This window comes from Bradyrhizobium sp. NC92 (genome assembly GCF_025200865.1).
Lineage (GTDB): Bacteria > Pseudomonadota > Alphaproteobacteria > Rhizobiales > Xanthobacteraceae > Bradyrhizobium.
Window position 1 is genome coordinate 8293245 of record NZ_CP104171.1, and the last position, 57000, is coordinate 8350244.

At 64.7% G+C, this 57000-nt stretch carries 49 protein-coding genes, 1 tRNA gene and 1 pseudogene (2 of these 51 running past the window's edge); 28 read left to right on the plus strand and 23 right to left on the minus strand.

Annotated features, from left to right (window positions below; genetic code table 11):
• Positions 1-84, plus strand: partial view of a transglycosylase domain-containing protein gene (locus N2602_RS38490; RefSeq protein ID WP_260381334.1) — the end only. The gene continues 2127 nt to the left of window position 1, outside the view; 84 of the gene's 2211 nt are visible here — the last part of the coding sequence; the start codon falls outside the window, past its left edge; it ends in the stop codon at positions 82-84.
• A 326-nt stretch (positions 85-410) separates the two neighbouring features.
• Here N2602_RS38490 and N2602_RS38495 read toward each other — a convergent pair whose 3' ends face one another.
• The 4 genes from N2602_RS38495 to N2602_RS38510 form a co-directional block, all read right to left on the minus strand.
• Entirely contained in the window at positions 411-1250 is an 840-nt protein-coding gene (locus N2602_RS38495) for a M48 family metallopeptidase (RefSeq protein ID WP_172787915.1), read from the minus strand.
• Positions 1251-1467: 217 nt separating this feature from the next.
• Positions 1468-2796, minus strand: coding sequence for a polyhydroxyalkanoate depolymerase (locus tag N2602_RS38500; RefSeq protein ID WP_172787916.1), 1329 nt, complete (start codon positions 2794-2796; stop codon positions 1468-1470).
• A 120-nt stretch (positions 2797-2916) separates the two neighbouring features.
• Complete coding sequence (locus tag N2602_RS38505; RefSeq protein WP_260381335.1) at positions 2917-3735, minus strand: ABC transporter permease; 819 nt, start codon at positions 3733-3735, stop codon at positions 2917-2919.
• Positions 3736-3933: 198 nt separating this feature from the next.
• A complete protein-coding gene (locus N2602_RS38510; RefSeq protein ID WP_172787918.1) occupies positions 3934-4737 on the minus strand; it encodes an ABC transporter ATP-binding protein in 804 nt (267 codons plus the stop codon).
• A gap of 119 nt (positions 4738-4856) precedes the next feature.
• Here N2602_RS38510 and N2602_RS38515 point away from each other — a divergent pair, with 119 nt between their 5' ends.
• Together N2602_RS38515 and N2602_RS38520 are read left to right on the plus strand one after the other, a co-directional pair.
• Complete coding sequence (locus tag N2602_RS38515) at positions 4857-6179, plus strand: ActS/PrrB/RegB family redox-sensitive histidine kinase (protein WP_260383812.1); 1323 nt, start codon at positions 4857-4859, stop codon at positions 6177-6179.
• Positions 6180-6281: 102 nt separating this feature from the next.
• Positions 6282-6836: an ActR/PrrA/RegA family redox response regulator transcription factor gene (locus N2602_RS38520; protein WP_271505019.1), complete on the plus strand. Its 555-nt coding sequence runs from the start codon at positions 6282-6284 to the stop codon at positions 6834-6836.
• A 125-nt stretch (positions 6837-6961) separates the two neighbouring features.
• On the opposite strand, the gene N2602_RS38525 is transcribed toward N2602_RS38520, so the two are convergent.
• Positions 6962-7450, minus strand: coding sequence for an MmcB family DNA repair protein (locus tag N2602_RS38525; RefSeq protein ID WP_172788010.1), 489 nt, complete (start codon positions 7448-7450; stop codon positions 6962-6964).
• Positions 7451-7743: 293 nt separating this feature from the next.
• Between N2602_RS38525 and N2602_RS38530 the strand changes: the two genes are divergently transcribed.
• A complete protein-coding gene (locus tag N2602_RS38530) occupies positions 7744-9444 on the plus strand; it encodes an alpha-amylase family protein (protein ID WP_260381336.1) in 1701 nt (566 codons plus the stop codon).
• 177 nt (positions 9445-9621) lie between these two features.
• Here N2602_RS38530 and N2602_RS38535 read toward each other — a convergent pair whose 3' ends face one another.
• Complete coding sequence (locus N2602_RS38535; protein ID WP_260381337.1) at positions 9622-11220, minus strand: alpha-amylase family glycosyl hydrolase; 1599 nt, start codon at positions 11218-11220, stop codon at positions 9622-9624.
• Between the two features lie 161 nt (positions 11221-11381).
• On the opposite strand from N2602_RS38535, the gene N2602_RS38540 reads away from it, so the two are divergent.
• On the plus strand, positions 11382-12062 hold the full coding sequence (locus N2602_RS38540) for an MBL fold metallo-hydrolase (protein ID WP_172787922.1): 681 nt from the start codon (positions 11382-11384) through the stop codon (positions 12060-12062).
• Between the two features lie 192 nt (positions 12063-12254).
• Here N2602_RS38540 and N2602_RS38545 read toward each other — a convergent pair whose 3' ends face one another.
• On the minus strand, positions 12255-13454 hold the full coding sequence (locus tag N2602_RS38545) for a PHB depolymerase family esterase (RefSeq protein ID WP_260381338.1): 1200 nt from the start codon (positions 13452-13454) through the stop codon (positions 12255-12257).
• A 127-nt stretch (positions 13455-13581) separates the two neighbouring features.
• Positions 13582-13761 (minus strand): hypothetical protein, encoded by a 180-nt coding sequence (locus tag N2602_RS38550; protein WP_260381339.1) that lies wholly within the window; start codon positions 13759-13761, stop codon positions 13582-13584.
• A gap of 341 nt (positions 13762-14102) precedes the next feature.
• Between N2602_RS38550 and N2602_RS38555 the strand changes: the two genes are divergently transcribed.
• On the plus strand, positions 14103-15338 hold the full coding sequence (locus tag N2602_RS38555; protein ID WP_260381340.1) for an LLM class flavin-dependent oxidoreductase: 1236 nt from the start codon (positions 14103-14105) through the stop codon (positions 15336-15338).
• A 242-nt stretch (positions 15339-15580) separates the two neighbouring features.
• Positions 15581-16957 (plus strand): cytochrome P450, encoded by a 1377-nt coding sequence (locus tag N2602_RS38560; protein ID WP_172787926.1) that lies wholly within the window; start codon positions 15581-15583, stop codon positions 16955-16957.
• Positions 16958-17183: 226 nt separating this feature from the next.
• Here the strand turns inward: N2602_RS38560 and N2602_RS38565 are convergent, their stop codons facing one another.
• Entirely contained in the window at positions 17184-18023 is an 840-nt protein-coding gene (locus N2602_RS38565; RefSeq protein ID WP_172787927.1) for an SDR family NAD(P)-dependent oxidoreductase, read from the minus strand.
• A gap of 176 nt (positions 18024-18199) precedes the next feature.
• On the opposite strand from N2602_RS38565, the gene N2602_RS38570 reads away from it, so the two are divergent.
• From N2602_RS38570 to N2602_RS38630, 13 genes are all read left to right on the plus strand, one after another.
• Entirely contained in the window at positions 18200-19165 is a 966-nt protein-coding gene (locus N2602_RS38570) for a sensor histidine kinase (protein ID WP_172787928.1), read from the plus strand.
• A gap of 440 nt (positions 19166-19605) precedes the next feature.
• Positions 19606-21342 (plus strand): bifunctional diguanylate cyclase/phosphodiesterase, encoded by a 1737-nt coding sequence (locus tag N2602_RS38575; protein ID WP_260381341.1) that lies wholly within the window; start codon positions 19606-19608, stop codon positions 21340-21342.
• A 254-nt stretch (positions 21343-21596) separates the two neighbouring features.
• On the plus strand, positions 21597-23039 hold the full coding sequence (locus tag N2602_RS38580; RefSeq protein ID WP_260381342.1) for a sigma-54-dependent Fis family transcriptional regulator: 1443 nt from the start codon (positions 21597-21599) through the stop codon (positions 23037-23039).
• A gap of 245 nt (positions 23040-23284) precedes the next feature.
• The gene (locus N2602_RS38585; protein WP_260381343.1) at positions 23285-25312 is read left to right on the plus strand and encodes an acyl CoA:acetate/3-ketoacid CoA transferase; all 2028 of its coding nucleotides are present in this window, start codon (positions 23285-23287) and stop codon (positions 25310-25312) included.
• Between the two features lie 106 nt (positions 25313-25418).
• On the plus strand, positions 25419-26603 hold the full coding sequence (locus N2602_RS38590; RefSeq protein WP_260381344.1) for a substrate-binding domain-containing protein: 1185 nt from the start codon (positions 25419-25421) through the stop codon (positions 26601-26603).
• Positions 26604-26772: 169 nt separating this feature from the next.
• Positions 26773-27546, plus strand: coding sequence for an ABC transporter ATP-binding protein (locus N2602_RS38595; protein WP_172787933.1), 774 nt, complete (start codon positions 26773-26775; stop codon positions 27544-27546).
• Entirely contained in the window at positions 27543-28265 is a 723-nt protein-coding gene (locus tag N2602_RS38600) for an ABC transporter ATP-binding protein (RefSeq protein WP_260381345.1), read from the plus strand. The genes N2602_RS38595 and N2602_RS38600 overlap by 4 nt, the downstream gene beginning before the upstream one ends.
• Positions 28262-29272, plus strand: a complete 1011-nt coding sequence (locus N2602_RS38605; protein WP_260381346.1) for a branched-chain amino acid ABC transporter permease — start codon at positions 28262-28264, stop codon at positions 29270-29272. Before N2602_RS38600 ends, N2602_RS38605 begins: the two co-directional genes overlap by 4 nt.
• Positions 29269-30354, plus strand: a complete 1086-nt coding sequence (locus N2602_RS38610; protein ID WP_260381347.1) for a branched-chain amino acid ABC transporter permease — start codon at positions 29269-29271, stop codon at positions 30352-30354. Before N2602_RS38605 ends, N2602_RS38610 begins: the two co-directional genes overlap by 4 nt.
• Before the next feature lie 184 nt (positions 30355-30538).
• Positions 30539-33661: an EAL domain-containing protein gene (locus tag N2602_RS38615; protein ID WP_260381348.1), complete on the plus strand. Its 3123-nt coding sequence runs from the start codon at positions 30539-30541 to the stop codon at positions 33659-33661.
• Positions 33661-34698, plus strand: a complete 1038-nt coding sequence (locus N2602_RS38620; protein WP_260381349.1) for a diguanylate cyclase — start codon at positions 33661-33663, stop codon at positions 34696-34698. The genes N2602_RS38615 and N2602_RS38620 overlap by 1 nt, the downstream gene beginning before the upstream one ends.
• A 62-nt stretch (positions 34699-34760) precedes the next feature.
• A tRNA-Arg gene (locus N2602_RS38625) sits at positions 34761-34837 on the plus strand.
• Between the two features lie 268 nt (positions 34838-35105).
• Positions 35106-35894 carry an alpha/beta fold hydrolase gene (locus N2602_RS38630; RefSeq protein WP_260381350.1) on the plus strand — a complete coding sequence of 263 codons (789 nt, stop codon included), beginning with the start codon at positions 35106-35108 and terminating at the stop codon, positions 35892-35894.
• Between the two features lie 87 nt (positions 35895-35981).
• Here N2602_RS38630 and N2602_RS38635 read toward each other — a convergent pair whose 3' ends face one another.
• The gene (locus N2602_RS38635) at positions 35982-36191 is read right to left on the minus strand and encodes a hypothetical protein (RefSeq protein WP_260381351.1); all 210 of its coding nucleotides are present in this window, start codon (positions 36189-36191) and stop codon (positions 35982-35984) included.
• Positions 36192-36320: 129 nt separating this feature from the next.
• Between N2602_RS38635 and dinB the strand changes: the two genes are divergently transcribed.
• On the plus strand, positions 36321-37421 hold the full coding sequence (dinB, locus tag N2602_RS38640; RefSeq protein ID WP_260381352.1) for a DNA polymerase IV: 1101 nt from the start codon (positions 36321-36323) through the stop codon (positions 37419-37421).
• Positions 37422-37521: 100 nt separating this feature from the next.
• Here the strand turns inward: dinB and N2602_RS38645 are convergent, their stop codons facing one another.
• Entirely contained in the window at positions 37522-37815 is a 294-nt protein-coding gene (locus tag N2602_RS38645) for a hypothetical protein (protein ID WP_172787942.1), read from the minus strand.
• 203 nt (positions 37816-38018) lie between these two features.
• A complete protein-coding gene (locus N2602_RS38650; RefSeq protein WP_260381353.1) occupies positions 38019-38705 on the minus strand; it encodes a DNA-3-methyladenine glycosylase I in 687 nt (228 codons plus the stop codon).
• A gap of 256 nt (positions 38706-38961) precedes the next feature.
• Here N2602_RS38650 and N2602_RS38655 point away from each other — a divergent pair, with 256 nt between their 5' ends.
• The 3 genes from N2602_RS38655 to N2602_RS38665 all read left to right on the plus strand — a co-directional run bounded on the left by N2602_RS38655 (position 38962) and on the right by N2602_RS38665 (position 42409).
• Positions 38962-40356 (plus strand): MBOAT family protein, encoded by a 1395-nt coding sequence (locus N2602_RS38655; RefSeq protein WP_260381354.1) that lies wholly within the window; start codon positions 38962-38964, stop codon positions 40354-40356.
• A gap of 3 nt (positions 40357-40359) precedes the next feature.
• The gene (locus N2602_RS38660) at positions 40360-41430 is read left to right on the plus strand and encodes a hypothetical protein (RefSeq protein ID WP_212255631.1); all 1071 of its coding nucleotides are present in this window, start codon (positions 40360-40362) and stop codon (positions 41428-41430) included.
• A 151-nt stretch (positions 41431-41581) separates the two neighbouring features.
• Positions 41582-42409 (plus strand): metallophosphoesterase, encoded by an 828-nt coding sequence (locus N2602_RS38665; RefSeq protein WP_212255629.1) that lies wholly within the window; start codon positions 41582-41584, stop codon positions 42407-42409.
• Here N2602_RS38665 and N2602_RS38670 read toward each other — a convergent pair.
• The 4 genes from N2602_RS38670 to N2602_RS38685 all read right to left on the minus strand — a co-directional run bounded on the left by N2602_RS38670 (position 42348) and on the right by N2602_RS38685 (position 44683).
• Entirely contained in the window at positions 42348-42833 is a 486-nt protein-coding gene (locus N2602_RS38670; protein WP_172787947.1) for a Crp/Fnr family transcriptional regulator, read from the minus strand. The two genes, N2602_RS38665 and N2602_RS38670, sit on opposite strands and share 62 nt — an antisense overlap.
• 100 nt (positions 42834-42933) lie before the next feature.
• A complete protein-coding gene (locus N2602_RS38675) occupies positions 42934-43674 on the minus strand; it encodes a di-trans,poly-cis-decaprenylcistransferase (protein WP_260381355.1) in 741 nt (246 codons plus the stop codon).
• Between the two features lie 30 nt (positions 43675-43704).
• Positions 43705-44079, minus strand: coding sequence for a transcriptional regulator (locus tag N2602_RS38680; protein ID WP_025033235.1), 375 nt, complete (start codon positions 44077-44079; stop codon positions 43705-43707).
• Positions 44066-44683 (minus strand): hypothetical protein, encoded by a 618-nt coding sequence (locus tag N2602_RS38685; protein ID WP_260381356.1) that lies wholly within the window; start codon positions 44681-44683, stop codon positions 44066-44068. The genes N2602_RS38680 and N2602_RS38685 overlap by 14 nt, the downstream gene beginning before the upstream one ends.
• Positions 44684-44888: 205 nt before the next feature.
• Between N2602_RS38685 and N2602_RS38690 the strand changes: the two genes are divergently transcribed.
• Positions 44889-46133: a S1C family serine protease gene (locus tag N2602_RS38690; RefSeq protein WP_260381357.1), complete on the plus strand. Its 1245-nt coding sequence runs from the start codon at positions 44889-44891 to the stop codon at positions 46131-46133.
• 168 nt (positions 46134-46301) lie between these two features.
• On the opposite strand, the gene N2602_RS38695 is transcribed toward N2602_RS38690, so the two are convergent.
• The 4 genes and pseudogenes from N2602_RS38695 to N2602_RS38710 form a co-directional block, all read right to left on the minus strand.
• Positions 46302-47039 carry a thioredoxin family protein gene (locus tag N2602_RS38695; RefSeq protein WP_260381358.1) on the minus strand — a complete coding sequence of 246 codons (738 nt, stop codon included), beginning with the start codon at positions 47037-47039 and terminating at the stop codon, positions 46302-46304.
• Between the two features lie 14 nt (positions 47040-47053).
• Positions 47054-47386: pseudogene (locus tag N2602_RS38700) on the minus strand (SRPBCC domain-containing protein); the annotation flags it as partial.
• A gap of 11 nt (positions 47387-47397) precedes the next feature.
• Positions 47398-47850, minus strand: a complete 453-nt coding sequence (locus N2602_RS38705; RefSeq protein ID WP_260381359.1) for a helix-turn-helix transcriptional regulator — start codon at positions 47848-47850, stop codon at positions 47398-47400.
• 166 nt (positions 47851-48016) lie between these two features.
• Positions 48017-48991: a tripartite tricarboxylate transporter substrate binding protein gene (locus N2602_RS38710; protein ID WP_172787953.1), complete on the minus strand. Its 975-nt coding sequence runs from the start codon at positions 48989-48991 to the stop codon at positions 48017-48019.
• Between the two features lie 124 nt (positions 48992-49115).
• On the opposite strand from N2602_RS38710, the gene N2602_RS38715 reads away from it, so the two are divergent.
• Positions 49116-49535 carry a VOC family protein gene (locus tag N2602_RS38715; RefSeq protein WP_260381360.1) on the plus strand — a complete coding sequence of 140 codons (420 nt, stop codon included), beginning with the start codon at positions 49116-49118 and terminating at the stop codon, positions 49533-49535.
• 226 nt (positions 49536-49761) lie between these two features.
• Positions 49762-51342: an AMP-binding protein gene (locus tag N2602_RS38720; protein ID WP_260381361.1), complete on the plus strand. Its 1581-nt coding sequence runs from the start codon at positions 49762-49764 to the stop codon at positions 51340-51342.
• Positions 51343-51469: 127 nt separating this feature from the next.
• Here the strand turns inward: N2602_RS38720 and N2602_RS38725 are convergent, their stop codons facing one another.
• The 3 genes from N2602_RS38725 to N2602_RS38735 form a co-directional block, all read right to left on the minus strand.
• Positions 51470-52564 carry an HD-GYP domain-containing protein gene (locus N2602_RS38725; RefSeq protein WP_260381362.1) on the minus strand — a complete coding sequence of 365 codons (1095 nt, stop codon included), beginning with the start codon at positions 52562-52564 and terminating at the stop codon, positions 51470-51472.
• A gap of 419 nt (positions 52565-52983) precedes the next feature.
• The gene (locus N2602_RS38730; protein ID WP_260381363.1) at positions 52984-55266 is read right to left on the minus strand and encodes a molybdopterin cofactor-binding domain-containing protein; all 2283 of its coding nucleotides are present in this window, start codon (positions 55264-55266) and stop codon (positions 52984-52986) included.
• Positions 55263-55754 (minus strand): (2Fe-2S)-binding protein, encoded by a 492-nt coding sequence (locus N2602_RS38735; RefSeq protein ID WP_135163526.1) that lies wholly within the window; start codon positions 55752-55754, stop codon positions 55263-55265. Before N2602_RS38735 ends, N2602_RS38730 begins: the two co-directional genes overlap by 4 nt.
• A gap of 499 nt (positions 55755-56253) precedes the next feature.
• Between N2602_RS38735 and N2602_RS38740 the strand changes: the two genes are divergently transcribed.
• Positions 56254-57000: the 5' portion of an alpha/beta fold hydrolase gene (locus N2602_RS38740; RefSeq protein ID WP_260381364.1), read on the plus strand. The gene runs 18 nt beyond the window's last position; only the first 747 of its 765 coding nucleotides appear in the window; it begins with the start codon at positions 56254-56256; the stop codon falls past the right edge of the window.

The window sequence follows — 57000 nt, forward strand, 5'->3', positions numbered from 1 at the left end:
CCGACGCGCGCCAATGTGCGCCCCGAGGCAGCCGCCGGGCTCGATGGCTGGCTGATGGATCGGCTGTTTGGCGGGAATCGGTAGCCGCAGGCTGAGGCCCTTCGGCGCCTCACAACAAAAACTGCGAAAACAACCCCATGCACAGTAGAACGCGAGTCCGGCGTGACGCGTGGTGGATCACTCGAAGCATTTGATGCGACGGGGTTAGTCAGGCAAACGGCGCAATCGTCGCGAAATGTGGCGAGAATCGAGCGAGACGCGGTGATGTCCCTTCACCCTCCACTGTCATTCCCCGCGAAGGCGGGGATCCAGTACGCCGCAGCCTATCGATTCAATTACCAAGGCCTCTGGAATACTGGATCGCCCGCCTGCGCGGGCGATGACACCTCCCAAGGTGCCATCAGCGAACCCTAATCCTCGACGCCGTACCGATGCAGATCGTTGCCGTAGGTGTCGAGCCACTTCTTGGCGCGCTCCATCGACGGGCAGACCTTGCCGCAGACGCGCCAGAACCGCGCCGAATGGTTCATCTCGACGAGATGGGCGACCTCGTGCGCGGCGAGGTAGTCGAGCACGAAGGGCGGGGCGAGGATCAGGCGCCAGGAGAACGACAGCGAGCCCGCCGAGGTGCAGGAGCCCCAGCGGCTGGACTGATCGCGGATCGAGAGGCGCTTGACCCTGACACCGAGCTCGGCAGCGTAGGCTTCCGCCGAGCGCTGCAGGTCGCGGCGCGCCTCGCGCTTGAGGAAGTCGCTGACGCGGCGATCGACATGCTCGAGGCCGCCGGCGACGCAGAGAATGCGCTCACCGCTGTCGCGCATCTCGGTCCACACCGTGCCGCGCTGACCGGCGCGATGAACGATGCGATGCGCCGTGCCGCGCAGCGGTATCACCGTGCCCGGCTGGAACGGCGCGGCCTTCGGCAAGCGGCCGAGACGCGCGGCGATCCACGCACCGTGACGCTGTGCGAAGTCCTTTGCTTCGGCAAGCGTGCCGCGCGGCGGCATGGTGAGGATGGCTTCGCGGTCGCTCGGATGAATTCTGAGCGTGTAGCGGCGCGCGCGGCGGTGCCGACGCAGCCGAATCGCAAAAAATTGCGATCCGTGGGTGATGACGAGGGTCTTTGGTTCGTGGGGCCGACGATAGAGGAGTGCGCGAGTGGCCATGTCTGTCAGTCCGGGGGGCAGGAGAGCGCCCGGATTCTGCCATAACCGCCGCCAGGGAAAGCGCTCGGCGCAAAAACAAATCATTTGCCCAATATACAGCGGTCCGGCGTCCGGGAGACGCTACAGACTGGGGTTGGAACCGGCTTTTTTCGCCCCCGCTGGACGCATGCGACACCCCCAAGGGGTGAGGGTAGACTCACTCCTATAAAGCTACCTAAATACCGCGAATCTGGCGGGAACTTGCCCCTGCCGAAGGCCTTGGCAGGGGCCGAAATTTCGACGGGAAAGCCGAAATTCAGGATTATTCGGCCGCGAGCGCCTGCAACGAAGCAGGATTCGCAGCCGAAACCATGAAGTCGTGAATCCGCGGCACGATCTCCGACTTGAATCGCGATCCGTTGAACACGCCGTAATGTCCGACGCCCTTCTGGACGTAATGAACGCGGCGATGATCGGGAATCGCGCTGCACAATGTGTGCGTCGCTTCGGTCTGACCGAGACCGGAGATGTCGTCGTTCTCGCCTTCGACCGTCATCAACGCGACGCGCTTGACCTTGGAAGGATCGACGCGGGTTCCGCGATGGGTCATCTCGCCCTTGGGCAGCGAGTGCTTCACGAACACGGTGTCGACGGTCTGCAGGTAATACTCGGCCGGCAGATCCATCACCGCGAGATATTCGTCGTAGAAGTCGCGATGCTTGTCGACGAGGTCGCCGTCGCCCTTCACCAGATGGGCAAACAGCTGCTTGTGGGCATCCATGTGCCGGTCGAGATTCATGCTGATGAAGCCGTTGAGCTGCAAGAATCCCGGATAGACGTCGCGCATCATGCCCGGATGCGGGAACGGCACCTTGGTGATGACGTGGTTGCGGAACCAGTCGATACCGCGCTCCTGGGCGAGGTTGTTCACCGCGGTCGGATTGCGGCGGGTGTCGATCGGGCCGCCCATCAGCGTCATCGAGGTCGGCACGAACGGATCGCGCCGCGCTTCCATGATCGAGACCGCCGCGACGACGGGCACGGAGGGCTGGCACACTGCCATCACATGCGTGTTGCCGCCGAGCACATGCAGCATCTCGATGACATAGTCGATATAGTCGTCGAGATCGAAGCGGCCATCGCTCAAGGGCACCATGCGGGCATCGGCCCAGTCGGTGATGTAGACCTCATGCGCCGGCAGGAAGGCCTCGACCGTGCCGCGCAGCAGCGTCGCATAATGGCCGGACATCGGGGCCACGATCAGCACGCGCGGCTGCGGGCTGCGCAGCGGACGGGCGAACTTGCGATCGAAGTAGAGCAGCTTGCAGAACGGCTTTTCCCAGACCGAGCGGATCTCGACGGGGACGCGGATGCCGTTGACCTCGGTGTCGTTGAGGCCCCATTCCGGCTTGCCGTAGCGGCGCGTGGTGCGCTCGAACAATTCGCAGGCCGCGGCGACCGACTTGCCGACCTCGGTACGCGACCAGGGATTGAGGGGATTCTGAAACAGCAGCTTGGTCGCGTCGGTGACCGCACGAGCCGGATTGAGAGAGGCGTGAGCCATCTCGTACATCCAGTACATCGGCGTCGTCAGGACCGGACTGCCTTCTGCCGCCAGGGGCGGCGCGCCGCCAAACTCACCAATAGGCATATTATAATCCTCTTCGCATCGCAGCATACTGCCGAATGCGCAATATTGCGTCAATGCATCGCTCCGTACATCTACGTGCCCGGAACGGCTAAATCAGCCTGAATCCACGGGAAAGTGACGTTATTCACCGCTGGACAGCAGCGAGCCGTGCCGCTTTGCGCTGCGCAAAAGGGCAAGGAATGCCCCAAAAGATGCAACCAAAAGGACGGCGTTGATCACCAACGCCTCCAGCATCAGATCGGTCCTAAAGGTCTGCTCGATCAGCAGCGCGCGCATGCCCTCGAAGGCGTAGGTCGGCGGCAATGCCCAGGCGACGTATTGGAGCCAGACTGGCAATACGCTGACGGGGTAGTAGACGCAGGCGAGCGGCAGGATCGCGAACATCAACGTCCAGACGATGCTCTCGGCGCCGAGGCCATTTCGCAGCACGAGTCCCGAGACGAAGATGCCGACCGACCAGCTCGTGAAGATCAGATTGCAGAAGAACGCGATCAGCGGCAGGCCGAGGGCATAGACGTTGAAGTGAAACAGGAACAGCGCCAGCAGCGTCATCGGAATGATCCCGATCGCAAGCCGGATCAGGCTCATGACCATCAGCGAGAGCAGAAACTCGATCGGCCGCAGCGGGCTCATCATGAGATTGCCGATGTTGCGCGCCCACATCTCCTCCAGGAAGGAGATGGAGAAGCCGAGCTGGCCGCGGAACAGGATGTCCCAGAGGAGGACGGCGCCGATCAGCGTGCCGCCGGCGCGCGCGAAGAAGTTGGCGTTCTCGGCGATGTAATATTGGAGAAAGCCCCAGGTGATGACCTGCAGCGCCGGCCAATAGAGCAGCTCGAGCAGCCGCGGCCAGGACGACAGCAGCAGATACCAATAGCGCAGGATCATCGCGCCGATGCGATGGACGGAGATGCCGCGGGCGAGGGAGAGGTCATTCATATCGACGCCGCGTACCCAGGAGGAGCTTGTCATCCCGGGGCGCGACGAAGTCGCGAGCCCGGGATCCATAGCCACAGGATCGAATTTGGCGAAGACTCGGAGTTGACCGTCTCGCCCGACTACAGCGGCCTGTGGTTATGGATTCCGGGCTCGCGCTCCGCGCGCCCCGGAATGACGAGGACCGACATAGGAGCCCCCTCATCGCACCGCCTCCTTCGCGCCGTTTGCCCGGCCGCGGGCGACGTCCAGAAACACCTCCTCCAGCGTGGTGCGGTTGTAGCGGGCCATGATCGCCTCGGGCGTATCGTCGTCCTCGATGCGGCCGCGCTTCATGATGATGACGCGGTCGCAGAGCCGCTCGACCTCGAGCATGTTGTGCGAGGCCAGGAGAATGGTGGCGTTGTTGTCCCGGCGGTACTGCTCCAGATGCGCCCGCACCCAATCGGCGGTATCGGGGTCGAGCGAGGCGGTCGGCTCGTCGAGGAGCAGCAGCTCGGGCTGGTTGATCAGCGCCTTCGCCAGCGCAACCCGGGTCTTCTGCCCTGCGGAGAGCTTGCCGTTGGCGCGGTCGATGAAATCGCCGAGGTCGAGATCGGCGGCGAGCCTGGTAATGCGCTCAGTGAGGTTCTTCACGGCATAGAGCTTGCCGAACACGGTGAGGTTCTGCCGCACCGTGAGCCGCATCGGCATGTCGACATAGGGGCTCTCGAAATTCATCCGTCCCAGCACGGACGCGCTCTCGTCGGGCATCTCATGACCGAGCACCTGCACGCGGCCGGAGGTCGGCAACACCAGGCCCATGATCATCGCGATGGTCGTGGTCTTGCCGGCGCCATTGCCGCCGAGAAGCCCCGTGATGCTGCCGCGCGGCAGCGAAAAGGAGATGTCGTCGACGGCGCGGGTCTGCTTGTAGACCTTGACGAGATGCTCGACCGCAATTGCCGCGGACGAATTTCGATCCGCGACAGTCGGCCGACTTGAAGCCTTGCCATTCTCGGTCATGCTGGCCGTTCTTCTGCTATTGCATCGGCGAGCGCAAGGCTTGATGTAAGGGCTCCTCCGCGGGCGGTTCCGCAAGCCCAGCGTTCGTGACCTTGGAAGGCGCCGCCACATTGGCCGATATGACCGAAATTGCCGATTCCGACTTCCGCCACGCGCAGCGGCATATCCGGCTGGACACGATCCTGCGGCTGCGCTGGCTCGCGGTGCTGGGCCAGCTCGCGGCGATCTTCATCGTGGCCCAGGGGCTGGAGTTCAACGTCGAGATCATCCCCTGCGTCAGCATCATCGCGCTGTCGGCGGCGCTCAACCTCGCGCTCCAGACCGCGGCCAATCCGATGCGGCGGCTGGAGCCGCTGCAGGCGGCCGGCCTTCTCGCGCTGAACATCGTCGAGCTGGCGGGCCTGTTGTTCTTCACCGGCGGGCTGCAGAACCCGTTCTCGTTCCTGTTCCTCGCGCCCGTGCTGATCTCGGCCACGGCGCTGCCGGCCCGCTTCACCTTCGGCCTCGGCCTGCTCGCAGTGGCCTGCGCGTCGGTGCTGTTCTTCTATCATTTTCCGCTGCCGTGGGATTCCGACGATCCCCTGGTGCTGCCGCCGATCTATCTCGTCGGCGTCTGGCTCTCGATCGCGCTCGCGATCGGCGTCACCAGCCTCTACTCGTTCCAGGTGACCGAGGAGGCGCGCAAGCTCGCGGACGCGCTGGCCGCGACCGAGCTGGTGCTGACGCGCGAGCAGCACCTGACCCAGCTCGATGGCCTTGCTGCCGCGGCCGCGCACGAGCTCGGCACGCCGCTCGCGACGATCTTCCTGATCGCGCGCGAGCTGGAAAAAACCGTGAAGGACGCAAGCATCGCCGCCGACCTGAAGACCTTGCGCGAGCAGACCCAGCGCTGCCGCGACATCCTCAGCAAGATCACCCAGCTCTCCTCCACCGGCGCGCCGTTCGACCACATGAAGCTGTCGGAGCTGATCGAGGAGGTGGTGGCGCCGCACCGCGATTTCGGCGTCGAGATCAAGGTGCGGATCGCGGTGGCCGCGGCGGCCGAGCCGGTCGGCTCACGCAACCCCGCGATCCTCTACGGCATCGGCAACATCGTCGAGAACGCGGTCGATTTCGCCCGCACCACGGTCGAGGTGAATGCCTGGTGGAACAATGACCATATCGAGCTCTTGATCTCCGACGACGGACCCGGCATTCCGCCCGATATCCTCAACCGGATCGGCGAACCCTATCTGTCGCGGCGGCGCCCCCAGGACGACGGCGGCGGCGAACGGCGCGGCCTCGGCCTCGGCGTGTTCATCGCGCGCACCTTGCTGGAACGCACCGGCGCCAAGGTCTCGTTTACCAACCGGATCTTTCCGGACCATGGTGCGGTGGTGCAGATCACGTGGCCGAGACAGCGTTTTGAGGCTATCGAGACGCTCGAAGAAACAATAGGATAGCCGCGACCTTGCGTCGCACAACGGGCCGGGTCGACCATTTGCCGCCTTGGCACCGCGCGATTGCGACGCCATATGTCAATGTGCTGGAGAGAGGACACAACCTTGAACGCCATTGCCGAACTGAACGAACAGACCGACCGCTCGCTTCTCATCGTGGAAGACGACAAGCCGTTTCTGGAGCGGCTGTCGCGCGCCATGGAGACACGGGGCTTTGCCGTCACGTCATGCGACACGGTGTCGGATGGCCTTGCGCAGATCGGCAAATCGGCGCCGGCCTTCGCGGTGGTGGATCTGCGCCTCGGCGACGGCAACGGCCTCGACGTGGTCTCGGCGCTGAAGAAGAAGCGCCCGGATGCACGCGCCATCGTGCTGACCGGCTATGGCAACATCGCCACCGCGGTGACCGCGGTGAAAATGGGCGCGATCGATTATCTCTCCAAGCCGGCGGATGCCGACGACGTCGTCGCCGCGCTGCTGTCGACCAACACCGAGAAATCCGAGCTGCCGGCCAACCCGATGTCGGCCGACCGCGTCCGCTGGGAGCACATCCAGCGCATCTACGAGATGTGCAACCGCAACGTCTCGGAAACGGCGCGCCGGCTCAACATGCACCGCCGCACCTTGCAGCGGATCCTGGCCAAGCGCGCGCCGAGGTAAAGGTGTCGTAGGGTGGGCAAAGGCGCGAAGCGCCGTGCCCACCATATCTCTCCAATCATGATCGACTAGTTTGGTGGGCACGCTACGCTTTGCCCACCCTACGGCACCTTATTTTGCGGCGCCTGCTATTCCCAAAAATCCGCGTGGCCCTGCGGATCGACCAGGCGGTTGATCCGCAAGGCCGCCGCCATTGCGAACCGTACCGTCATCTGCTTGCGCGTGGCGGCCGCGAGCTTGTGCTCGGGCGCCTCGCAATGCAGGTGCGCGCCGTAGGCGTCGGCGATGATCAGGCCGGTGTCTTCGGGGAAGATCTCGCACGGCAGATCCTGCGTGAAGGCGAAGAACAGCCGGTCGCAATGGGCGCGGTATTCGTGCCATTTCTGGTCGGCGCGCAAATCCTCGACCGACGACTTGATCTCGACGATCCAGATCTCACCGCGCTCGTTCAGCGCGACGAGATCGGCACGCCGGCCGGACGGCAGCGGCAATTCGCTGATGCAGGAGAAGCCGAGCGAGCGCAGCAGACGCGCGGTGCCGCGCGCGATGGCCAGCGCCGTCTCCGACTGGCGGCGATCCGGCGGCGGCACGAGGGTGATGCGGGCGGTGTTGTCCATGGCGGGGAGAGTACCCGATTCCATCTCGCCCGTCATTCCGAGGCGCGCGCAGCGCGAGCTATGATGCGCAATTGCGCATCTGAGAATCCGTAACCACGGGGCGACGTGTGGGGCAAAGCGGGTAACTCCGAGTCTTCGCAAGGTTGCTGCCTGTGGTTATGGGTCCCGGGCTCGCGCTGCGCGCGCCCCGGGACGACAGCGAGTGTGACGTGAGAGCGCGGAACCGCGCTCGGCCTTAACACTTATCACGCAGCCGCCCACCCGGGCGGAACCACCCACCGAGCGGCTCGCGCATGATCGACGATCTCTGGTACAAGAACGGCGTGATCTATTGCCTGTCCGTCGGCTCCTATATGGACGCCAACGGCGACGGCGTCGGCGATTTCAAGGGCCTGTTGCGGCGGCTGGATTATCTGCACGGGCTCGGCATCACCACGATCTGGCTGATGCCGTTCCAGACTTCGCCGGGTCGGGACGACGGCTACGACGTCGCCGACTATTACAGCGTCGATCCTCGCTACGGCACGCTCGGCGATTTCGTCGAATTCACCCATGGCTGCAAGCAGCGCGGCATCCGCGTCATCATCGACCTCGTCGTCAATCACACCTCGGACCAGCACCGCTGGTTCAAGGAAGCGCGGCGCGATAAGGCTTCGCCCTATCGCGACTGGTACGTCTGGTCGGACAAGAAGCCTCCCGGTGCCAACAAGGGCATGGTGTTTCCCGGCGTGCAGAAATCGACCTGGACGCGCGACAAGGAATCGGGCGCGTATTACTTCCACCGCTTCTACGATTTCCAGCCGGATCTCAACACCTCGAACCCGCATGTGCAGGCCGAGATCCTGAAGATCATGGGCTTCTGGATCCAGCTCGGCGTCTCCGGCTTCCGCATGGACGCCGTGCCCTTCATCATCGCCACCAAAGGCGCGAAGGTGAAAAAGCCGGTCGAACAATACGACATGCTGCGCGCCTTCCGCGAATTCCTGCAATGGCGGCAGGGCGACGCCATCATTCTCGCCGAAGCCAACGTGCTGCCGAAGACGGACATGAAGTATTTCGGGCGCGACGGCGATCGCATGCACATGATGTTCAACTTCCACGTCAACCAGCACCTATTCTACGCGCTGGCATCCGCGGATGGCCGTCCGCTAGCGAAGGCGCTGAAAGCAACAAAACCGCGGCCGGCGACGGCGCAATGGGGCCTGTTCCTGCGCAATCACGACGAGCTCGATCTGGGGCGGCTGACCAAGACCCAGCGCGACACCGTGTTCAAAGCGTTCGGACCCGACAAGGACATGCAGCTCTACGACCGCGGCATCCGCCGGCGGCTCGCGCCGATGCTGGGCGGCGACCGCAGGCGGCTCGAGCTCGCCTACAGCCTGATGTGCACGCTGCCGGGGACGCCCGTGATCCGCTACGGCGACGAGATCGCGATGGGCGACGACCTCTCATTGCCCGAGCGCAATTGCGCGCGCACGCCGATGCAATGGTCGACCGAGCCGCATGGCGGCTTCACCAAGAGCGACAAGCCTGCATGTCCCGTCATCGACGAGGGCCCTTACGGCTTTCCGCACGTCAATGTCGCAAAACAGCGGCGCGATCCGAACTCCATGCTGAACTGGACCGAGCGCATCATCCGCATGCGGAAGGAAGTGCCTGAGGTCGGCTGGGGCGATTTCACCATCATTCCCGTGCGCGATCCCGCGGTGTTCATCATGCGCTACGATTGGCGCAACAATTCGGTGCTGTTCGTGCACAATCTCGACGAGAAGCCGCGCGAGGTCGCGTTCTCGACAGGGCTGTCAGGCGAGACCGGCGCGCACCTGATCAATCTGCTCGCGGAGGACCACAGCCACGCCGACAAGCGCGGCCAGCATCGCATCGTGCTGGAGCCTTATGGCTACCGCTGGTATCGCGTCGGCGGGCTGGATTATCTGTTGAAGCGGAGCGATATCGACGATGACGCCGTGGGCGGGAAGAAGCATCCGGGGTGAGGTCGAGACGCCGTCGCTAGCTCCGCTGTTTCAACGATCGTCATTGCGAGCGCAGCGAAGCAATCCAGAATCTTTTCAACGGAAAGACTCTGGATTGCTTCGTCGCAAGGGCTCCTCGCAATGACGGGGAGATAGCGGTGGCCACCTTCTCCGCCGTTCTCCCAGCGAAAGCGACGCCTACGTCGACGCCACCACCACGCCCTCATTGCCGCGCAGGTTCAGCACGCCTTCGATCTCCTCACCTTCGCGATCCAGGAACGTCGACAGCAGGATGCTGCTGCCGAAACGGATCGCGCTGGTGGTCACCGCGACCGGATCGGGGCCGAGATTGAGCGCCACGATCACGGCCTTGCCGGCGGCCTCCCGGCGGTAGATCAGGAGATCGCCTTGCGCGGCGATCGGATGATAATCGCCTGCGACCAGCGGGGGACAGCTCTTCCGCAAGCCGATCAGGCGCTTGTAGAGGCTGAGGATGGAGCGCGCATCGGATTCGAGATTGGCGACATTCTCGCGGATGTGGTCCTCCGGCAGCGGCAGCCACGGCCTTGCTTGTGAAAAGCCGGCGAAGTTCGTGGAATCCCATTGCATCGGCGTGCGGCAGCCGTCGCGGCCGACACCGATGCCGGGCACGTTCTTCTCGAAGGGGTCGCGCACATCCTCCGGCGCGATCGCGAGCTGGTGCATGCCGATCTCGTCGCCGTAATAAAGCGTCGGCGTGCCGCGCAGCGTCAGCAGCAGCATGGCGGCAACGCGGGCCTGCTCTGGCCCGACGCGGCTCGCGACGCGCGGGCGATCGTGGTTGCCGAGCACCCAGTTCGGCCAGGCACCGCGCGGCAGCGCCTTCTCGTAATCCTCGATGATCTTTTCGATCGAGCGGGCGCTCCAGAAGGTCGAGAGCAGCGCGAAATTGAACGGCATCTGCGCGCCGGTGAGATCGTTGCCGTAATAGGCCATGAGCCGGTGCAGCGGCAGATAAATCTCGCCGATCAGGACGCGCGCGCCATAGGAATCGGTGACACGCCGCATCTCGGCGATGACATCGTGCACCTCCGATTGGTCGGTGGAATATTGCGTCAGGATCCTCTCGTTCGGCGGGCGGCCCTCGACATAATGCGGGTTGGGCGGGTTGTCGCGGAATTCGGCGTCCTTGATCAGGTGCCAGATCACGTCGACGCGAAAGCCGTCGACACCCCGGTCCAGCCAGAACCGCATCACGTCGTAGATCGCGGCGCGGACGTCCGGATTGCGCCAGTTGAGATCCGGCTGCTGGGCGAGGAAGGCGTGGTAGTAATATTGCCCCGTGGCCTCGTCGAACGCCCAGGCGCTGCCGCCGAACTCGGACAGCCAATTGTTCGGCACGCCGCCGCCTTCTGCCGGATCGCGCCAGATGTACCAATCGCGCTTGGGATTGTCGCGCGAGGACCGGCTCTCGACGAACCAGGGGTGCTGGTCGGAGGTGTGGTTCGGCACGAGGTCGAGGATCAGCTTCAGGCCATTGTCATGGGCGGCCGCGAGCAACGCGTCGAAATCCGCCATCGTGCCGAACAGCGGCTCGATGCCGACATAGTCCGAGATGTCGTAGCCGAAATCCGCCATCGGCGAGGGAAAGATCGGCGACAGCCAGATCGCGTCGACGCCGAGCGATTTGACGTAAGGCAGCCGCTGCAGGATGCCGGCGAGATCGCCGACGCCATCGCCGTTCGAGTCCTGAAACGAGCGCGGATAGATCTGATAGAAGATGCCGTCGCGCCACCAATTCTCGTTGTCGTGAGCCATGCCGAAGACCACCCAAATCCGCCGCCTTGCGCGGGAGAACGCGACAGCAACGCCCCGGTTCAAATTGGCAGGCCAATTGGGACGGCCGTGTGACGGTTGTTCCCCGGCGCGGGCACGAATCTTTTGCTTGGCGGCCCGGCAAAAATCGGCATTGTGAGGCCATGACCGAGCAAAACGACACCCAAGAATCCCGGCAAGCCAAGGCGGGCGCGATCATCGTTCCCGTGACGCTATTCGAGCAGAACTGCACCATCATCTGGGACGAGCCTTCCAAGAAGGCCGTGGTGATCGATCCCGGCGGCGACGTGCCGAAGATTCTGGATGCGATCAAGCAAACCGGCGTCACCGTGGAGAAGATCTGGCTGACCCATGGCCATATCGATCACGTCGGCGGCGCGGCCGAGCTGCGCGATGCGCTGAAGGTGCCGATCGAGGGTCCGCATGTCGCGGACAAGTTCCTGCTCGACAACGTCGTGGCGAGCGGCGCGCGCTTCGGCATGACCGGAGGACGCGATTTCACGCCCGACCGCTGGCTCGACGAGGGCGAGCGCGTGTCGATCGGCGACCTGCACTTCGACATCCTGCATTGCCCCGGCCACTCGCCGGGCAGCGTGGTGTTCTTCAACAAGGATCTGCGCTTTGCCCATGTCGGCGACGTCCTGTTCGCCGGCTCGGTCGGGCGCACCGACCTGCCCGGCGGCAGTCACGCAACGCTGATCGACTCGATCAAGACGAAATTGCTGCCGCTCGGCGACGACGTCGGCTTCATCTGCGGCCACGGCGCCGGCTCGAGCATCGGCCAGGAGCGGATGACCAATCCGTTCATCACCGGCGAGATGTGAGGCGCTACAAACTCCGCTGTCATCCCGGACAAGCGCAAGCGCAGATCCGGGATCCATAACCACAGGGAGATGTGGTTACGGGACTCGGAGTTACCTCTTCGTGCCCAACTTTGTCCTGTGGCTATGGGCCCCGGATCTGCGCGCGCTTGAGGCGCGCTTGTCCGGGACGACGGCTGAATGTGTGTCGACCAACTACTTCATCAATCCCGCGGCCGTCAGCGCGCGGGTGATGATCTGGCCGATGTCGAAGCCGCGCGCCATTTCGCGCTGCGGCTCGGCCGGCTCTGCGGCAACCGCGGTGCGGATCGAGCGGGCGAGATGCGGCGCAGGCGAGAGCGCCGGTTTCGCGGCAGGCTTCGTAGCGGACTTCATGGCAGGCTTGGCCTCCGCCTTCTTCGTGGCGGCGTCCGGAATCCAGCCGGTGAGGCCGAAGAACTTCGCGATGTGGTAGGACGATGAGATGCCGGCCTCGATCAGGAAGGCGCCTTCGATGCCGTAGCGCTGATCGTTGTCGGCGAGCCCAAGCGGCGTGCCGTGCGCCATGTCGGTGATGGCAAAGGACTCGACCAGCGTCTCGCCGTCCTTGTCCCACCAGGCCTGGCGCGGATAGCCGTCGACATTGGTCTCCGCCATCGGCACTTCGGGCAGACCGTGCAGGTCGAGCCACTGCTTGACGATCTCGTTGGCATTGCCGGGATTGACGGTGCGGTCGGCGCTGCCGTGCCACACCGAAACCCTCGGCCAGGGCCCACGATGATCGGAGGCGCTGCGCACGAGATCGCCGAGCTCGCGCCCAGGACGCACCGGAGAATGAAACATGCCGTCGAGCGCCTCGCGCAGATTCGAGGCGATGCCGTAAGGCAGCCCGGCAATGATCGCGCCCGCGGTAAAGGCTTCCGGATAGGTCGCGAGCATCACCGACGTCATGCCGCCGCCGGCCGACAGGCCGGTGATGAAGACGCGCCTGGGATCGATGCGATGCGCCTTCACCATGTGCGCGATCATCGCGCGGATCGAACGCGGCTCGCCGCTGTCCCGCGCGGTGTCCTCCGGATTGAACCAGTTGAAGCAGGTGTTGGCGTTGTTGATGCGCTGCTGCTCGGGCATCAGCAGCGCAAAGCCGTAATGCTGCGCGAGCGTCGACCAGCCGGCGCCGAGATCGTAACCGGCCGCCGTCTGCCCGCAGCCATGCAGCACGACGACGAGCGCGCGCGGCCGCTGCAATTGCGCCGGCACGAACGCAAACATGCGCAAGGCGCCGGGATTGTCGCCGAAGCCAGTGACCTCCTGCAGCGGGCTGAATCCACCTGCACCGCGGCCGGGCTCGGCGAAGCGCAGTCCGTCCAGCCTGGGCAGACGTCTCAAGAGATCGATATTTCTGGCTAACGACACGGCAATGTCCTGGTGGGCGACGTTCAACGTCCAGCCCAACCAGATAGTTGCTGCGTTGCAAAATAAAAAGACCGTGCGCTGTCGATCTCGGTGAAATTCGCGGGAAGACCGCAGGATTCCGCAGGTATTAACAGCAATGCCTCGACTTCTTGCAGAGGCGCGGCGCATCCGCGCCGGAAATGCGGCGCGGGGTCACGATTAATGTCACAAACAGCGCGAGCGAGACGAGAAAGGCTACGCGTGCTGATTGCGGCCATTCCGGCCGCATTTCCGATCTGATCGTCGCGCCATAGCTGAAGACGATCATCCTGGGCGCCAACGCGTGCGCCTCTTCATTCGATCGCAGATCGCTTCGCCTCTCCACGAGTCCGATATCGCTTGAGCGACGCCCTCTCGACACGTCATTGCGAGCGAAGCGAAGCAATCCAGAGTCATGCCGCGGAGATACTCTGGATTGCTTCGCTGCGCTCGCAATGACGGCGTGGCACCATCGACACACTGAATTACATCCGCCCCCGCTGAGGCTCCCCTCCTCGCTTCGGCGCATGCCTGCATTCCACCACGCGGGACATCGCGTGATTGCGTTCGCGCGGTCAGGCACGTAGCCTGACACGACCAACAAACAGAAAATTCAGCCGGAGAGAACACATGGCGCGCCTGAAGTTCGGAGCCTTTCTTGCCCCGCATCACCCGATCGGGGAGCATCCGATGCTGCAGTTCCGGCGCGATCTCGACCTCGTCGAGCAGCTGGATGCGCTCGGCTATGACGAGTTCTGGTGCGGCGAGCATCATTCCTCGGGCTGGGAGATGATCGCCTCGCCCGAGATGTTCCTGGCCGCGGCCGGCGAGCGCACCAAGCGGATCAAGCTCGGCACCGGCGTGGTGTCGCTGCCCTATCACCATCCCTTCAACGTCGCCCAGCGCATGGTGCAGCTCGATCACATGACCGGCGGCCGCGCCATTTTCGGCTCCGGACCGGGCGCGCTCGCCTCCGATGCGCACACGCTCGGCATCGATCCGATGACGCAGCGCGACCGCCAGGACGAGGCGATCGGCGTGATCCGCCGCCTCTTCAACGGCGAGCGCGTCACCGCCAGGAGCGACTGGTTCACGATGAACGACGCCGCGCTGCAGATCCTGCCCTTGCAGGAGGAGATGCCGTTCGTGGTGGCCTCGCAGATCTCGCCCTCCGGCATGACGCTGGCCGGCAAATACGGCATCGGCATCATCTCGCTGGGCTCGATGACGACGCAGGGCTTGATGTCGCTGCAGCAGCAATGGCAGTTCGCCGAGGATGCCGCCAAGAAGCACGGCGCCAAGGTCGACCGCGCCGACTGGCGCGTGCTCTTGACCTGGCACATCGCGGAGACGCGTGAACAAGCCCGACGCGAGGCCGGCGCGGGCCTGATGCGCTGGCACAACGAATATAATGTCGGCACGCTGCAGCGGCCGGGCCTCACCGCGTTCTCCTCGCCCGACGAGGCCGTCGACAAGACCGCCTTCGTCGAGGGCGCGGCGTCCACCATCGGCACGCCCGACGATCTCGTCAAAACCATCAAGAACGTGATGCAGGTCTCCGGCGGCGTCGGCGCCATCATCGGCTTCGTGCACGACTGGGCCAATCCGGAAAACACACGCCGAAGCTGGGACATGGTGGCGCGCTACGTCGTGCCCGAGATCAACGGCTATATCGACGGTCTTCGCAGGTCGCAAAAATTCGTGATCGAGAACCGTGCGATCTTCGAGCGTGCGGGCCAGGCCGTGATGGCCAAGATCATGGAGAACGAGAAGGCCGCCGAGGCACTGAAGGTCACCGGCCCCGGCCGCGTCGCCATTCCCGCCGTCAACGCGCCGGATCTGCAGAAGGAAGCGGCGAAGCGATAGGGCGCCCCGCTCGTCGTCCCGGGGCGCGCGCAGCGCGAGCCCGGGACCCATAACCACAGGATGCGGATTTTCGAAGACTCGCAGCTACCAGCCTCGCACCACAACTTCTCCCTGGGGTTATGGGTCCCCGCCTTCGCGGGGACGACGGCGGTGGGTGTGACGATTTTGTGCGCAAGACGACCGCAGCTCATCGCGGCCAGACCGTGCTATGCTCGCCGAGCCAGCCAATCGGAGCAATCGTCATGTCGATGCAGAATTTGGCCGCCCCTGCGCTTCCGTTCACTCCGCCGCGGCGCAACGAGCTGACCCACATTCCCGGCGACGAAGGCTGGCCGATCATCGGCAAGACCTTTCAGGTGCTCGCCGATCCCAAGGGCCACATCGAAGCGAACGGCGCCAAGTACGGCCTGGTCTACCGCACGCATTTTTTCGGCGAGACCAATGTCGTGCTGCTCGGGCCCGAGGCAAACGAGCTCGTGCTGTTCGACCAGCAGAAGCTGTTCTCCTCGACTCATGGCTGGGACAAGGTGCTGGGGCTGTTGTTTCCGCGCGGATTGATGCTGCTCGATTTCGAGGAGCATCGCCTGCATCGCAAGGCGCTCTCGGTCGCCTTCAAATCCGGGCCGATGAAGTCCTATCTCGGAGATCTCGACCGCGGCATTTCCGCGCGCGTCGCGCAATGGAAGGCCAAGCCGGGCGAGATGCAGCTTTATCCGGCGATGAAGCAGCTCACACTCGATCTCGCCGCGGCCTCGTTCCTCGGCGCCGATATCGGGCCCGAGGTCGACGAGATCAACCGCGCCTTCATCGACATGGTGGCGGCCGCCGTCACCCCGATCCGCCGTCCCCTGCCCGGCACCCAGATGGCGCGAGGGGTGAAGGGACGCAAGCGCATCATCGCCTATTTCCGCGAGCAGATTCCGCTGCGACGCGGCAATCACGGCGGCGACGATTTGTTCTCGCAGCTCTGCCGCGCCACCCATGAGGACGGCGCGCTGCTGTCGGACCAGGACATCATCGACCATATGAGCTTCCTGATGATGGCCGCGCACGACACGCTGACCTCGTCGCTGACCTCCTTCATCGGCGAGCTCGCCGCCAATCCGGACTGGCAGGACCGGCTGCGCGCGGAGGTGCTCGCGCTCGGTCTCGTCTCCGGCGCGCCGACCAGCTTCGACGATCTGGAAAAGATGCCGCTGACCGAGATGGCGTTCAAGGAAGCGCTGCGGATCAAGCCGCCGGTGCCGTCGATGCCGCGCCGCGCGATGCGCGATTTCAGCTTCAAGGGTTTTGCGATCCCCGCCGGCACGGCGGTCGGCATCAACCCGCTTTATACGCACCACATGAAGGAGATCTGGCCGGAGCCGGACCGTTTCGATCCCCTGCGCTTCACCGAGGACGCGCAGCGCGGCCGCCACCGTTTCGCCTTCGTGCCCTTCGGCGGCGGCGCGCATATGTGCCTAGGCCTGCACTTCGCCTACATGCAGGCGAAGTGTTTCGCGCGGCATTTCCTGGAGAACATCGAGGTGTCGCTCGCACCAGGCTACAAGCCGGACTGGCAGATGTGGCCGATCCCGAAGCCGCGGGACGGGCTGCGGGTGCGAGTGAGGGCGGTTTAGCGTCACCACCGTCATTGCGAGCGAAGCGAAGCAATCCAGACTGTCTCCCCGGAAACAGTCTGGATTGCTTCGTCGCAAGGGCTCCTCGCAATGACGGAAGCCTAGTCTCGTAGGGTGGGCAAAGCGAAGCGTGCCCACCATGCCTCGCCGGATTCAAACATCGATGGTGGGCACGGCGCGCCAAGAGCGCGCCTTTGCCCACCCTACGGCACCGTCGGTGGGGCTTCTACGCCCCCTGGTCGAACGCCTTGCGCAGGGCCACATAGCCCTGCTGCTGCTGGCTCCAATTGCGGCCGCCGGTCATGGCGCCGTCGACGACGAGGTCGTGGCCGTTGATGAAGCTGGATTCGTCGCTGGCCAGGAACACTGCGGCCTGTGCGATGTCGTCGGGGAGGCCGGCCCGCGGGATCGGCTGCGCGGTCTTGTAGACCTCGCGCATCACTGCCGGCGTCTTCTCGGCGGCATCGGTCGAGAGCCCCAGCGCCTTGCCGAAGATGCCGGTCGCGATCGCACCGGGCGAGATCGCGTTGACACGGACGTTGGATTCGCCGAGCTCCATCGCCACGCATTTGGTGAGGTGGATCACCGCCGCCTTGGCCGCACTATAGACCATCGACGACGAGAAGCCGGCGAGGCGGCCAGCAATGCTGCCATTGTTGATGATGCTGCCCGCGCCCTGCTTCTTCATGTAGGGCGCGGCGTGCTTCATGCCGAGCATGACGCTGCGCACCAGCGTCGCCATGGCCGCATCGAACCGCTCGACCTCGAGGCCCTCGATGCCGCCGGTCTGTGCCGGCCCGCCGGCATTGTTGAACAGGCAATCGATCCTGCCGAACTTGTCCACCGCGAGCGCGATCAGCGCCTGCATCTGCGCTTCGACGGTGACGTCGGTCTGACGGAAGATGCAACTCTCCCCGAGTTGCTTCGCCAACGCCTCGCCTTCCGGCACGCGCCGACCCGCGATCACAATTTTGGCACCTTCGGCAACGAAGACTTCCGCAGTGCGCAATCCGATGCCGCTCGTCGCTCCCGTAATCACCGCAACCTTGCCGTCCAGCCTGCCCATGGAATGTTCCTGTTTTCGAGCGATTTGATGCCAAAAGGCGAATGCCGGCCGCCGTCGCCGCAGCGGTCACTATCCCTGCCCGCTTCCGACAAGGCAAGCTATGCTTGGACGAGCGGCATGCGTAACATCCTCGCGGGCCGCTCGACCGTCGTACGCCCATCGCAACCGGGCAGCGCATGAAGAAGCTGATCGACGAGTTCCGCAAGGGCTGGCAGGGTACGGCGCCGCCTTCGCTCGGTCTGAGCATCGGCTTTGCGGTGGTCTGCCTGTTGGGTGCAACCCTGGTCCGCTGGGGCCTCGCTCAGGTTCGTCCCGACATCTATTTCACGCCCTACTTCCCGGCCGTGTTCTTTGCTGCGGCCCTGGGCGGCTTCCGGATCGGCATCGTGACGGCGCTCGTCGGCGGCGTGCTCGGCGTCGTCCTCAATTTCGGCGATGCTTTTGCCGATCGCGCGCGGTTTGCCCTGCTGGCGCTTTACTGGGCCGTGTGCGCGATGACCATCTGGGGTGTCGAGCATTATCGCACCATGCTGGCCGAGCAGCGCCGAATTTCCAAACGCCTGATCGAGGAAGAAGATTATCGCAAGCTGCTGGTGGAGGAGCTCCAGCACCGGCTGAAGAACAAGCTGTCCACGGTGCATGCGGTGCTGCACCAGGTGCTGCACGACCAGCCGCAGGTCTGGGCCCGGGTCGATCCGCGGCTGCGCTCGCTGGCCGCAACCGACGATTTGATCTCGCGGATCGACAAGGCCGGCTGCGACATCCGTGACCTCCTGATCTCCGAGCTCGGGCCTTACGGCCATGTCCGCTTCACGCTCAACGGCGAGCGGCTGTTCCTGCCGCCGAAGCTCGCCGTCACGCTGTCATTGATGTTTCACGAGCTAGCCACCAATGCGGGCAAGTACGGCGCATTCTCCGCCCCGCGCGGTCTGTTGCAGGTGTCATGGACCATCATCGACGACCGCCTGACCGTCACCTGGGACGAAACCGAAGGACCGAGCGTAGACAAGGTGTCGGAGCCCGGCTTCGGCACCAAGCTCTTGAAATCGGCACTCTCGGCTTTCGACGGCAGGACCGAGATCTCGTATCTGAAAACCGGTCTGCATTGCATCATGCAGTGTCGAATTCCACGAAGCGAATAGAACATCGCGACATGAAAGGTGCAATCCTTCCCCCCGCTTGCGCGGTGGCGCAATCGCGTGCGGCATTTGCGCGACCTGAGCAAGCGCCTCGTCCTTCGAGACGACCGCTTCGCGGTCTCCTCAGGATGAGGCTAAGCGGCCTCGGTGTTCGTTGAAACTGGCGCAGCGCACTCCGCTCCTCATCCTGAGGAGCCCGCCGACGGCGGGCGTCTCGAAGGATGGCCGCAGGCGAAATCGCTCCCACGCGCATACCTCGCGCTGTTTTGCTGAGCGCGTTGACGCTCTGTTAATGACGATCGTCGGCGCGCGTCGGATCGTCGCAAGTTTTCTCCAAAACACCCCCGTATTTCTCCCGACCCCTTAACCAAACTTAAGAGGGAACCGCGGAAGATCGCGCCCATTGCTAAAGGCGCGCTCAAACAACAAGATTCATGACTTCTATGAACGACAATCGATATTCCGGCGCGACTGAAGCCGAGCTCGGTTTTCTCAAGGAAATCGTTAGAATGCTGCCGGCCGGCCTCACCGTGCAGGACGCGAATGGCGAACTGCTGCTGGTCAACGATGCCGCCGCCGCGCAGCTCGGCCTGGATGGCAGCCGTCCTTCACCCGATCTGACGCCGCGCCGCGAAGCCTGCCGGCAGGCGCTGAGCGCCGGCCAGCCGGTCGTGAGCGAGGAAGCGCTTCACGTCGGCGCCGCGCGAAAGGTGCTGCTCACGACCCATCGTCCGGTTCGTCTCGACGGACGCGAGCTCCTGATCTCGGCGTCCTCCGACATCACCGAGCAGAAGAATTTCGAGGACCAGCTGTTCCGCTCGGCCTATTTCGACGAGCTGACCGGGCTGCCCTCGCGGCGCGTGATCGAGCACCGCGCCAATGCCCTGCTCGCGCGCGACCGCGGCGACGAACGCTTTGCGCTGGCCTTTCTCGACGTCGACAATTTCAAGCACATCAACGACTATTACGGCCACGCCGTGGGCGACGCGCTGCTGGTCGAGCTGTCGAAGCGGCTCGGACGTGACTTGCGCGATTCCGACATGCTCTCGCGCATCTCCGGCGACGAATTCCTGCTGCTGCTGTCACCGATCCAGGGACAGGAGGAAGTCGCCGAATTCATGCAATCGACGCTGGAGCGGCTGACCGCGCCGTTCTTCATCGACCATTCGGAAGTGTTCGCCTCGACCTCGGTCGGCATCAGCCTCTATCCTGACCATGGCGGCAGCTTCGAGACGCTGCGGCAGAACGCGGACATCGCGATGTACCGCATCAAGAACAACGGCAAGGGACTGGCCGCTTTCTTCGATGCCAGCATGGAGCGCGAGGCGCAGGCGCGGATGAAGGTCGAGCAGTCGCTGCGGCTCGCGATCCTGGAAAAGCGCTTCTGCTGCGCCTTCCAGTCCAAGGTCGACATCCGCACGCAGGCGGTGAAGGGCATCGAGGCCTTGGTGCGCCTGCGTGACGACGAAGGCGTGATCCAGGCACCCGGCTCGTTCATCAATCTTGCCGGCGAGCTCGGCCTGATCGACGAGCTGACCCATCTCGTGCTCGCCGAGATCGTCAAGTCGATCGACCTGATCAACGACACGTTCGGCCCGGAAGCGACCATCAGCATCAACGTCGCCGCCAAGCAGGCCGACAATCCCGAGTTCATGCGCAGCTTTGCGCAGGCGCTGGACGACACCGGCTTTCCGCAGCGGTTCATGATCGAGGTGACCGAAGACGCCTTCGTCGCCAAGAATCACTTCCAGGCCGAGATCCTGCCGATGTTCCGCAAGCTCGGCGTCGGCATCTCGATCGACGATTTCGGCACCGGCTATTCCTCGCTCTCGGCGCTGGCCGACATCACCGCGGACGAGATCAAGATCGACCGCTCCTTCATCACCGACATCCATAAGCGTCCGCGCAGCCAGGGCATCCTGCGCGCGATCGAATCCTTGAGCGAGGCGCTCGGCATGACGGTGATCGCCGAAGGCCTCGAATCCTACGAGGAGCTGGCCTATCTGCAGGCCGCCACCAAGATCCGCTACGCGCAGGGCTATTACTTCTCGCGGCCGATCTTCCTGGAGGAGCTGAAGCTCGCAACGCCTTCCTCGAGCGAGGCGCGGGTCAGCGTGGCAAGCCGCCCGGCGCAACAGAACCGCCAGGGCTATTCACGGGCGAGCGGGTATCGGCGGTAGGGGCAGCACAACACATCCCGCTGTCGTCCCGGGGCGCGCAAAGCGCGAGCCCGGGACCCATAACCACAGAGCGCAGTTGCTGCGCGACGCTCCCACTCAGAGTCTTCGCCAAATTGCTCCCTGGGGGTATGGGTCCCGGGCTCGCTTCGCGCCCCGGGACGACAGCAATTGCTGGAGCTGGCTTAGCCACCAATTCCCCCTTTGAAATCGCTACACTTTTGGTAATACACAGGCGGACCTCCCCGAGGTATCTCATGCCTGCCGCTTCCTCCTCGATCAGCGATCCCGCCTATCTCCGTGCGCGCGCGATGGAGACGCTGTTCGAGCGGCTGGAGAAGCTCTGCGAGGGCGCGATTGCGATCGATCGCGGCGGGCGCGTCGTCTACGTCAACGAGAAATATCTTGCAGCCCTCGGCCTCAACCATCCCAGCGAGGCGGTCGGCCGGTCGATCGAGGAGGTCATCCCCAACAGCCTGATGCGGAGGGTGGCAGAGACCGGCGAGCCGATCCTGCTCGACATCATGGAGCTCGGCGGCGAGCAGCTCGTCGTCACCCGCATGCCGATCGAGGACGAGAACGGGACGGTGATCGGCGCGATCGGCTTCGTGCTCTACGATCATCTCGAAAGCCTGAAGCCCCTGCTCGCCCGCGTCGCCCAGCTCGAGAGCGATCTGCGGCTGGCGCGGCGGCAATTGTCCAACGCCCGCGCGGCGCGTTTCACCTTCGCCGATTTCGTCGGCACGACGCCGGCCATCGCGCGCGCCAAGGAGCTCGCCAGCCGCGCCGCGCGGCAGAGCGTCACGGTGCTGCTCACCGGCGAGACCGGGACGGGAAAGGAGATGCTGGCGCAGGCGATCCACAACGCCTCCTCGCGCGCCGAGAAGCCGTTCGTCAGCGTCAACGTCGCCGCCATCCCCGAGACGCTGATCGAATCGGAGTTCTTCGGCACTGCGCCGGGCGCCTATACCGGCGCCGACCGACGGGGACGCGAGGGCAAATTCCGCATTGCCGACGGCGGCACGCTGTTCCTCGACGAGATCGGCGAGATGCCGCTGCAGCTCCAAGCAAAGCTGTTGCGGGTGCTCCAGGAGCGCGAGATCGAGCCGCTCGGCTCGGACAAGATCACCAGGGTCGACGTCCGCGTCATCGCCGCGACCAATGTGGACCTGCGCAAGCGCGTCAGCGACGGCGCATTTCGCGCCGACCTCTACTACCGTCTCAACGTGCTTTCGGTCGACCTGCCGCCGCTGCGCCACTGCCTCGACGATCTCCCTGACATCTGCGCCCGGCTGCTCGACGACATCAGCGCATCGGGCGACTACGTCAAGGCGAAGATCACGCCGAGCGCGCTCGCTGCGCTCGCTCGTTACGACTGGCCGGGCAATGTCCGCGAGCTCCGCAACATCCTCGAGCGCGCACTGATCCTCAGCGATTCCGGGCGGCTGACCGGCGAGGATGTCGCCCGCATTCTCCCGATCGAGACCGAGGTCAGGCTTGCACCGCCCGAGCGCCCGGCCGGATCGGTGGTGCCCTATGCCGAAGCCGAGGCCGAGTTCGAGAAGCAGACACTCGAACAAGCGCTCGCCGCCAGCAACGGCCAGATCACCGAGGCCGCCAGGATGCTGCGGATCTCGCGTGCGACCTTCTACAAGAAGCTCGCCAAATTCGGCCTCGCCTCGGGATCGGCGCCCGTCTGAGTTTCGAGACATGGGAGTGTCCGGAGTCTCGGATTCCGGACATCGCATCCGGCCGCTGTTCGGGGGTGAATTGCAGGCAATTGCCGCAGATTTCAGCGGTTTTGCGCGGCACTGCGGGATCTGGCGCGGACCTTGCTATCCGCTTTGCCGTCTTTCCTTCGCGAGGAGCAACCTGTTCCGGGGCAGCTCTTCGCGATAAGATCAAGCAAAACAAGGCCTACGGTCCAGGGAGCGGGAGGAACGCCGTGAGCCATCATCCAGCTCTGCCTTATCTGCGCAACTCCGAGAAGGGCAAGGTCGTCTCGGCGAATGAAGCCGTCATGCTGATCCGCGACGGCGACACGGTGGCGACCGGCGGGTTCGTCGGCATCGGCTTTGCCGAGGAGATCGCCGTCGCGCTGGAGGAGCTGTATCTGTCCCACGAGGGCGATGCGCCCTATACGCAAGGCAAGCCGCGCAACCTGACGCTGGTCTATGCCGCCGGGCAGGGCGACGGCAAGCAGCGCGGCCTCAATCATTTCGCGCATGAAGGCTTGGTGCGGCGCGTGATCGGCGGGCATTGGGGTCTTGCGCCGAAATTGCAGCAGCTCGCGATCGCGAACCAGATCGAGGCCTACAACCTGCCGCAAGGCGTCATCACGCATCTGTTCCGCGACATCGCCGCGCACCGCCCCGGCCACATCACCCGCGTCGGCATGGGCACCTTCGTCGATCCCCGGCACGGCGGCGGCAAGCTGAATGCGCGCACCACCGAGGACCTGGTGGAGCTGATCACGCTGCGCGGCGAGCAGTGCCTGCTCTACAAGACCTTTCCCATCGACGTCGGGATCATCCGCGCCACCACCGGCGATCCCGACGGCAATCTCACCATGGAGAAGGAGGCGCTGACGCTGGAAGCGCTCACCATCGCCATGGCGGCGCACAATTCCGGCGGCATCGTCATCGCCCAGGTCGAGCGCGTCGCCGAGGCCGGCAGCCTCAATCCGCGCCAGGTCAAGATTCCCGGCATCCTCGTCGACTGCGTCGTGGTAGCGAAGCCGGAGAATCACTGGCAGACGTTCGGCACGCAATACAATCCGGCGTTCTCGAGCGAGATCCGCGTCCGCGCCGCCTCGCTGCCGGTGATGCCGATCAGCGAGCGCAAGATCATCGCCCGGCGCGCCGCGCTGGAGCTGAAGGCCAACAGCGTCGTCAATCTCGGCATCGGCATGCCGGAGGGGATCGCCTCGGTCGCCAACGAAGAGCGCATCATCGATCTCATCACGCTGACGGCGGAGCCCGGCGTGATCGGCGGCATCCCCGCGAGCGGCATCGATTTCGGCGCGGCGATCAACACGCAGGCGGTGATCGACCAGCCCTATCAGTTCGATTTCTACGACGGCGGCGGCCTCGATGCCGCCTTCCTCGGCCTCGCCCAGGTCGATCGCGTGGGCAACCTCAATGTCAGCAAATTCGGACCGAAGCTTGCCGGGGCCGGCGGCTTCATCAACATCAGCCAGAACGCCAAGGAAGTGATCTTCGTCGGCACCTTCGGCGCGGGCAAGCAGCGCATTGCGGTGAAGGACGGCAAGCTCGCCATCCTCGACGAGGCCAAGTCGCGCAAGTTCGTGGAGAGCGTCGAGCACGTCACCTTCAGCGGCCCGTTTGCCGCCGCGCGCAAGCAGCGCACGCTGTACGTCACCGAGCGGTGCGTGTTCGAGCTCCGCCCGGGCGGGCTCGAGCTCATCGAAATCGCGCCCGGCATCGACATCGAGCGCGACATCCTGCGCCTGATGGATTTCAAGCCGCTGATCCCGCGCGACCCGGCGCTGATGGACGCGCGCATCTTCGGCGACGGGCTGATGGAGCTGCGCGAGCGCCTCCTCACGATCCCGCTCGACCAGCGCTTCACGCTGGACGAGCAGCAAAACCTGTTCTTCGTCAACCTGGAACGCTATCCGCTGCGCAGCAAGACCGAGATCGACACCATCGCTGCCATTGTCGAGGCCCGCCTGGCGCCGCTCGGACGCCGGGTCTACGCCATCGTCAATTATGACAATTTTTCCATCCTGCCGGAGCTGATGGACGATTATTCGGCCATGGTCCGCAGCCTCGTCGACCGCTTCTATTCCGGTGTGTCGCGCTACACCACGTCGGGCTTCCTGCGCATCAAGCTCGGCGAAGCCCTGGAGAAGCGCGGCGTCGCGCCGCACATCTTCGAGAGTGCGGAGGAAGCACAGTCGGATCGGCGCCAAGCCGAGGGCGCCGGCGCTGCGCGGCCAGCTCAAAAATGATGCATGTTCGAAAGGCCGAGATGCTCAGGCGGAAGGTTCAATTGCAATGTCTGTAACGTTGTGCAAATCGCTGTTGCCGAGAAACTTTGAATCAGGAGGGACCATCGTGCGTCGATCACTCATCATAGCAACAACCATTCTCGCGCTCGGCGCGGGCACCTCCGCGCTGGCCGACGATCTCAAGATCGCGCTGATCTACGGCAAGACCGGTCCGCTCGAAGCCTACGCCAAGCAGACCGAGACCGGCCTGAAGATGGGTTTCGAATACGCCACCAAAGGCAGCATGACGCTCGACGGCCGCAAGATCGTCATCATCACCAAGGACGACCAGGGCAAGCCGGACCTCGCCAAGGCCGCTCTCGCGGAAGCCTATCAGGACGACAAGGCCGACATCGCGATCGGCACGACGTCGTCGGCCGCGGCGCTCGCCATTCTTCCCGTCGCCGAGGAGAACAAGAAGATCCTGATCGTCGAGCCCGCGGTCGCGGACCAGATTACCGGCGAGAAGTGGAATCGCTACATCTTCCGCACCGCGCGCAACTCCTCGCAGGACGCGATCTCCAACGCGGTCGCGATCGGCAAGCAGGGCGTCACCGTGGCGACGCTGGCGCAGGACTACGCCTTCGGCCGCGACGGCGTCGCCGCCTTCAAGGAGGCGCTCGCCAAGACCGGTGCGACGCTCGCGGCGGAAGAATATGCCCCGACCTCGACCACCGACTTCACCGCGGTCGGCCAACGCCTGTTCGACGCGCTGAAGGACAAGCCCGGTCGCAAGGTGATCTGGGTGATCTGGGCCGGCGCCGGCAATCCGCTGGCCAAGCTCCAGGACATGGATCCGAAGCGCTATGGTATCGAGCTCTCCACCGGCGGCAACATCCTGCCGGCGCTCGCAGCCTATAAGGGCCTGCCCGGCATGGAAGGCGCGACCTATTACTTCTATGAGATCCCCAAGAACCCGGTGAACGACTGGCTGGTCGCCGAGCACCAGAAGCGCTTCAACGCGCCGCCGGACTTCTTCACCGCGGGCGGTTTTGCGGCCGCGATGTCCGTCGTCGCCGCCGTCACCAAGGCGAAGTCGACCGACTCCGAGAAGCTGATCACCGCGATGGAAGGCCTGGAGTTCGATACGCCCAAGGGGAAGATGGTGTTCCGGAAAGAGGACCATCAGGCGCTGCAGAGCATGTATCACTTCAAGGTCAAGGTCGATCCGAACGTCGCCTGGGCCGTGCTCGAGCCGGTGCGCGAGCTGAAGATCGAGAACATGGACGTTCCGATCAAGAACAAGCGGTAGGTTACTTGCTTCACCTCTCCCGCTTGCGGGAGAGGCCGGGAGAGGGCTCTCTCCCCTTGGGGGTTCTCGCGTGCGGAAACACCCTCTCCCCACCCCTCCCCCGCACGCGGGGGAGGGAGCCCACCGTGATCGTGGATAGATCTTCATCCAAATCCGATCGAAATTTCTCATGCCGCTCACCCTCGAAACCCGCGACCTCACCATCCGCTTCGGCGGCCATGTCGCGGTCAACAATGTCTCCTGCACGTTTCGCCCGGGCGAGCTTACCGCCATCGTCGGGCCGAACGGTGCTGGCAAGACCACCTATTTCAATTTGATTTCGGGCCAGCTGCGGGCGTCTGGCGGCAGCATCCTGTTTGACGGCACCGACATCACCCAGCATTCCGCGCCGATGCGGACCCGTGCGGGTCTCGGACGCGCGTTCCAGCTCACCAACCTGTTTCCCAACCTGACGGTGGAAGAGAATGTCCGCCTCGCGGTGCAGGCCGCCAGCGGCACCCATTACGACATGCTGCGGCCCTGGATGGTGCGCCGCGACCTGATCGCGCGCGCCGACGCCATTCTCGACCAGGTCGCGCTCGGCAACCGCCGCGGCGTCACTGCGACCGCGCTGTCGCATGGCGACCAGCGCAAGCTCGAGGTCGCCCTGATGATCGCGCTGGAGCCAAAAGTCTTCATGTTTGACGAGCCCACCGCCGGCATGAGCATCGACGAGGTGCCTGTCGTCCTCAACCTGATCGCGCAGCTCAAGCAGGACAGGAGCAAGATCATTTTGCTGGTCGAGCACAAGATGGACGTGGTGCGCTCGCTCGCGGACCGCATCATCGTGCTGCATAACGGACAGCTGGTGGCGGACGGCGTGCCTGCCGAAGTGATCGCCTCGCCGATCGTGCAGGAAGCCTATCTCGGCGTCGCGCCCAAGAACGCAGGGAGTGCAGCATGAGCGATCTCCTCAAGCTCTCCGGCGTGCACACCCATATCGGGCGCTATCACATCCTCCAGGGCATCGATCTCACGGTGCCGCAAGGACAGGTCACGATGCTGCTCGGTCGCAACGGCGCCGGCAAGACCACGACGCTGCGCACCATCATGGGTCTGTGGCAGGCCTCGACGGGCGAGATCACCCTCGCAGGCCAGCGCATCGAGAGCCTTGCGACGCCGGACATCGCGCGGCTCGGCGTCGGCTACGTGCCGGAGAGCATGGCGGTGTTCTCCGATCTCACGGTGAAGGAGAACCTGGTGCTGGCGGCGCGCGACGCGCCGATCGACGACAGGCAGCTGGATTGGATCTTCGGCTTCTTCCCGGCGCTGCGCCGCTTCTGGCTGTCGCGCGCGGGAAGCCTGTCGGGCGGGCAGAAGCAGATGCTGTCGATCGCCCGCGCCATCATCGAGCCGCGCAAGCTGCTCCTGATCGACGAGCCGACCAAGGGCCTCGCGCCCGCCATCGTCATGGCGCTGATCGAGTGCCTGAAGGAGATCAAGCGCAAGGGCGCGACGATCCTCCTGGTCGAACAGAATTTCTTCGCCGCCCGCGAGCTCGGCGACAACGTGCTGGTCATGGACAACGGCACCATCGTCCATCGCGGCGAGATGGCGGCGCTCGCCGCCGACGTGCCGCTGCAGGAGCGGCTGCTCGGCCTGAGCCTGGAGGCGCATCAGTGACTGACCTTGCTGCAACCGATCCGCTGCCGAAGCCGAAGCGCGACCTCGCGCCGATCCTGCTGCCGGCGGCGCTGGCGCTGCTGATGATCCCGCTGATCGGATCGACCTCGTCCTGGCTGACCCTGACCGCCGCGAGCCTTGCCATGGGCATGATGATCTTCATCATGGCCTCGGGGCTCACGCTGGTGTTCGGCCTGATGGACGTGCTCAATTTCGGCCACGGCGCCTTCATCGCGGTCGGTGCCTATGTCGCGACGCTCGTTCTGGCGCCGTTCGCGGCCTCCATCCAGGCCGACTCGCTCTGGACGAACCTCGCGGTGCTGGCCCCGGCCGCGCTGCTCTCGATGGCGGTGTCGGGCGCGCTCGGCCTCGTCGTCGAGCGCGTGCTGATCCTCCCCGTCTACGGCCAGCATCTGAAGCAGATCCTGATGACGACCGGTGGCCTGATCGTCGCCGAGCAGACGCTCTATGCGCTGTGGGGACCGCAGATCATTCCGATGCCGCTGCCGGCCTCGCTGCGCGGCTCCTTCATCCTCGGCGACGTCGCGATCGCCAAGTACCGTGTGCTGGCGATGTTGATCGGACTTTCTGTCTTCATCGCGATCCAGCTCGTGCTCAACCGCACCAAGCTCGGCCTTCTGATCCGCGCCGGCGTCGAGAACCGCGAGATGGTCGAGGCGCTCGGCTATCGCATCCGCCGCCTGTTCCTCGGCGTGTTCATGACGGGATCGGCGCTGGCCGGCCTCGGCGGCGTGATGTGGGCGCTCTATCGCGAGCAGGTCCACGCCTCGATGAGCGACGACCTCACCGTGCTGATCTTCATCGTCGTCATCATCGGCGGGCTGGGATCGATCGGCGGCTGCTTCATCGGCGCCATCCTGGTCGCCATGGTCGCCAATTACGGCGGCTTCCTGGTGCCGAAGCTCGCCCTCGTCTCCAACATCCTGCTGATGGTCGCCATTCTAATGTGGCGGCCGCGCGGCCTCTATGCGGTGACCAGCCGATGATGATCCTCTCTGGCGATCCGCCGCGCAGCCGCGTCCTGACCCTCGTTCTCGTTGTCATCATCCTGGCGCTGGCGGCGACGCCGTTCCTGTTTCCGGGTGCCAAGGCGCTGAACGTCGCGGCCAAGATCTGCGTCTTCGCAGCCCTCGTCGCTTCCTACGATCTCTTGCTCGGCTATACCGGCTCGGTGTCGTTCGCCCACACCATGTTCTACGGCATCGGCAGCTACGCCATCGCGATCGCGCTATACGGGATGGGCCCGAACTGGGCGGCGGTCGGCACCGGGATCGTCACCGGCCTGCCGCTCGCCGCCCTGCTCGCGCTGGCGATCGGGCTGTTCTCGCTGCGCGTCGCCGCGATCTTCTTTGCCATGATCACGCTCGCGGTCGCCTCCGCCTTCCAGGTGTTGGCCTCGCAGCTGTCCTGGCTGACCGGCGGTGAGGATGGGCGCAGCTTCCAGCTGCCGGAGCTGCTCCGCCCCGGCACGGTGTTGATCTCCAAGAACCTGTTCGGCTTCGAGGTCAACGGCCGCATCCTGACCTTCTATCTGGTGTTCGCGATCTCGGCGCTGATGATCCTCGCCTTGCTGCGGGTGGTGAACTCGCCGTTCGGGCGCGTGCTGCAGGCAATCCGCGAGAACCGCTTTCGCGCCGAGGCGCTCGGCTTCCGCACCGTGTTCCACCTGACCTACGCCAACTGCCTTGCGGCCCTGGTCGCCGCCAGCGCCGGCATCCTGAACGCGCTGTGGCTGCGCTATGCAGGTCCCGACACCTCGCTCAGCTTCTCGATCATGCTGGACATCCTGCTGATGGTGGTGATCGGCGGCATGGGCACGATCTACGGCGCGATCATCGGCGCCACCATCTTCATCCTCGCGCAGAACTATCTGCAGTCGCTGATGGGCGTCGCCTCCAAGGCGGCGGACGAAGCCGGCCTGCCGTTGCTGCCGGGGCTGTTGCATCCCGACCGCTGGCTGCTTTGGCTCGGGCTGCTGTTCATCGCCAGCGTCTATTTCTTCCCGACCGGCGTGGTCGGACGGCTGCGCCATGGCGGCGGCAAGAAGACCGCCGGCCCCTCGCATTAACCGATGATTCATGATGCAGCGCTGTGATTGCGGCGCGCGCGACACAATCCTCGTGCGTGATACCCGCGGTGCTGCATATGGATGTGCGATCAGCCCAGCTGCATTAATGCTTAGGTAACTGGCTTTCCTAAGGTTTGCGCCATTTGTGCGGTGTATTCCTGGTCCTCCACTCCAGTGAGGGGGAATGCGCCAGGTCTTTGCCAGGGTAGCAGCCGGAATGTCTCTAGCCGCGAGAAACGGCTGGGAGGCCTTGGCGCGCCGTGGTCCCGTCCTGTGGCTGACCCTGTGCGGCGTGTTTCTGGTCGCGGGAATCTTCATCGCCACGGCGGTAGCCGTCGGCGAGTTTCGCGAGCGGACCCTCGCCAACCGCGAACGCGAGCTTGAAAACACGGTGAAGCTGATCGCGCGGCATTTCGATCAGCAATTCGAGGATTCCGACGTCGTCGCCTCCGACCTGATCGGGCAGATGAACCTGCCGGAGATCACCTCGCCTGCGATGTTCCGCGAGCGCATGTCCGGGCCTGCGGCAAACCAGATGCTGCGCAGCAAGATCAGCTCCGTGTCGTATCTCGGCGACATCGCGATCTACGATGCCGAGGGCGAGCTGATCAACTGGTCGCGGGCCCAGCCGCTGCCCAAGATCAACGTCTCCTCGCGCGCCTATTTCCAGTCGTTCAAATTCAACCCGACGGCCGAGCCGGTGATCCTGGAATCGGTCCGCAGCTTCCTGATCGGCAAATGGACCACGGTCGTCGCACGCCGGCTGCGCGGCGCGGACGGCACCTTCCTCGGCGCCATGGTGCGGCGGATCGATCCGGACAGCTATCAGCAATACTTCGCATCGGTCGCGCTCGCCGACGGCACGGCCATTTCGCTGCTCGACCGCGAGGGCAAGTTGCTGGCGCGCTATCCGCACGCCGAGGAACTGATCGGGCGGAACTTCAAGGACGCGCCGCTGATGCAGAAAGTGCTGGCCGAAGGTGGTCAGCAGACGCTCCGCGGCAGGAGCCCCGTCACCGGCGAGGAGCGGCTCGGCTCGGCCGCGTCGCTGACGCATTTCCCGCTGGTCATCATCGCCACCAACATCACGGCAGCGGCGCTCGCGGACTGGCGGCAGCAGACCGGCTTCATGGTGGCAACGGCGGGCTTCTCGGCGGGCGTGATCGCGCTGATCCTCTATCTGATCATCCGCCAGATCAACCGGCAGAACCGCGAGGCCCAGCAACGGATCGAGGCGGAGCGGCTCCGACTCGACACCGCCCTCAACAACATGTCGCAGGGGCTGATCCTGTACGACGCCGGCGGCACCATCGTCACCTGCAACCGCCGCTACGCCGAGATGTTCGGCCTGTCGCACGACGTCATCAAGCCCGGCTGTCACATCCGTGAGGCGATGTATCATCGCAAGGAGCGCGGCGCGTTCGACGGCGACGTCGAGGCGTTTTGCGCCGAGGTCATGAGGGTCGTCGCCGAAGGCACGGTCTCGACGCTGACCCATCAACTGGCCAACGGCCGCGCCTTCCAGGTCATCAACACGCCGCTCGCACAGGGCGGATGGGTCGCCACGATCGAGGACATCACCGAGCGCCGCAACCTGGAGCAGGAGCGCGACCGCAACTATACATTCCTGCGCGAGATCATCGACCACATCCCGTCGCAGATCACCGTGAAGGATGCCCGGACGCGGCAATATCTGCTGCTCAACGTCGTCGCCGAGCAGCTGTTCGGCCAGTCCCGCCAGGACGTCGTCGGCAAGACCGCCTTCGACATCTTCCCCGAGGGGGCCGCCGCCCACATCACCGACGACGACAGCAGGGCGCTGAAATCAGCCAAGGGCTTGTTCAAGGACGAGCACGCCTGGCAAATGCCCGGCATGGGCCTGCGCTACATCACCTCGACCCGCATCGGCATCAACGACAGCGCCGGCGAGCCGCGCTATCTCATTCATGTCATCGACGACGTCACCGAGCGTCGGCGCGCCGACGAGAAGATCGCGCATATGGCGCATTACGATGCGCTGACCGACCTGCCGAACCGGACCCTGTTCCGCGAGCAGATCGAACGCGAGCTGGCGAACGTCGCCGATGGCTGCCAGTTCGCGCTGCTCTATATCGACGTCGACGAGTTCAAGGGCATCAACGATTCGCTCGGCCACCACGTCGGCGACGAGTTGCTGAAGGCGATCGCAGGCCGCCTCCGCGGCTGCCTCAAGCAGGGCGACCTGATCGCGCGGCTCGGCGGCGACGAGTTCGCGGTGATCCAGACCGGGATTCAGTCCCCCGCGGACGTGCTGTCCTTCGTGACGAGGATCTACCAGGCGATCCGCCAGCCCTATCATTGCCTCGGCCACCAGCTCTCGACCGATGCCAGCATCGGCATTGCGCTGGCGCCGCAGGACGGCTCAGACCTCGATCAACTCATCAAGAACGCCGACCTCGCGATGTACGGCGCCAAGGCCGAGGGCCGCCGCACCCACCGCTTCTTCGAGCCGGAGATGGATGCCAGCGCCAAGGCGCGCCTCAGCATGGAGCAGGATTTGCGCCAGGCCCTGGTGAACGGCGGCTTCGAGATCCACTATCAGCCGCTGGTCGACCTGCGCACCAACGAAGTCTCCGGCTGCGAGGCGCTGCTGCGCTGGCGCCATCCCGAGCGCGGCATGGTGTCGCCGGCCGAGTTCATTCCGGTCGCCGAGGACACCGGCCTGATCACCGAGCTCGGCGACTGGGTGCTGCGCATGGCCTGCAACGAGGCCGCGACCTGGCCGGCGCATGTGCGCGTCGCGGTCAACGTCTCGCCCGTACAGCTCAAATGCGACACGCTGGCGCTGCGCATTGCGAGCGCGCTCGCCGCCTCCGGGCTGGATCCGCGCCGGCTCGAGCTCGAGATCACCGAGGCCGTGCTGATCCGCGATGACGAGGCGGCGCTCTCGATCCTGCATCAGCTCCGCGCGATCGGCGTGCGCATCGCGCTCGACGATTTCGGCACCGGCTATTCCTCGCTGAGCTACCTGAAGCGCTTCCCGTTCGACAAGATCAAGATCGACCGCTGCTTCGTCGCCGACATCGCCGAGACCACCGGCTCGCCGGTCATCGTGCAGGCGGTGGTGAACATCGCGGCCGCCAGCAGCATGACCACGGTGGCCGAGGGCGTCGAGACCGAGGCGCAGCGCGACATGCTGCGCGCGCTCGGCTGCACGCAGATGCAGGGCTATCTGTTCAGCGCGCCGAAGCCGGCCAGCGAGGTGCGCAAGCTGTTCGGTGCCGGCGATGGCTCGCCCGGGACCTTGCCCGTGGCTGCGGTGGCCTGATGCCGAAGTCGCGCAGGACCGTCGATGTCGCCGATTCCTACGCGGTGCGGCTGATGCAGCACCTGGTGGTGCCGACCTTCGTGATCGACCCGAAGCGCCGCGTCGTGATCTGGAACAGGGCCTGCGAGCGGCTGACCGGCGTCGCCGCCTCGGAGGTGATCGGCACCAGCAAGCACTGGCAGGCGTTCTACGAGACGAAGCGCCCCTGCCTTGCCGACCTCGTCGCGCTCGACCGGCCCGAGCATCTGCCGGAGTACTATCCGGAATATGCCGCGCGCGGCCACAACGGGCTCGGCTTCTCCGCGGAGAACTGGTGCGTGATGCCCAAGCTCGGCAGCCAGCTCTATCTCGCCATCGACGCCGGCCCGATCCACGACGAGGCTGGCAACCTGATTGCGGTGGTGGAGACGCTGCGCGACCTCACCGACCAGAAGCGCGCCGAGATGGCGCTGAAGGAGCTCGCCACCAAGGACGGGCTGACCGGCTTGGCGAACCGCCGCGCCTTCGACCAGATGCTGCTCGGCGAATGGGCCCGCGCCCAGCGCACGCAGAAGCCGCTGGCGCTGCTGTTCGTCGACGTCGACCATTTCAAGCTGTTCAACGACCAGCACGGCCACCAGAGCGGCGACGAGTGCCTGCGCGCGGTTGCTGGCGTCGTCAGCCGGCACGCGGTGCGCCCGCTCGATCTCGCCAGCCGCTATGGCGGCGAGGAGTTTGCGCTGATCCTGCCCGACATGGATTCTGACACCGCCTGCATGGTGGCCGAGCAGATCCGCTATGCCGTCATGGCCTTGGCGATCGCCCATGGTGCGATGGGTGCCGGCGATCACGTCACCCTCAGCGTCGGCGTCGCCAGCCACGTTCCTGATGGGAGCGACGGCGGCCCGGACCGGCTGCTCGGCGCCGCCGACGAGGCGCTCTATGTTGCCAAACGCCTCGGCCGCAACCGCGTCGTCTGCGCCGAACGGGCGCTTGCCGAATTCGCCGCCCGCGGCGGAAAGCCGGTTCCGGCCCCGGCCAGGCGCAAATCGGCCTGAAGCGCGCTCCGGCGAGAAGCGGTTGCCCGCCCCGCGCCAATCGGCTAAATGAACCTGCAACTGCACCCGTAGCTCAGCTGGATAGAGCGTTGCCCTCCGAAGGCAAAGGTCACACGTTCGAATCGTGTCGGGTGCGCCAGCTCAGGATTTTGCGCGAGGCCGTGCGAGTCTCCTAACAGCGCGATGCGATTGGGATGGGTCGTCATCGCGCTTTAGATGGTTGTTTGGACATCGTCTTTTCGGAAAACCGCTGCACACTTTCCGGATCATGCGCCAGGACGCGCTCGAAGATTGGCCATACGCGATTGCAAGGAGCCGTTCGAGCGTTAACGTCAGCGATCGGCGGTCGCGCCGCCCCCTTACCCGCATCATTGCCCGAGAAGCCTGGAATGCCGGTGGATACGGAGATGACAATGAAGCTCGCGCGTGAAGGTATCCAACTATCGTTCGACATCGCTGGGAAGGGATCGCCTGAGTTCCTGTTCGTCCATGGCCTTGGCGGAGATCGCACCCACTTTGCGCGACAGATGGAGTACTTCGGTCGGCGCGGTCGCGCATTGAATGCCGAACTGCGAGGACACGGCGAGAGCGACAAGCCGCACCAGGACTACTCGATCGAAGGCTTCGCCGAGGATCTCGTCTGGCTGTGTGCCCGGCAAGAGATAACGAATCCGGTCATCGTGGGCCAAAGCATGGGCGGCAACATGGCACTCGAAATCGCGGCCCGTTATCCGGATTTTCCTGCGGGGCTGGTGCTGCTCGATTCCGGCGTGCTCTTCCCTGCCTCGGCGGGAGCGGTGTTCACCAGCTACCTGGAGGGCCTGCAGGGGCCGAACTTTGCGGACGAGATCCGAAAAATCGTGGCGGACTCCTGTCTGCCGACCGACAGATGCCACGCCCATGTCGAACAGACCTTCCTGGCGACGCCACAGCACGTGCTGGTGTCGACGTTTAGGAGTCTGTTTCCCTGGGATGTGCATCGGGCGGGTCAGTGCGCCCACGCGTGCCGGGTCCCGGTGCTGTATATCGAAGCGGCTCATCGGCTCGCGGATCTAGACCGCCTTGGCGCACTATGCCCGCAACTGGTTACGGCCAAGGCTGTTGGCTCCGGGCATTTCCTGTCGCTCGAGGTGCCGGAGCAGATCAACGCCATGATCGATCGATTCATCTCGCTTTACGTGCAAAGACGCGAATGAACTTCGCATGAGCGTGACCTGTGCCAAGCGCGGCGAGGACAAGACATTGGCCGGGCAGAGCAAGATCAGACGAGATCGTGCCGGCACTCAATTCAGCATCGCGACAATCGCCTGGATCTGGTCGGACGCGGTCGTCACCAGTCCGTCATATGACGTCTGGCCGTGTGCGGCGGCCTTCAGGATGCATTCGGCCACGGCCGCCTTCAGGCCGAACACCGACTGATGCGCCGGCACGCTCGCCATCACGGTCTCCAGTGCTTGACGCATCGTTTGAATGAGCTCGGAGCTGTATTGCATGGACCTGTCCTCCGCGGACTCATATTGGGTCGCGTCCCCCTGCTTGCCACTCACAAGCCTGCGATCGCGCTTTGACAACCGCCCATCCATCACCTCGCGCTTCTTTTCACGCGATTGTATCATCCTGCCATGAGCGAATCCGACACGATGCCTGGCGCAGCCGCGGCCGTGCGCAAGATCATCCATATCGACATGGATGCGTTCTATGCGTCGGTGGAGCAGCGCGACAATCCGGAGCTGCGCGGCAAGCCGGTCGCCGTCGGCGGCTCCGCGGAACGCGGTGTCGTTGCGGCAGCGAGCTACGAGGCGCGCAGGTTCGGCGTCCGCTCGGCCATGCCGTCGGTGACGGCGAAGCGGCAATGTCCCGATCTGATCTTCGTCAGGCCGCGCTTCGAGGTCTACAAGGCGATCTCCAGGCAAATCCGCGACATCTTCGCCGAGCACACGCCCGTCATCGAGCCGCTGTCGCTGGACGAAGCCTATCTCGACGTGACGGAGAACCTGCAAGGCGTCCCGCTGGCACGGGACATCGCGCTGAGGATCCGCGCGAAGATCAAGGCCGAGACCGGCCTCAACGCGTCGGCGGGCATCTCCTACAACAAGTTCCTGGCCAAGCTCGCGTCCGATCATCGCAAGCCCAACGGCCAGTTCGTGATCTCGCCGGAGATGGGCCCCGCCTTCGTCGAGACGCTGCCGGTCGGCAAATTCCACGGCATCGGTCCGGCGACGGCGGCGAAGATGAACGCGCTCGGCCTGTTCACCGGCCGCGACATCCGTAACCAGTCGCTGGAGTTCATGAACGCGAATTTCGGCAAGTCGGGTGCGTATTATTATTGGATATCACGCGGCGTCGACGAACGCCCCGTGCGCGCCAACCGGATCCGCAAATCCGTCGGCGCGGAGAACACGTTCTCGACCGACCTCGACGCCTTCGACGCGCTCGTCGCCGAGCTCAGGCCTCTCGTCAACAAGGTCTGGGGGCATTGCGAGGCGACCGGCAATCGCGGCCGCACCGTCACCCTGAAGATCAAGTTCGCCGACTTCGAGATCATCACCCGCAGCAGATCCGTCGCCGCGGCCGTTGCCGGACGCGACGATCTGGAGCGGCTGGCCTGCGGCCTGCTCGAAGCCGAGATGCCGCTGCCCAAGCGCGTCAGGCTGCTGGGGATTTCGCTGTCCTCGCTCCATGCTGCCGGCGAGTCGGAGCCGCAGCTGACGCTGGGCATCTGACCGCGGCGCGAGCTTCGGCGACGGAGCGCACCAGGCGCGACGAACGGTGGCGGATTGTTCCGATCCGCCACCGTTGAAGGTCGATCGCGCTCGGGGCCGTTCAATGCTTCATATGCTCGAACACCACGATCACGCCGGTCGGTTCGGGCTCATGCGCCATCAGGCGCGTCAGGTCGGAATCGCCCCAATCGGCGAGGCTGACGACCTCGCCGCTCTCGCGGTCGCTGCCCAGCGATCCCGTCGGCTCGAGGACCTTGAGCCCCATCTCGTCGACGAAGAAGGTGTGCTCGCCGAACATGCTGTTGAGCTGCGGCATCGCCGGATGTTCGTCGGGCAGCACCTGAGCGCCGAGTTGGTGGACGGTCTGCTTCACCTGTTCCGATGTGAGCTTCATGAGCTGCTCCGTTGCTGGATCCGGTTGTCATCGAGCCGGGCGGGAGCGAGCATTCCCTGCGCCCTTGTGCGCCTGGCTCAGAGTCCCGAACAGGCGCTGCGGACAAATGTTCCCGCGAAATGTATTTCGTGATCGCGAGTTTCATCGGCCGCGTTCGCAGCACAAGATCGCCACAGGATGCACACGATCGGCCGATCGACGCGCTACTCGCTGCTGTTCTCGCCGACCGACAGCGCGCAGATGCGTGACAGATATGTGTACGGCAGGCCGCTCTCCTCGGCCCAGGCATTGAACTGCGCCTGCACCTTGGCGAGATCGCTCTTCGACTTGACCTCCCCGGCGATGTCGAGACCGGCATCGCGCAGGCAGGCCACCACGTCCTTGGACGTCACGAAGCCGTCCCAGCCGACGAAGCGCAGCAGCATCTGGCCGGTGTTGCCGCCCAGCCGGCTGCCGCGCTTGGTGAGGAGATCGAGCAGGCCGATCTCGTCGGACGACGGCCATTTCGCCAGAAACTTGCCGAAGCTGCCGTGCTCCTTCGCGATCTCCTGCACGAACGCGGCATTGTCCCGCACCGACATGATCTTGGCGCCGTTGCGCACGATGCGCGCATCGCGCAGCAGGCCCTCCCAATAGTCTTCGGGCTGGAAGCTGAGCTTGGCGGGCTGGAAATGCAGGAAGGCCGCTTCAAAGCCGTCCCATTTGGAATCGATCACGCTCCAGGCAAAGCCGGCGCAGAACACCCGCTTGGTCATTTCGGCGAGGATACGATCGTCGCCGAGCTTGGCCAGCCGCTTCAGGTCCGGCTTGGCCGGCATCAATTTGTCCAGCGCCCTGGGCCCGCCCTTGCGCTTCTCGGCGCGGGCGCGAATGGTCTTGAAGGAGGTCATGTGGACATGCGCTCTCGAGGATGCGCCACGACATCAGAATTCACGCGGCGGGTCCAGTCCCGCGAACATCAGGCGTCCTGATCGCATCGCCGGATCAGGCGAATTTATGTTGATTTCATCTCGGGGTTGCTATTCTGATGCCGTGGTGATGGAAATGATCCTTGTCACCACGACGCCCCTGTCTTCCTTCCCGTCGTCGTCCCCATTGATATGGCGAGCGGCGCGCTTGCTGCTCAGCAAGTGATTGTCTGCTGCGATGTCGTTCGTTTCCCTGGCGTTCCTTTGCTTTGTTCCCGCGACCTTTCTGCTCTATCACGCCACCTCGAGGCTTGCGGTTCAGAACGTCATCATACTGGTCGCTAGCTACGTATTCTACGGCTGGTGGGACTGGCGCTTTCTGCCCCTGCTGGCCGGCATTTCCATCGTCAACTATGCCGCGGCGATCGTCATCGCCGCTTCCAAGCGCGAACAAACCCGAAAGCTCCTGCTCTCTCTCGCCATCGCAGCGGCGATGATCGTTCTTGCGATTTTCAAATACTTCAATTTCTTCATCGATTCGTTCTCGGTGATCGCCGAGCGCGTGGGGCTTCATCCGAGCCTGCCGACATTGCGCATCGTCCTGCCGCTCGGCATCTCCTTCATCACCTTCCAGGGCATCGCCTACGTGGTCGACGTCTATCGCGGCAAGCATGCCGCCGAAAAGGACGTCGTCAAGTTTCTCGCCTTCAAGGCGTTCTTCCCGCAACTCGTGGCCGGTCCGATCGAGCGGGCGAGCAATCTCCTGGATCAATTTTCAGCGCCGCGACGTTTCACGTCCGATCACGCCGAACGCGCGCTCTGGCTCCTGATCTACGGCTATGCCATGAAGGTCGTGGTGGCAGACAGCCTCGCGCCGATCGTGGACACGCTCTTCATTCCGGAGCAGCCCTTCGGTTGGTCGGTCATCCTCGCCACGCTCGCATTCGGCATCCAGATTTATGCCGACTTCAACGGATACAGCCTGATCGCCAAAGGCGTCGCGCTGCTGTTCGGCTTCGAGCTGATCTGGAATTTCCGCTACCCCTACTGGTCGGTTTCGATCAGCGAGTTCTGGCATCGCTGGCACATCAGCCTCAGCACCTGGCTGCGCGACTATCTCTACATCCCGCTCGGCGGCAACCGCCGCGGCGAGCTCATCACCAACCGAAACCTGCTGCTTACGATGGCGCTGGGAGGTCTCTGGCACGGCGCGTCATGGACCTTCGTGCTCTGGGGCCTGGTTCACGGCCTGGCCCTCGTGGCCTGGCGCGCGTTTTCCGGCAAGGAGGCACCGGGCTCGACGGTCGCCCGCGTCCTCGGTTGGGCTCTCACCATGCTGGTGGTGTTCGTGGGCTGGTTCTTCTTCCGCGCGTCTAATTGGAACTTGCTGGTGGGCATGCTCTACGCCCTCGGCAACTGGGAGTGGGCTCCGGTGCATGGCGCCGCCGGTCTCGCGATCCTGTCGCTGTCCGTGCCGCTGATGCTGCTGGAGTGGCAGCTTCGGTCGCGTGGCGACTATTCGGTCCTGCAGTGGCCTGCATGGCTGAGATATCCGCTGTTTGCTACGCTGGCGGCGATGACGATCGCCGCCTCCGGACACGTCAATGCCACCTTCATCTATTTCCAGTTCTAGATCATGCCCCTGAAACAGACGATCGAATCGATCGGACAATGGCCGCTGGCAGGTGCGGTATGCATCGTTGCCCGACGGCTCATTCCGCTGGGCGTGCTCACCGCCCTCATTCTCGGCGTCGCACATTACATCCATCAGCAGAGCTTGCATCAATGGTCGCGCGGCATCGAGACCTACATCGTCCTGGAGCAAATCAGGCGCTCGGAGCGGCTGCCTGCGGCCGACCTTGCCTTTCTCGGCGATAGCTCCTGCCTGATGGGGATTCACGTCCCGACGTTGTTGCGGGCATTCCCGGGGTCCGGGATCGAGTCGTTCTGCACCATCGGATTCGTCGGTCCGGATGGCTATGGCGCGATGCTTGAGAAGATGATCGCCCGCGGGCGCCAACCCAGGAAGCTGGTTCTGGTGTTCAACCCGATTCAGTACGAGCGCGATCCGAGGTGGAATGAATGGGTGAGTTTCATCCGGACCAACCGCTTCGAAGTTCCGTCCGGCCTGACGTTTCCGGCCGGAGGCCCGGAGTACATCCGCCTGCTGATGGAGCGAGCGGTCTACAATCCGCTGCCCGGTGGTTACGCGGTGTATTACGGCGGCAAGGACCAGTTCATTTCAACCATTTGGCGCGAGCATGGCAGCGCGATCGATCCCAATCGGATGCTCGATATTCCTTCGCTGGACGCCTACAAGGCCACGCTGGCCGGTCACGTCTTCTTCAAACCCGATCCCAAGATCAAGCCGTTCGTGATGAACGCGGAATTCGAGAAGGCGCTCGCCTCCTTGTCGGAAACGCTATCGAAGTTCGACCGGTCGAAGGTGTACCTCGTCATCACGCCGGTCAATTCGCTCTATGCCCAAGGCGGTCCACAGAGCTTTCATGCCGAGGCTGGTGAAAGGATCGCCGCCATGCTCGGCATCGACAGATCGCACTTCCTCGATACGCCGGATATGATGCTGGACATCATGTACGCGCACTATCCCTCGCATCTGCATCGATGGAGCCGGATCATCTACACCGAGCAGCTTGCCGAGGCTCTGGCGGGCCGTGGCATCCTGGGAAGGGAGAAGGGCAACTGAAAGACGGCCGGCCCCCGATCGGCTCGGGCGCGGCCCTTTTGCCGCGTCGGCGGGGCCGACAGGACCGGTTTGCTTCTTGCCTTGGATGCCGGCCGTGGCAATATCCGTCAATTCGCAAGCCTTCCGATTGCTTTGACCTGACGGATTTTCAATGCGCTGCCTGGTCGTGGCCGACTTGCACTATTCGCTGCCTCAGCTCGACTGGCTGGTCAGTGCGGCGCCTCGATTCGACCTCGTGATCTTCGCCGGCGACGCGCTCGACATCGGCTCGATGGTGGATTTCCGCGCCCAGATCGTGGTGGTGAAGAAGTACCTCGCGCTGCTGGCCGCGACGACCCGCGTGATCCTCTGCTCCGGCAATCACGACCTCGACGAGCGCAACGCCGAAGGTGAGAAGATTTCGCGCTGGATCTCGGAGGTGCGCGAGCTCGGCATCGCCTGCGACGGCGACAGCCTTAACGTCGGCGATACCCTATTCACGGTGTGCCCGTGGTGGGACGGACCTCAGGTCAAGCAACGCCTCGTCGCGCAGTTGCGCGATGCCGCGGCCGTCAGGCCGCAGCGCTGGATCTGGGCGCATCATGCGCCGCCGGCGGATTCACCGACGAGCTGGGGCGGCAAGCGCTTCTTCGGCGACGTCGAGCTGGTGCAGTGGATCATGCAATACCAGCCGTCGATGGTGATCTCGGGCCATGTGCATCAATCACCCTTCATCAGCAATGGATCGTGGTTCGATCGGCTGGGCCAGACCTGGGTCTTCAACACGGGCCTGCAACCCGGCCGTCCTCCGACCTACATCGTGCTCGATCTCGATGCCGACAAGGCGTTCTGGCTGGCGGCCGGCGCGGCGCAATGGATCGACCTGAATGCGCCGCTGCAGCGGCCCGCCGCCCCCATCGAGGCGCCGCCCGACTGGCTCACATTCTTGGATCGGATTGCCGATCCGAGCCTGGCGAAACCTCAAGCGGCGGCAGGTTGATCATGCTCTGGAGCACCTCGCCGACCATGGCCAGATGCGTACCGTGGCCGGCATATTGCCGCTTCAGATCGGCGAGGTAAGTGTTGGCGACGTTGAGCCGCTGCGCCAGCATTTTTGCGATCAGCAGGGCCACGCCCGGCTCCTTCTCGAGGAACGAGGCGGCATCCTCGAACTCGTAGACGATGGCGTCGGAGCAGGCCCGCACGGTTGCGGTGTGCGGCTGGCCCAGCAGCACGGACATCTCACCCAGCACCGCGCCGGGCTCGGTGACGGTGGCGACCACCATCTCGCCCTTGAGCACCTCGAGCCTGCCTTGCATCAGCACGTAGAGATGGCCGGAGGTGCCCCCCTCGGCGACGATGATCGTGCCGGCGGCAAGCTGCCGCTCCGTTCCGCCGGTGCAATAATCGAGGACTGCACGCATCGTACGAAAGCTCCGTCGCGGGACGATACCCAGCGCCGGAATACTAGAGCACGATCCATGCCGGGCGGCAATCAGCGGGGAGCGGCGGGCGCGAGGCGCGTCACACCTGGGACAGCGAAGGCACTTCGCCTGGCAGGATCGCCTGCAGTCCGCCAAAGCGGCGCTCGCGGTTGTGGAAGGCGGCAAGCGCCTCGGCAAGATCGCCCGCGTCGAATTCGGGCCACATCCGCTCGGTGAAGTGCAGCTCGGCATAGGCGCCTTCCCAAAGCAGGAAGTCCGACAGCCGCTTCTCGCCGGAGGTGCGGATGATGAGGTCGACATCGCGAAGGCCAGCCTCGCCTGTGACCAGCTGCGAGAAGGCTTCGCGGGTGAGGCTGGTCAGCGCGGCCGCCTTCGCCGCGGCATTGAGGATGGCGTCGCGCGCGGAATAATCGACGGCGAGGCGCACATGCAGAGTGCGGCCATCGGCGGTGGCCGCCTCGGCGCGCGCGATCGCGGCGGCGATGCCGTCGGGCAGGCGATCGCGGCGGCCGATGACGGAGAGGCGCACGCCGTTCTTAACGAGGCTCTGCACTTCGTTCGCGAGGTAGAAGCGTAGCAAGGTCATCAGCGCCGCGACCTCGGCCTTCGGCCGCCGCCAATTGTCCGTGGAGAAGGCGTAGAGCGTCAGCGTGCCGATGCCCTGCTTGGGGGCGGCCTCGACGATGCGGCGGATGGTCTCGACGCCGGCCTCGTGACCGCGCACGCGCGACAGGCCGCGCCGCGTCGCCCAGCGGCCGTTGCCGTCCATGATGATGCCGACATGAAGCTTCTCGTTACGGGACGTGATGTCACTTTGCATTGCAAAGTCTCCGGTCAAAAAGGGGGAGGATCAGGTCGAGGCGATACCGAGGCGGCCGAGCGGCGGCGCCTCGCGGCCGGCGGCCTTCGCCGCGTCGCGCACCAGCCGCTCGAGCACGGCGAGATAGTCGAGGAAGCGGCGACGGCCGGCCTTGGTGAGACGGCAGGTGGTGTGCGGACGGTTGCCCTCGTAGCCCTTGGTCACCTCGACGAGGCCGGCCTCCTGGAGCACGGCAAGGTGCCGGCTGAGATTGCCGTCGGTGAGGCCGCAGAGCTGCTTGAGATCGCCGAATGCCAGCCCCTTGGGATGCGCCATCAGCGAGGTCAACAGGCCGAGCCTCGCCTTCTCGTGGATCACGCGGTCGAGCCCTTCATAGGAGAAGGGCGCGCTGTCAGTCTTCGACATCGTTGTCTCCGGAGGCGAAATGCAGAATGGCCGCCATGAGCGATTGCCCGATCACGAAGGGCAGCCCCATGGTCCATGGCGACAGCGCGTGGGTTCGGCTCGCGAGCACCACGACCGCGAAGCCGGACACGAAATACCAGGCGCCGGCGAGCGCGACGGTGCGCGGCAGCGAGCGGACCGAGGCGAAGATGCCGAGCGACACCAGGATCTGCCACAGGCCCGGCAGCAGCCACAGCGTCTCGCTCGCGAACTTCCACATCACCACCGCGAGCAGAACGCCGGCAACGCCCGCCGGCAGGAACTGCTCGACCGCCTGGTGAATCATCGCGTCGGCGAGACCGGAATGATGGCGTCGCGACCGCGCGCGCATCTCGATACCGATGATCAGCCCCGAGAGCGCGGCGGCGATGAACCAGCCGATGAAGAAACCGAGCGGCTCGCCGGTGGGATCATCCAGCAACCAGAACTGCAGAATGGCGGTGATGAGTGCGACGGCGCCGGTCGCAGCCATCGCCGCCGGGCCGTAGCCGCGGAAGGCGGTGCCCGCCGCGATCTGGCTGCGGATCGCCACGATGTCGGCCAGCGCCTTGTCGAGATCGCGCATCGGCACCGCCAAAACCTCGTTCCACCCGGGCATTCGCAGGACAGCTGGTCCCGTTACTTTGTATTGCAAAGTATATGGCGCCGCAAAGTAAATGCAAGCCCGAATTGCTGCGGGCAGCCGAAACGATTGGAGCGGACAACTGACGGTTGCGCCTCACCTGCCCTCGCGGATAAGATGGATGCAAGCGCGTTTGCCGGGGGCTGGTATGTGGTTGAGGTCGTTGGTCGTTGCGTTGGTGTTGCAGGTGAGTGTGGTCGGAGCTAACGCGGCGGGGCCGTTCGGCACCGTCAATGTCGGCAACTGGATCGGCGGCGCGTTCAGCAATGACGAGACGGGCGCGTTCTCCCATTGCGCGGCGACGACGCCTTACGCGAACGGCGTCATTCTCGTCGTGGGCTACAATGCCACCGGCACCTGGACGCTGGCTTTTGCAAGTCCGAGCTACCGCTTCAGCAAGGGCGAGAGCGCCGCGATCGACGTGACCTTCGACGGGCAGGAGCAAGCCAGGCTGTACGCTACGGCGTATCAGTCCAACATGCTCACCGCCGTCATGCCGCTCAAAGTCGTGCGTACGTTTCAGAAGGCGAGCCTCATGGTGGCGACGGCCGGTCGCGCCGTGCTGAATTTCGATCTGACATCGACCGGGCCGGTGATCGCGGCACTGACCAACTGCGTAAGCAAGGTGAAAGCCGACGGGCTCGACACGGCGGGCGATTTCACCAAGGGTGCGGCCAAGCCGGCGGCGACGGCGGAGAAGCAGGCGGCACCGCCCTCCGGCGGCAAGCCTGCCCGAGCCAGGAGCGGCACCGGCTTCGTCGTCAGCACGGGCGGGCACATCGTCACCAACCACCATGTGATCGACGGCTGCGTCGGCGACATCAAGGGCAATCTCACCGGCGAAGCCGCAATGGTGCTGCGCGTCGTGTCGAGCGACGCCAACAACGATCTCGCGCTGTTGCAGGCGCCGTCGACGACGACCTTCAAGGACTTCGCCCGGATCCGCGACCGCTCGATCCGCTCCGGCGATTCCGTCGTCGCGATCGGCTTTCCCTATCACGGCATCCTGACGTCGGACTTCAGCGTGACCACCGGCATCGTGAGCTCGCTCAGCGGCATGCGCAACGACTCGCGCTTCTTGCAGATCAGCGCACCCGTGCAGCCCGGCAATAGCGGCGGGCCGCTGTTCGACAACACCGGCCAGGTCGTGGGCGTGGTCACCGGCAAGATCCCGGCCTTGCGCATCGCGGTGGCGACCGGCAACATCCCCGAGAACATCAACTTCGCCATCAAGACCGGCGTGCTGCGCGACTTCCTCGACAATTCGATCGTGCCCTATCAGACCGCCGAGCCAAAGAGCGAGCTCAAGACCACCGACATCGCCGCCAACGCCCGGCCGTACACGATGCTGATCTCGTGCAATGCGACGGAGCAGGCGGACGCGAAGCGGTAGCTATCGGGGCAAGGCACACCCTGCATATCACCCTCCGCTGTCATTCCCCGCGAAAGCGGGGAATCCAGTACGCCGCGGCTTCTCGGCCCTAGCCGCGCCGCCTCGGAGTACTGGATCGCCCGGTCAAGGCCGGGCGATGACACCTTTGATGTGCGTCGAGCGCTGCCCTCACCCGTGACAGCACGCCGCCTTCGCCGGCTGCGGTTCGTACTGGTCGCGCAGACGCACCCAGTCCATCGGATAGGGCAGGCCTTCCTCGTGACGGCCGAGCGGGGTGAGATCGAGATATTGATAAGCGGCGTTCATCATGTCGAGGCCGCGCGCGAAGCAGGAATAGGTATGGAAGATCGCGCCGGCCTCGCCGCGGTAGAACACGCTGATGCCGGGCAACTCGGGGCCGTACAGCGGCGTGGTCCCGAAATTATACATCGGCTTGCCGGTCGCGACCTCTTCCTGTGAGTACGTCACGCCGTAATCGCGGTTGAAGTCGTTGCGGCCTGAGGAAACCCAGTCGAAGGTCCAGCCCATCCGCTTCTTGAAGGCCTCGAGCTTTGCGCTTGGCGCCAGCGAGACCGCAACCATCGCGGTGTCGCGCGCGGCCAAATGCGGCACCATGCGCTCGAACCCATCGGCCCAGAACGAGCAGCTCTTGCACGCCGCCTCCCAATCGGGTGCGAACATCACGTGCTGCACGATGAGCTGCGGCCGGCCCTCGAACAGGTCGCCCAGCGACAGAATGCCGTTCGGCCCGTCAAATTCGTACGCCTTGTCGACCTTGACCCAGGGCAGCCGGCGGCGCTCGTCGGCAAGCCGTTCGCGGGCCTGGGTCAACTCTTTCTCATGGTCCAGAAGGGCCTTGCGCGCGGCGATCCATTGCTCGCGCGAGACGATCTGATGTTGCTGCATGGCGTTCTCCTTGGTCAGGCGACGAAAGCATCGAGCTTGTCGAACAACGAGCTCCAGCCGCGCTGGTGGTTGTCGCGTGCGGTCTCGTCGAAGAACTGGGCGTGATGGAAGATCATCAAGGTGCCGGCGCCATCAGGTTTCAGCGAGATCGTCACCAGCGATTCACGCTCCGGCGTCGAGTGCCAGGCCCAGGTGAAGACGAGAAGCTCGTTCGGCATCACCTCGCGATAACGGCCGCCGGCCTCGAAATATTCGCCGTCATCGCCAGTGAAGCTGATGCGAAACCGGCCGCCGACGCGAACGTCGAGCTCGGCTTTAAGCGTCGCCGGCTTCATGTTCGGCGGCCCGAACCATTGCGCTAGCTGCGCGGCTTGCGTCCAGGCGGCGTAGACCTTTTGCGGCTGCGCGCGGAGCCGGCGCGTGAGCGTGAGGCTTGGTCGTTCTGCCGGGCGTTCGACAGCGTTGGCGACTGCGTTGGCCATGTCTCTTCCTCCACGAAGGCGGCGAGGCGATCGAGATTGTGGGACCAGAACTGCGCATAGCGATTGAGCCAGTTCATCGCCTGCTCCATCGGTTGCGCGGTCAGCCGGCAGGCAACCGTGCGCCCGGTCTTCTCGCGCACGATCAGCCCGGCATCGGTGAGCACGTCGAGATGCTTCATGATCGCCGGCAGCGACACCGCAAACGGGGCCGCCAGCTCGCTCACCGACAGGCCGTCCTGCTCGCCGAGGCGCGCCAGCAAGGCACGCCGCGTCGGGTCGGACAGCGCCGCAAAAGTCCGGTCCAGCGTCTCGTCCCTATACTTAACCATGTGGTTTAGTATAGACGCGAGCGCGACAACGTCAAGCCGGAACCCGCAGACGCGGATTCGCACGACTGCGTGATCTGTTGATGGACGCAGGCTGCATCAACCAAGCAACGCAAAGAAAAAAGCCCTGCCGAACGGCAGGGCTCTCTTCCCGGTCATCACGAGATCGCTACTCGACCTTCAGGCCGGCGAACTCGACGACCTTCTTCCACTTCTCGGTCTCGGCCTTGATCTCCTCGCCGAACGCCTCGGGCGTCTGCACCCGCGGCTCGCCGCCGAGTTCGACCAGGCGCTTGGCCATGTCGGGCTCCTTGATCACCGCGTTGACCTCGGCGTTGAGCTTGGCGATGATCTCCTTCGGCGTGTTCTTCGGCGCGCCCATGCCGAACAGCGCGCTCGCCTCATAGCCCTTCACGGTGTCGGCGATCGGCTGCACGTCGGGCAGCTGCGGCGAGCGTTCCGTGGTGGTGACGCCGATGGCGCGCAGGCTGCCGGAGCGGATGTGCTGGATGATCGAGGGCATGTTGTCGAAGATCACCTGCACCTGGCCGGCGAGCATGTCGGTGATCGCGGGCGCGGCGCCGCGATAGGGCACGTGCTGCATCTTGCAGCCTGTCATGGCCATGAACATCTCGCCGGACAGATGCACCGAGGTGCCGTTGCCGGACGAAGCCATGTTCACCTTGCCGGGATTGGCCTTCACGTACTCGATGAACTCGGCGACGTTCTTGGCCGGCACGTCCTTGTTGACGGTCATCACGTTCGGCACGCGCTGGAACGAGGCGACCGGCGCGATGTCGCGCACGAAGTTGAACTTCAGATTGGCGTAGAGCGAGGCGTTGATGTAGTTGGCCGGATTGACCAGCTGCAGCGTGTAGCCGTCGGGCTCGGCATTGATGACCGATTCGGTCGCGATGTTGTTTCCGGCGCCCGGCTTGTTCTCGATCACGAATTGCTGGCCGAGCTTTTCCGACAGCCGCTGGCCGATCAGCCGTGCCAGGATGTCGGTGGCGCCGCCCGGCGGATAGCCCACCACCCATTTCACCGGACGGGCCGGATAATCGGCGGCAAGGGCCTTCGACAGCGGGGTGGCGGCAAGCGGACTGGCGGCGAGCAGGCCCAGCGCGGTACGGCGAGTGATCATCTCAAGGGTTCTCCCAGTGTTGTTCTTGAAGGTCGGATGGCTTGAAGGCCGCGTGGCCGCGGTTGTAACAAAGCTGGCCGCGGGCGGAAAGTGCGCGGGGCACTTCACGACGAAAGGATGAGACATGACGGTCAAGGTTCATGCCCTGGATCATCTCGTGATCAATGTCACCGATGTCGCGGCAAGTGCTGCGTGGTACGGCAAGATTCTCGGCATGGATGTCAAGCTGTTCGATCCCGGCGGCGGCAAAGCGCCGCGGACTTTCCTTGAATTCGGTAACCAGAGGATCAACGTCCGGCAACGCGACGCCGACAAGGTGGAGTGGTTCACCGCGGACCAGCCGACGGCGGGCAGCGAGGACCTGTGCTTTCTCACTTCCGCCACGCCGGACGAGGTGGTGGCGCATTTGCGGGCACATGGCGTCGCGATCGAGGAAGGCCCGGGCCCGAGGCAAGGCGCCCGCGGCACGCTGCGCTCGGTCTATTGCCGGGATCCCGATGGCAGCCTGATCGAGATCTCGTCGTACGAGGATGGTAGCCGGTAGGACCTCCGCTTCCCGCCCCAAACACCGTCATTGCGAGCGAAGCGAAGCAATCCAGAATCCCTCCGCGGAACCAGTCTGGATTGCTTCGTCGCAAGGGCTCCTCGCAATGACGGTGGAGAGAGCTCGGCCCTCTCCCCCGATTTGCTTCACGCCTCATCCGATGGCAGGAAGACGCAATCATCAAAAGACAGCCGCCAGCAAGATGCAGGCTGCACCGGGAGGAGCCATGCCAGTTCAACAGACCACAGCCGGAATCGTGGGCCCGTTCGATGGGCTCGACGTGCCCTGGCTCTTGAAGATGCGCGCCGAAATCCGCAGCTCACATCCGTTCCTGATCTGGGCGCCGTTCGATGCGCCGGCGCGGCGCTGGAGCTACGGCGAGTTTCACGAGCGGGTTGGCGCGCTCGCGGCCGGGCTCGCCAGGCGCGGCGTCAAGCCGGGCGAATATGTGCTCATTCATCTCGACAATTGCATCGAGGCGATGCTGGCCTGGTTCGCCTGCGTCGAGCTGGGCGCCGTCGCGGTCACCACCAACACCCGCTCGGCGCCGGCCGAGATCGCGTATTTCGCCGATCATTGCAGCGCGGTCGCCGCGATCACGCAGCCGGCCTATGCGGACATCGTCGCGCAGAACTGCCGCAACATCCGTTGGCTGGCGGTGACTTCGCACGATGCGGGCGCGGCGCCCGCGCAAGGGGTGTCGCGCGGCGACAGCTTCGAATCGCTGTTCGCCGACAGTGCCGATCGTCCCCGGCGCGCGACCGATCCGCTGGCGCCATGCAGCGTGCAATACACTTCGGGCACGACGTCGCGGCCCAAGGCGGTGCTGTGGACCCATGCCAACGCGCTGTGGGGCGCCAAGATCAACGCCGCGCATGAGGACCTGCACGCCGGCGACGTGCACCAGGCCTACTTGCCGCTGTTCCACACGAATGCCCTCGCCTACTCCATGCTGGCAACGCTGTGGGTCGGGGCGACTTGCGTGATCCAGCCGCGCTTCTCGGCCAGCCGGTTTTGGGGCGTCGCACGCGAGCATGGCGCGACCTGGACCTCGACCATCCCGTTCTGCACGAAGGCGCTGCTCGAGCAGGAGATCCCGAAGGACCACAAGTTCCGCCTGTGGGGCACCGCCATCAACGAGCCGCCGGCCTTTGCCGCGTTCGGCATCAAGATGATCGGCTGGTGGGGCATGACCGAGACCATCACCCACGGCATCGTCGGCGAGGTCGACCAGCCCAACATCCCGATGTCGATCGGCCGCGCCGCGCCCGAATATCAGATCCGCATCACCGACGACGACGGACGGCCGACGGAGGTCGGCGACACCGGCAATCTCGCGATCAAGGGCATCCCGGGCCTGTCGCTGTTCGCCGAGTACCTGCACAACGAGAAGGCCACGCGCGAGAGCTTTGACGAGCACGGCTTCTTTCTCACCGGCGACCGTGTCGAGCGGCTCCAGAACGGCTTCATCAAGTTCGGCGACCGCGCCAAGGACATGCTGAAGGTCGGCGGCGAGAACGTTGCGGCCTCCGAGATCGAGCAGGTGATCGCGCTCGTGCCGGGCGTGCGCGAGGCCGCGGTGGTGGCGAAGAAGCATCCGATGCTGGACGAGGTGCCCGTGGTCTTCATCATCCCGCAGGACGGCGTCGCGGGCGCTGCACCCGACCTGCATGATCGCGTGATGGAAGCCTGCCGCAAGGGCCTCGCCGACTTCAAGCTGCCGCGCGAGATCAGATTCGTCGACGACATGCCGCGCTCGACGCTGGAGAAGGTGGCGAAGGCGGAGCTGCGGAAGATGGTGGGGTGAGGCGCGCGAAGACAGTTCACCCGTCATTGCGAGCGAAGCGAAGCAATCCAGCGTTCCTCCGCGGAGACAGTCTGGATTGCTTCGTCGCTTCGCTCCTCGCAATGACGAGGTTGGAGGGATCCTTATCCTAGAACGACCCCAGCGCGACCGGGCGGAACGCCTGCAGCAGCTGCTGGTCGAGCTTGCCGCCCATGCCTTCCATCATCGTGAAGGCGCGGGAGTGGGTGAAGGGCATGCGGTAGGCGCGCTTCTCGACGAGCGCGGCGTAGATGTCGACGATCGTCGTCAGCCGCACGATGTCGCTGATCTGGTTCGACGACAGGCCGTTCGGATAGCCCGAGCCGTCGAGGAATTCGTGGTGATGCAGCACCACGTCCAGCATCTCCGGCGGGAAGCTGCCTTGGGCGGCGAGCGCGTCATAGCCGCGGCGCGGATGCTGGCGGACCTCGGCCATCTCCTCGTCGGTGAGCTTGCCGGGCTTGTCGAGCAGCCAGGCCGGAACGAAGGCCTTGCCGACGTCGTGCAGCAGCGCGGCGCGGACGAGGCGGCGCTGGTCGTCCTCGCGCATACCGAGATGCTGGGCGAAGGCGACGGCGAAGCCGGTGACGAACAGGCAGTGGCGATAGCTGCCGACATGATGACAGCCCACCGTGGTGAGCCATTCACGCAGCGAGGAATGCTTGATCGCTTTCAGGATCTTGCTCTCGGCGGCGATGACGTCGTCGAAGGTCAGGGGCACGCCGAGCGGCAGCTTCTCGAACATCTTGGTCAGCACCGCATGCGCCGCCTCGACGCCGCGGTTGAGCGTCTTGCCGCGATCGGTGGCGTCATAGGCGGCGGTGTCCGGGAATGCGGCGCGGATGCGCTGCAGGATGGCCTCGGCCTGAAGCGGCCGCGAGATGGTGTCGGTGGCCCCGAGCGCCCAGGCCTGCATGGTGCCGTGATGCAGGGCGTCCGCGAGCACGAACAGCCGCGGCATCGAACGATAGGCATCGCCGCGCAGCTTGTTGCGGACCCGCTGCACGCTCTCGGGCGAGCGCAGGTTGATGTCGACCACGAGGCCGGAGAGATCGCGCGCCGGCTGGGCGGGGATCTCCTCGGTCTTTACCGTCGAGACGTCGCCGACCGCTTTCAAGATGCTGGCGAGCTCGCTGCTGCCGTCGCTGCGATCGGAGGCGAGCAGAAGCCGGCGTTTGGCGGCGGATTTGGCTGTGGCGTTCATGGCTTCCCCACAAGGGCCGGGAACTCGGGCGTATTGGCCGATGAGCCTAAGCCGGATCAGGTTCTCTGGCCCTTAAGAGGCGTGCTCAATGGAGGCTTGGGGAATTGCACGCAATTTTAGGGATTGGGTTCCGGGAGGGGGAACCTCGAAAGCGAGAAAACAACCCCATGCACAGTAGAGCGGGCATTGATAACACAGGGGAATCTCTACAGGCCCTAAGACCCACCTCCGCTGTCGTCGCCCGGCTTGACCGGGCGACCCAGTACGCCGAGACGGCGAGGCTGGAACCGAGATGCCGCGGCGTACTGGATGCCCCGCTTTCGCGGGGCATGACAGTGAGGGTGGGAGGCGGCTCCAAAAACAAATCCGCCGGAGGTTGCCCTCCGGCGGACCATTTGATTCTGCAATCGCGGCTCGGCTTACGCCTTCATGCTCGCCTTCACGGCCTCCGCCGTGATCGGTAGCGCCCGGACGCGGGCGCCGCTGGCATTGTAGATGGCGTTGCCGATGGCCGGCGCGACCACGGTGACCGCGGGCTCGCCGACGCCGGTCGCCTTCTCGCCGTTGGCAATCACGGCAACCGCGACCTCGGGCGTCTGGCTCATGCGCAAGGGCGTGTAGCTGTCGAAATTGGTCTGCTCGATGCCACCGTCCTTGAGTGTCGCCTTCTCGTACATCGCCAGCGACAGACCCCACAGCGCCGCACCCTCGACCTGGGCGCGGATATTGTCGGGATGCACCTGCGTGCCGACGTCGGTTGCGACCGTGAGCTTCTTCACGGTCACCTCCCCCGACGGCGCGACGGCGACGTGAGCCACGCACGCCGTCCAGCTCGCGGTCGCGCGCTCCTGCGAGGAGACGCAGGCGACGCCCATGCCCTCGCCTTTCGGCAATTGCTTGGTGCCGTAGCCGGACAGTCCCATCGCGGCGAGCAGCGTGTTGCGCAAGCGCTGCGCGCCGCCGTCGTTCTTGCCGGCGCCGTCGAGCAATGAGATGCGGAACTGCGCGGGATCCTTGCCCGTCGCTGCCGCGATCTCGTCGATCATGCTTTCGACGGCCCAGAAGGTCCAGCCCGGCGCCACCGAGCGAAGCTGGCCGGACGGCGTGGCGTTGTGCGCGAGCTCGTTCTTGATCGCGCGCACATAATGGTTGGGCACGGTGTAGAAGAAGTCCGCGCCATTGACCGTGAAGGAATCAAGCGGGCCCTTCTTGTCGACCGAGGGCGTCAGGAAATCGGGGATTCCCCAGCGCGCGGTCGGCCAGGCCGAGACCACGTCGTGGCTGATCGCAACGAGCTTGCCATCGCCGTCCACGCCGGCCTTGACCTTCTGGTAGGTGAGCGGACGCGAGAAATCCATCGTCATGTCGTTCTCGCGCGAATAGATCACCTTCACCGGCTTGCCGACCGCCTTGGCCGCCTGCACCGCCGGAATCATCATGTCGGCATCGAGCCGCCGGCCGAAGCCGCCGCCCAGCCAATGCTGATGCATCACGACGAATTTCGGATCGATCCCGGCAGCGCCCGCCGCGATCGCACCGGAGCGCGTCGCGAACTGGTTGCCGGAATAGATGTGCAGGATGTCGCCCTTGAACTCCGCGGTGGCGTTCATCGGCTCCAGCGGCGCGTGGATGTTGATGCTGGTGGTGTATTCCGCCTCCACCACCTTGGCCGCCGAGCCGAAGGCAGCATTGGGATCGCCGTCCTTGACGAAGAACTGGCCGGAATCCTCCAGGCCCTGGAGCCGCTTGGCTTCGTCGAGCAGCGACTGGCTCGACAGCTTCGCGTTCGGACCCGCGTCATAGGCGATCTTCAGCGCCTGTGCCGCCTTCTTGGCGTTGGCGTAGGTGCCGGCGACGGCGACGACCCAGCCCGACGTCGTTGCGGTCTTGTCGTCGAGCGTGACGGCCTTGATGAAGCCCGGCACTTTCTTTGCCGCGCTGTCATCGACCGATTTCACCGTGGCGCCGAAGCGCACCGGCGGCGTGACCACCGCGCCATAGACCATGCCCGGCAACATCACGTCGATGCCGTACTTGGCCGTGCCGTTGGTCTTGGAGGGGATGTCGAGCTGCGGCACCGACACGCCGATCATGGTGTATTGATCGGGTGTTTTCAGCTTGAGGGCCTTGAGCTCGTCCGGCGTGAAGGTCTTCGTCGCCTTGCCGCTTTTCACGACATCGGCGAACGACATCTGCTTCTTCGACTTCGGATGCACGATCATGGAATCGCGCACCACCAGCTCCGATGCCGGCACGCCCATGGCGGCGGCGGCACCTTCCGTCAATGCGATCCGCCCGGCCGCACCGGCCCGGCTCATCGCCTCGAAGTTCATCATGGTCGACCAGCTGCCGCCGGTGATCTGTGCGCCCAGCACGGGATCGTTGAACTTGGGATCATTGGAGGCGAGCTGCACGCGCATGTCGCTCCATTTCGCGCCCAGTTCCTCGCAGACGATCTGCGCCATGGTGGAGGCGATGTGCTGGCCCATGTCGGCCTTGCCGCAGGTCACGGTCACGAGCCCGTCCGGCGAGATCGCGTACCAGACGCTCGGCTCGAAATTGGCCGGCGCGGCGGCTGCCGATCCGATGCCGGGCACGCCGGCATAGCCGAGCACGAGACCGGTCGCGGCGGTGCCGACGAGGAAGGAGCGGCGGCTGAGATCCGTCGTCTCGGGTGTCACGTTCTTCACATGCTCGTTCATGTGGGCCTCCGCTCGTTGGAGGTGGCGGATGCGGTGCGCATCTCGGATGCGGCGCGCATGATCGCCTTCTGGATCCGCGAATAGGTCATGCAGCGGCAGAGATTGCCGTCCATATGGGCGACCACCTCTTCCTTGGTCGGATTGGGATTCTTCGCGAGCAGCGACGCCGCCTGCATGATCTGCCCGGACTGGCAATAGCCGCATTGCGGCACCTGCTCGGCGATCCAGGCCTTCTGCAAGGGATGATCGCCCTTGGCGGAGAGACCTTCGATGGTGGTGATCTTCTTGCCGGCAACGTCGCCGACCATGGTCTGGCACGAGCGCACGGCTTCGCCGTTGACGTGGACGGTGCAGGCACCGCACAGCCCCGCACCGCAGCCGAACTTGGTGCCGGTCATCTGCAATTGCTCGCGGATCGCCCAGAGGAGCGGCGTGTCGTTCGCCGCATCCACGGACAGACTCCGCCCGTTGATGGTGAGAGTTGGCATAGGCGTCTTCCCCTGCCGGTGCATGAAGCCACTTACGGCGGCAACTTGAATGGCGGACGCCCACCGGGCTGGCGTCAACCTTGCCCGCGAGAATGATCGCGTTCCGGCGCGGAGGCAAATGCAATTTGGAACGAGTCGAAAAAACGTCCGCCACACTCGCCCGTTGTGCGCCGCGCCAAGGGCCGCGACGCAGCCACTGGACACAACAGCGCGTGCGTCAGGCATGCGTGCCATCGCGTTCGAGCGGTTTCTTCGAGGTAACTTGGCGAGCTAGAGTGCAGCCGCGCGCAAACCCTTACCCTCCCCTGGAGGGGGAGGGTCGATCGCGCGAAGCGCGAGCGGGGTGGGGTGATCTCTCCACACGGGCACTGTTGGATGTGGAAAGACCGTCACCCCACCCCGTCTCACATTTCGCTGCGCTCCATGTGAGCCGACCCTCCCCCTCCAGGGGAGGGTGAAGCACCGAGTTAATGGCGAGGAAAAGAAAGGGCGGGAAACAATGCCAAGGATGAACCGGGACGGCGTCGGGATCTATTACGAGGTTCATGGCAACGGGCCGCCGCTGCTGCTCACGCACGGCTATTCCTCGACATCGGCGATGTGGCATGGGCAGATCGATGCGCTGGCGAAGGATCATACGCTGATCCTGTGGGACATGCGCGGTCACGGCCAGTCCGATTATCCCGACGATGCGAACGCGTACAGCGAAGCGCTGACGGTCGGCGACATGGCGGCGATCCTCGATGCGGTTGGTGCGAAGCGCGCCATCATCGGCGGGCTTTCGCTCGGCGGCTACATGTCGCTCGCGTTCTATCGCGCACATCCGGAGCGGGCCCGCGCGCTGCTGATCATCGACACCGGCCCCGGCTTCAGGAAGGACGATGCGCGCGAGGCCTGGAACGCGCGGGCGCTTGCCACCGCCGACCGGCTCGACCGCGAAGGCCTCGACGTGTTGAAGGCGGCGACGCGCGAGCGCGCCACCGCGCGCCATCGCAACGCCAGGGGACTGGCGCTTGCCGCGCGCGGCATGCTGACCCAGCGCGATGCGCGCGTGATGGAGCGGTTGCCCGACATCCGGGTGCCCAGCCTGATCGTGGTCGGCGCCGACGACACGCCGTTCCTCGCCGCGTCCGACTACATGGCGGCAAAAATCCCCGGCGCACAAAAGGTCGTGATCCCCGCCGCCGGACACGCCGTCAACATCGATCAACCCCAGGCTTTTGTTGACGCGGTCGCGCCTTTCCTG

Coding starts and splice junctions, on each gene's coding strand:
- N2602_RS38565 (WP_172787927.1), bottom strand. CDS start 18,023: ATGGGCAGGCTGGACGGCAAGGTTGCGGTGATTACGGGAGCGACGAGC.
- N2602_RS38515 (WP_260383812.1), top strand. CDS start 4,857: ATGACCGAAATTGCCGATTCCGACTTCCGCCACGCGCAGCGGCATATC.
- N2602_RS38715 (WP_260381360.1), top strand. CDS start 49,116: ATGACGGTCAAGGTTCATGCCCTGGATCATCTCGTGATCAATGTCACC.
- N2602_RS38555 (WP_260381340.1), top strand. CDS start 14,103: ATGGCGCGCCTGAAGTTCGGAGCCTTTCTTGCCCCGCATCACCCGATC.
- N2602_RS38690 (WP_260381357.1), top strand. CDS start 44,889: ATGTGGTTGAGGTCGTTGGTCGTTGCGTTGGTGTTGCAGGTGAGTGTG.
- N2602_RS38645 (WP_172787942.1), bottom strand. CDS start 37,815: ATGAAGCTCACATCGGAACAGGTGAAGCAGACCGTCCACCAACTCGGC.
- N2602_RS38720 (WP_260381361.1), top strand. CDS start 49,762: ATGCCAGTTCAACAGACCACAGCCGGAATCGTGGGCCCGTTCGATGGG.
- N2602_RS38620 (WP_260381349.1), top strand. CDS start 33,661: ATGCCGAAGTCGCGCAGGACCGTCGATGTCGCCGATTCCTACGCGGTG.
- N2602_RS38725 (WP_260381362.1), bottom strand. CDS start 52,564: ATGAACGCCACAGCCAAATCCGCCGCCAAACGCCGGCTTCTGCTCGCC.
- N2602_RS38630 (WP_260381350.1), top strand. CDS start 35,106: ATGACAATGAAGCTCGCGCGTGAAGGTATCCAACTATCGTTCGACATC.
- N2602_RS38530 (WP_260381336.1), top strand. CDS start 7,744: ATGATCGACGATCTCTGGTACAAGAACGGCGTGATCTATTGCCTGTCC.
- N2602_RS38635 (WP_260381351.1), bottom strand. CDS start 36,191: ATGCAATACAGCTCCGAGCTCATTCAAACGATGCGTCAAGCACTGGAG.
- N2602_RS38675 (WP_260381355.1), bottom strand. CDS start 43,674: ATGCAAAGTGACATCACGTCCCGTAACGAGAAGCTTCATGTCGGCATC.
- N2602_RS38510 (WP_172787918.1), bottom strand. CDS start 4,737: ATGACCGAGAATGGCAAGGCTTCAAGTCGGCCGACTGTCGCGGATCGA.
- N2602_RS38695 (WP_260381358.1), bottom strand. CDS start 47,039: ATGCAGCAACATCAGATCGTCTCGCGCGAGCAATGGATCGCCGCGCGC.
- N2602_RS38670 (WP_172787947.1), bottom strand. CDS start 42,833: ATGCGTGCAGTCCTCGATTATTGCACCGGCGGAACGGAGCGGCAGCTT.
- N2602_RS38570 (WP_172787928.1), top strand. CDS start 18,200: ATGAAGAAGCTGATCGACGAGTTCCGCAAGGGCTGGCAGGGTACGGCG.
- N2602_RS38710 (WP_172787953.1), bottom strand. CDS start 48,991: ATGATCACTCGCCGTACCGCGCTGGGCCTGCTCGCCGCCAGTCCGCTT.
- N2602_RS38595 (WP_172787933.1), top strand. CDS start 26,773: ATGCCGCTCACCCTCGAAACCCGCGACCTCACCATCCGCTTCGGCGGC.
- N2602_RS38680 (WP_025033235.1), bottom strand. CDS start 44,079: ATGTCGAAGACTGACAGCGCGCCCTTCTCCTATGAAGGGCTCGACCGC.
- dinB (WP_260381352.1), top strand. CDS start 36,321: ATGAGCGAATCCGACACGATGCCTGGCGCAGCCGCGGCCGTGCGCAAG.
- N2602_RS38500 (WP_172787916.1), bottom strand. CDS start 2,796: ATGCCTATTGGTGAGTTTGGCGGCGCGCCGCCCCTGGCGGCAGAAGGC.
- N2602_RS38600 (WP_260381345.1), top strand. CDS start 27,543: ATGAGCGATCTCCTCAAGCTCTCCGGCGTGCACACCCATATCGGGCGC.
- N2602_RS38735 (WP_135163526.1), bottom strand. CDS start 55,754: ATGCCAACTCTCACCATCAACGGGCGGAGTCTGTCCGTGGATGCGGCG.
- N2602_RS38685 (WP_260381356.1), bottom strand. CDS start 44,683: ATGCGCGATCTCGACAAGGCGCTGGCCGACATCGTGGCGATCCGCAGC.
- N2602_RS38660 (WP_212255631.1), top strand. CDS start 40,360: ATGCCCCTGAAACAGACGATCGAATCGATCGGACAATGGCCGCTGGCA.
- N2602_RS38705 (WP_260381359.1), bottom strand. CDS start 47,850: ATGGTTAAGTATAGGGACGAGACGCTGGACCGGACTTTTGCGGCGCTG.
- N2602_RS38575 (WP_260381341.1), top strand. CDS start 19,606: ATGAACGACAATCGATATTCCGGCGCGACTGAAGCCGAGCTCGGTTTT.
- N2602_RS38505 (WP_260381335.1), bottom strand. CDS start 3,735: ATGAATGACCTCTCCCTCGCCCGCGGCATCTCCGTCCATCGCATCGGC.
- N2602_RS38550 (WP_260381339.1), bottom strand. CDS start 13,761: ATGATCGTCTTCAGCTATGGCGCGACGATCAGATCGGAAATGCGGCCG.
- N2602_RS38610 (WP_260381347.1), top strand. CDS start 29,269: ATGATGATCCTCTCTGGCGATCCGCCGCGCAGCCGCGTCCTGACCCTC.
- N2602_RS38730 (WP_260381363.1), bottom strand. CDS start 55,266: ATGAACGAGCATGTGAAGAACGTGACACCCGAGACGACGGATCTCAGC.
- N2602_RS38525 (WP_172788010.1), bottom strand. CDS start 7,450: ATGGACAACACCGCCCGCATCACCCTCGTGCCGCCGCCGGATCGCCGC.
- N2602_RS38650 (WP_260381353.1), bottom strand. CDS start 38,705: ATGACCTCCTTCAAGACCATTCGCGCCCGCGCCGAGAAGCGCAAGGGC.
- N2602_RS38560 (WP_172787926.1), top strand. CDS start 15,581: ATGTCGATGCAGAATTTGGCCGCCCCTGCGCTTCCGTTCACTCCGCCG.
- N2602_RS38495 (WP_172787915.1), bottom strand. CDS start 1,250: ATGATTTGTTTTTGCGCCGAGCGCTTTCCCTGGCGGCGGTTATGGCAG.
- N2602_RS38580 (WP_260381342.1), top strand. CDS start 21,597: ATGCCTGCCGCTTCCTCCTCGATCAGCGATCCCGCCTATCTCCGTGCG.
- N2602_RS38535 (WP_260381337.1), bottom strand. CDS start 11,220: ATGGCTCACGACAACGAGAATTGGTGGCGCGACGGCATCTTCTATCAG.
- N2602_RS38540 (WP_172787922.1), top strand. CDS start 11,382: ATGACCGAGCAAAACGACACCCAAGAATCCCGGCAAGCCAAGGCGGGC.
- N2602_RS38665 (WP_212255629.1), top strand. CDS start 41,582: ATGCGCTGCCTGGTCGTGGCCGACTTGCACTATTCGCTGCCTCAGCTC.
- N2602_RS38615 (WP_260381348.1), top strand. CDS start 30,539: ATGCGCCAGGTCTTTGCCAGGGTAGCAGCCGGAATGTCTCTAGCCGCG.
- N2602_RS38655 (WP_260381354.1), top strand. CDS start 38,962: ATGTCGTTCGTTTCCCTGGCGTTCCTTTGCTTTGTTCCCGCGACCTTT.